General features: G+C 46.2%; 61 protein-coding genes (1 of these 61 running past the window's edge). 12 read left to right on the top strand and 49 right to left on the bottom strand.

The window, feature by feature from the left end; translation table 11 throughout:
• The 5 genes from IEN92_RS07305 to IEN92_RS07285 all read right to left on the bottom strand — a co-directional run.
• On the bottom strand, positions 1–998 hold the 5' portion of the coding sequence (locus IEN92_RS07305) for an MFS transporter (protein WP_216161991.1). It extends 256 nt beyond the left edge of the window; 998 of the gene's 1,254 nt are visible here — the first part of the coding sequence; its start codon is at positions 996–998; its stop codon lies beyond the left edge, outside the window.
• 31 nt (positions 999–1,029) lie between these two features.
• Positions 1,030–3,036, bottom strand: coding sequence for a bifunctional (p)ppGpp synthetase/guanosine-3',5'-bis(diphosphate) 3'-pyrophosphohydrolase (locus IEN92_RS07300; protein ID WP_216161988.1), 2,007 nt, complete (start codon positions 3,034–3,036; stop codon positions 1,030–1,032).
• Between the two features lie 16 nt (positions 3,037–3,052).
• Positions 3,053–4,882 carry an alpha/beta fold hydrolase gene (locus IEN92_RS07295; RefSeq protein ID WP_370623889.1) on the bottom strand — a complete coding sequence of 610 codons (1,830 nt, stop codon included), beginning with the start codon at positions 4,880–4,882 and terminating at the stop codon, positions 3,053–3,055.
• A gap of 71 nt (positions 4,883–4,953) precedes the next feature.
• A complete protein-coding gene (locus IEN92_RS07290; protein WP_068321494.1) occupies positions 4,954–5,604 on the bottom strand; it encodes a CoA transferase subunit B in 651 nt (216 codons plus the stop codon).
• Between the two features lie 46 nt (positions 5,605–5,650).
• The gene (locus IEN92_RS07285; protein ID WP_215376379.1) at positions 5,651–6,352 is read right to left on the bottom strand and encodes a CoA transferase subunit A; all 702 of its coding nucleotides are present in this window, start codon (positions 6,350–6,352) and stop codon (positions 5,651–5,653) included.
• Between the two features lie 156 nt (positions 6,353–6,508).
• Here IEN92_RS07285 and IEN92_RS07280 point away from each other — a divergent pair, with 156 nt between their 5' ends.
• From IEN92_RS07280 to IEN92_RS07265, 4 genes are read left to right on the top strand one after another with little or no spacing between them, the layout of a single operon-like run.
• Entirely contained in the window at positions 6,509–8,179 is a 1,671-nt protein-coding gene (locus IEN92_RS07280) for an electron transfer flavoprotein-ubiquinone oxidoreductase (protein ID WP_216161983.1), read from the top strand.
• Positions 8,180–8,181: 2 nt separating this feature from the next.
• Positions 8,182–8,571 (top strand): lactoylglutathione lyase, encoded by a 390-nt coding sequence (gene gloA, locus IEN92_RS07275; protein WP_215376374.1) that lies wholly within the window; start codon positions 8,182–8,184, stop codon positions 8,569–8,571.
• A complete protein-coding gene (locus IEN92_RS07270) occupies positions 8,568–9,743 on the top strand; it encodes a GNAT family N-acetyltransferase (RefSeq protein WP_216161979.1) in 1,176 nt (391 codons plus the stop codon). Before gloA ends, IEN92_RS07270 begins: the two co-directional genes overlap by 4 nt.
• Complete coding sequence (locus IEN92_RS07265) at positions 9,740–10,006, top strand: DUF1289 domain-containing protein (protein WP_215376368.1); 267 nt, start codon at positions 9,740–9,742, stop codon at positions 10,004–10,006. Before IEN92_RS07270 ends, IEN92_RS07265 begins: the two co-directional genes overlap by 4 nt.
• Positions 10,007–10,032: 26 nt before the next feature.
• Here IEN92_RS07265 and IEN92_RS07260 read toward each other — a convergent pair whose 3' ends face one another.
• The 18 genes from IEN92_RS07260 to IEN92_RS07175 form a co-directional block, all read right to left on the bottom strand.
• On the bottom strand, positions 10,033–11,640 hold the full coding sequence (locus IEN92_RS07260; RefSeq protein WP_216161976.1) for an ABC-F family ATPase: 1,608 nt from the start codon (positions 11,638–11,640) through the stop codon (positions 10,033–10,035).
• Between the two features lie 98 nt (positions 11,641–11,738).
• Complete coding sequence (locus IEN92_RS07255; protein WP_216161974.1) at positions 11,739–12,449, bottom strand: queuosine precursor transporter; 711 nt, start codon at positions 12,447–12,449, stop codon at positions 11,739–11,741.
• An 8-nt stretch (positions 12,450–12,457) separates the two neighbouring features.
• Positions 12,458–13,531, bottom strand: coding sequence for a tRNA 2-selenouridine(34) synthase MnmH (mnmH, locus tag IEN92_RS07250; protein ID WP_216161970.1), 1,074 nt, complete (start codon positions 13,529–13,531; stop codon positions 12,458–12,460).
• A 28-nt stretch (positions 13,532–13,559) separates the two neighbouring features.
• The gene (locus tag IEN92_RS07245) at positions 13,560–13,904 is read right to left on the bottom strand and encodes a TIGR01244 family sulfur transferase (protein WP_216161967.1); all 345 of its coding nucleotides are present in this window, start codon (positions 13,902–13,904) and stop codon (positions 13,560–13,562) included.
• Positions 13,905–13,952: 48 nt separating this feature from the next.
• The gene (locus IEN92_RS07240) at positions 13,953–14,399 is read right to left on the bottom strand and encodes a DUF6691 family protein (RefSeq protein ID WP_215376355.1); all 447 of its coding nucleotides are present in this window, start codon (positions 14,397–14,399) and stop codon (positions 13,953–13,955) included.
• 1 nt (position 14,400) lies between these two features.
• Positions 14,401–14,922 (bottom strand): YeeE/YedE family protein, encoded by a 522-nt coding sequence (locus tag IEN92_RS07235; protein WP_215376352.1) that lies wholly within the window; start codon positions 14,920–14,922, stop codon positions 14,401–14,403.
• Complete coding sequence (locus IEN92_RS07230; protein ID WP_215376349.1) at positions 14,864–15,985, bottom strand: YeeE/YedE family protein; 1,122 nt, start codon at positions 15,983–15,985, stop codon at positions 14,864–14,866. Before IEN92_RS07230 ends, IEN92_RS07235 begins: the two co-directional genes overlap by 59 nt.
• 20 nt (positions 15,986–16,005) lie before the next feature.
• Positions 16,006–16,323, bottom strand: coding sequence for a hypothetical protein (locus tag IEN92_RS07225; RefSeq protein WP_215326928.1), 318 nt, complete (start codon positions 16,321–16,323; stop codon positions 16,006–16,008).
• Between the two features lie 59 nt (positions 16,324–16,382).
• Positions 16,383–17,339, bottom strand: a complete 957-nt coding sequence (locus IEN92_RS07220; RefSeq protein WP_215346934.1) for an MBL fold metallo-hydrolase — start codon at positions 17,337–17,339, stop codon at positions 16,383–16,385.
• A 12-nt stretch (positions 17,340–17,351) separates the two neighbouring features.
• Complete coding sequence (locus IEN92_RS07215) at positions 17,352–17,789, bottom strand: DsrE family protein (protein WP_215326917.1); 438 nt, start codon at positions 17,787–17,789, stop codon at positions 17,352–17,354.
• Between the two features lie 22 nt (positions 17,790–17,811).
• Positions 17,812–19,542: a thiosulfohydrolase SoxB gene (gene soxB, locus IEN92_RS07210; protein WP_216161964.1), complete on the bottom strand. Its 1,731-nt coding sequence runs from the start codon at positions 19,540–19,542 to the stop codon at positions 17,812–17,814.
• A 45-nt stretch (positions 19,543–19,587) separates the two neighbouring features.
• Positions 19,588–20,226 carry a sulfur oxidation c-type cytochrome SoxX gene (soxX, locus tag IEN92_RS07205; protein ID WP_215326897.1) on the bottom strand — a complete coding sequence of 213 codons (639 nt, stop codon included), beginning with the start codon at positions 20,224–20,226 and terminating at the stop codon, positions 19,588–19,590.
• A gap of 19 nt (positions 20,227–20,245) precedes the next feature.
• The gene (gene soxA, locus IEN92_RS07200; RefSeq protein ID WP_216161961.1) at positions 20,246–21,058 is read right to left on the bottom strand and encodes a sulfur oxidation c-type cytochrome SoxA; all 813 of its coding nucleotides are present in this window, start codon (positions 21,056–21,058) and stop codon (positions 20,246–20,248) included.
• 44 nt (positions 21,059–21,102) lie between these two features.
• The gene (soxZ, locus tag IEN92_RS07195; protein WP_112205036.1) at positions 21,103–21,411 is read right to left on the bottom strand and encodes a thiosulfate oxidation carrier complex protein SoxZ; all 309 of its coding nucleotides are present in this window, start codon (positions 21,409–21,411) and stop codon (positions 21,103–21,105) included.
• A 54-nt stretch (positions 21,412–21,465) separates the two neighbouring features.
• Positions 21,466–21,918, bottom strand: a complete 453-nt coding sequence (gene soxY / locus IEN92_RS07190) for a thiosulfate oxidation carrier protein SoxY (protein WP_112205038.1) — start codon at positions 21,916–21,918, stop codon at positions 21,466–21,468.
• A 77-nt stretch (positions 21,919–21,995) separates the two neighbouring features.
• Positions 21,996–23,078 (bottom strand): c-type cytochrome, encoded by a 1,083-nt coding sequence (locus tag IEN92_RS07185; RefSeq protein ID WP_216161958.1) that lies wholly within the window; start codon positions 23,076–23,078, stop codon positions 21,996–21,998.
• Positions 23,062–24,417, bottom strand: coding sequence for a sulfite dehydrogenase (soxC, locus tag IEN92_RS07180; protein WP_112205042.1), 1,356 nt, complete (start codon positions 24,415–24,417; stop codon positions 23,062–23,064). The genes IEN92_RS07185 and soxC overlap by 17 nt, the downstream gene beginning before the upstream one ends.
• Positions 24,418–24,467: 50 nt before the next feature.
• Entirely contained in the window at positions 24,468–25,328 is an 861-nt protein-coding gene (locus IEN92_RS07175; RefSeq protein WP_112205044.1) for an MBL fold metallo-hydrolase, read from the bottom strand.
• 146 nt (positions 25,329–25,474) lie between these two features.
• On the opposite strand from IEN92_RS07175, the gene IEN92_RS07170 reads away from it, so the two are divergent.
• Genes IEN92_RS07170 through IEN92_RS07155 form a run of 4 tightly spaced genes read left to right on the top strand, consistent with a single transcriptional unit; the run spans position 25,475 to position 29,316 of the window.
• A complete protein-coding gene (locus IEN92_RS07170; RefSeq protein WP_215346930.1) occupies positions 25,475–26,716 on the top strand; it encodes an FAD/NAD(P)-binding oxidoreductase in 1,242 nt (413 codons plus the stop codon).
• A gap of 3 nt (positions 26,717–26,719) precedes the next feature.
• Complete coding sequence (locus IEN92_RS07165; protein WP_215376337.1) at positions 26,720–27,532, top strand: sulfite exporter TauE/SafE family protein; 813 nt, start codon at positions 26,720–26,722, stop codon at positions 27,530–27,532.
• Positions 27,533–27,553: 21 nt separating this feature from the next.
• The gene (gene modB, locus IEN92_RS07160; RefSeq protein WP_370623888.1) at positions 27,554–28,210 is read left to right on the top strand and encodes a molybdate ABC transporter permease subunit; all 657 of its coding nucleotides are present in this window, start codon (positions 27,554–27,556) and stop codon (positions 28,208–28,210) included.
• On the top strand, positions 28,210–29,316 hold the full coding sequence (locus tag IEN92_RS07155; RefSeq protein ID WP_216161954.1) for an ABC transporter ATP-binding protein: 1,107 nt from the start codon (positions 28,210–28,212) through the stop codon (positions 29,314–29,316). The genes modB and IEN92_RS07155 overlap by 1 nt, the downstream gene beginning before the upstream one ends.
• Here the strand turns inward: IEN92_RS07155 and IEN92_RS07150 are convergent.
• The 24 genes from IEN92_RS07150 to IEN92_RS07035 all read right to left on the bottom strand — a co-directional run bounded on the left by IEN92_RS07150 (position 29,306) and on the right by IEN92_RS07035 (position 51,772).
• Positions 29,306–29,923 carry a bifunctional 2-polyprenyl-6-hydroxyphenol methylase/3-demethylubiquinol 3-O-methyltransferase UbiG gene (locus tag IEN92_RS07150; protein WP_215376859.1) on the bottom strand — a complete coding sequence of 206 codons (618 nt, stop codon included), beginning with the start codon at positions 29,921–29,923 and terminating at the stop codon, positions 29,306–29,308. The two genes, IEN92_RS07155 and IEN92_RS07150, sit on opposite strands and share 11 nt — an antisense overlap.
• Before the next feature lie 22 nt (positions 29,924–29,945).
• Positions 29,946–31,154: an O-succinylhomoserine sulfhydrylase gene (locus IEN92_RS07145; protein ID WP_216161952.1), complete on the bottom strand. Its 1,209-nt coding sequence runs from the start codon at positions 31,152–31,154 to the stop codon at positions 29,946–29,948.
• 60 nt (positions 31,155–31,214) lie between these two features.
• The gene (gene purF, locus IEN92_RS07140) at positions 31,215–32,753 is read right to left on the bottom strand and encodes an amidophosphoribosyltransferase (RefSeq protein ID WP_215376329.1); all 1,539 of its coding nucleotides are present in this window, start codon (positions 32,751–32,753) and stop codon (positions 31,215–31,217) included.
• 3 nt (positions 32,754–32,756) lie between these two features.
• Positions 32,757–33,323, bottom strand: coding sequence for a CvpA family protein (locus IEN92_RS07135; RefSeq protein ID WP_215376326.1), 567 nt, complete (start codon positions 33,321–33,323; stop codon positions 32,757–32,759).
• A complete protein-coding gene (locus tag IEN92_RS07130) occupies positions 33,323–34,144 on the bottom strand; it encodes an SPOR domain-containing protein (protein ID WP_216161949.1) in 822 nt (273 codons plus the stop codon). Before IEN92_RS07130 ends, IEN92_RS07135 begins: the two co-directional genes overlap by 1 nt.
• A 3-nt stretch (positions 34,145–34,147) precedes the next feature.
• Positions 34,148–35,473, bottom strand: coding sequence for a bifunctional tetrahydrofolate synthase/dihydrofolate synthase (gene folC / locus IEN92_RS07125; RefSeq protein ID WP_216161946.1), 1,326 nt, complete (start codon positions 35,471–35,473; stop codon positions 34,148–34,150).
• 4 nt (positions 35,474–35,477) lie between these two features.
• Positions 35,478–36,365, bottom strand: a complete 888-nt coding sequence (accD, locus tag IEN92_RS07120) for an acetyl-CoA carboxylase, carboxyltransferase subunit beta (RefSeq protein ID WP_215376318.1) — start codon at positions 36,363–36,365, stop codon at positions 35,478–35,480.
• The gene (gene trpA / locus IEN92_RS07115; RefSeq protein WP_216161943.1) at positions 36,365–37,168 is read right to left on the bottom strand and encodes a tryptophan synthase subunit alpha; all 804 of its coding nucleotides are present in this window, start codon (positions 37,166–37,168) and stop codon (positions 36,365–36,367) included. The genes accD and trpA overlap by 1 nt, the downstream gene beginning before the upstream one ends.
• Before the next feature lie 7 nt (positions 37,169–37,175).
• On the bottom strand, positions 37,176–38,369 hold the full coding sequence (gene trpB, locus IEN92_RS07110; RefSeq protein ID WP_216161940.1) for a tryptophan synthase subunit beta: 1,194 nt from the start codon (positions 38,367–38,369) through the stop codon (positions 37,176–37,178).
• Between the two features lie 30 nt (positions 38,370–38,399).
• A complete protein-coding gene (locus tag IEN92_RS07105) occupies positions 38,400–39,077 on the bottom strand; it encodes a phosphoribosylanthranilate isomerase (protein WP_215376310.1) in 678 nt (225 codons plus the stop codon).
• Positions 39,078–39,094: 17 nt separating this feature from the next.
• Positions 39,095–39,925 carry a tRNA pseudouridine(38-40) synthase TruA gene (gene truA, locus IEN92_RS07100; RefSeq protein WP_216161937.1) on the bottom strand — a complete coding sequence of 277 codons (831 nt, stop codon included), beginning with the start codon at positions 39,923–39,925 and terminating at the stop codon, positions 39,095–39,097.
• Between the two features lie 18 nt (positions 39,926–39,943).
• Complete coding sequence (locus IEN92_RS07095) at positions 39,944–41,320, bottom strand: FimV/HubP family polar landmark protein (RefSeq protein WP_216161934.1); 1,377 nt, start codon at positions 41,318–41,320, stop codon at positions 39,944–39,946.
• The gene (gene asd / locus IEN92_RS07090; protein WP_216161931.1) at positions 41,320–42,477 is read right to left on the bottom strand and encodes an aspartate-semialdehyde dehydrogenase; all 1,158 of its coding nucleotides are present in this window, start codon (positions 42,475–42,477) and stop codon (positions 41,320–41,322) included. The genes IEN92_RS07095 and asd overlap by 1 nt, the downstream gene beginning before the upstream one ends.
• Before the next feature lie 32 nt (positions 42,478–42,509).
• Positions 42,510–43,580: a 3-isopropylmalate dehydrogenase gene (gene leuB / locus IEN92_RS07085; protein WP_216161928.1), complete on the bottom strand. Its 1,071-nt coding sequence runs from the start codon at positions 43,578–43,580 to the stop codon at positions 42,510–42,512.
• A 21-nt stretch (positions 43,581–43,601) separates the two neighbouring features.
• Positions 43,602–44,249 carry a 3-isopropylmalate dehydratase small subunit gene (gene leuD, locus IEN92_RS07080; protein WP_216161925.1) on the bottom strand — a complete coding sequence of 216 codons (648 nt, stop codon included), beginning with the start codon at positions 44,247–44,249 and terminating at the stop codon, positions 43,602–43,604.
• Between the two features lie 24 nt (positions 44,250–44,273).
• Positions 44,274–44,483 carry a hypothetical protein gene (locus IEN92_RS07075; protein WP_216161923.1) on the bottom strand — a complete coding sequence of 70 codons (210 nt, stop codon included), beginning with the start codon at positions 44,481–44,483 and terminating at the stop codon, positions 44,274–44,276.
• Between the two features lie 10 nt (positions 44,484–44,493).
• The gene (leuC, locus tag IEN92_RS07070) at positions 44,494–45,903 is read right to left on the bottom strand and encodes a 3-isopropylmalate dehydratase large subunit (protein ID WP_216161920.1); all 1,410 of its coding nucleotides are present in this window, start codon (positions 45,901–45,903) and stop codon (positions 44,494–44,496) included.
• A 17-nt stretch (positions 45,904–45,920) separates the two neighbouring features.
• Positions 45,921–47,234, bottom strand: coding sequence for a citrate synthase (gene gltA, locus IEN92_RS07065; protein WP_215376287.1), 1,314 nt, complete (start codon positions 47,232–47,234; stop codon positions 45,921–45,923).
• A gap of 82 nt (positions 47,235–47,316) precedes the next feature.
• Entirely contained in the window at positions 47,317–47,586 is a 270-nt protein-coding gene (locus IEN92_RS07060) for a succinate dehydrogenase assembly factor 2 (RefSeq protein WP_215376284.1), read from the bottom strand.
• Complete coding sequence (locus tag IEN92_RS07055) at positions 47,583–48,287, bottom strand: succinate dehydrogenase iron-sulfur subunit (protein WP_215376281.1); 705 nt, start codon at positions 48,285–48,287, stop codon at positions 47,583–47,585. Before IEN92_RS07055 ends, IEN92_RS07060 begins: the two co-directional genes overlap by 4 nt.
• Positions 48,288–48,303: 16 nt before the next feature.
• On the bottom strand, positions 48,304–50,082 hold the full coding sequence (gene sdhA / locus IEN92_RS07050; RefSeq protein ID WP_215376278.1) for a succinate dehydrogenase flavoprotein subunit: 1,779 nt from the start codon (positions 50,080–50,082) through the stop codon (positions 48,304–48,306).
• Positions 50,083–50,086: 4 nt separating this feature from the next.
• Entirely contained in the window at positions 50,087–50,452 is a 366-nt protein-coding gene (gene sdhD, locus IEN92_RS07045; protein WP_215376276.1) for a succinate dehydrogenase, hydrophobic membrane anchor protein, read from the bottom strand.
• A 24-nt stretch (positions 50,453–50,476) separates the two neighbouring features.
• On the bottom strand, positions 50,477–50,896 hold the full coding sequence (gene sdhC, locus IEN92_RS07040; protein WP_215376273.1) for a succinate dehydrogenase, cytochrome b556 subunit: 420 nt from the start codon (positions 50,894–50,896) through the stop codon (positions 50,477–50,479).
• Between the two features lie 132 nt (positions 50,897–51,028).
• Positions 51,029–51,772, bottom strand: a complete 744-nt coding sequence (locus IEN92_RS07035) for a GntR family transcriptional regulator (RefSeq protein ID WP_370623887.1) — start codon at positions 51,770–51,772, stop codon at positions 51,029–51,031.
• Positions 51,773–51,915: 143 nt separating this feature from the next.
• Between IEN92_RS07035 and IEN92_RS07030 the strand changes: the two genes are divergently transcribed.
• Both IEN92_RS07030 and IEN92_RS07025 read left to right on the top strand, forming a co-directional pair.
• Positions 51,916–52,905 carry a malate dehydrogenase gene (locus IEN92_RS07030; RefSeq protein ID WP_215376267.1) on the top strand — a complete coding sequence of 330 codons (990 nt, stop codon included), beginning with the start codon at positions 51,916–51,918 and terminating at the stop codon, positions 52,903–52,905.
• 13 nt (positions 52,906–52,918) lie between these two features.
• Complete coding sequence (locus tag IEN92_RS07025; protein WP_215376265.1) at positions 52,919–53,296, top strand: hypothetical protein; 378 nt, start codon at positions 52,919–52,921, stop codon at positions 53,294–53,296.
• A gap of 65 nt (positions 53,297–53,361) precedes the next feature.
• Here IEN92_RS07025 and IEN92_RS07020 read toward each other — a convergent pair whose 3' ends face one another.
• Positions 53,362–54,573, bottom strand: coding sequence for a DUF2863 family protein (locus tag IEN92_RS07020; protein WP_216161914.1), 1,212 nt, complete (start codon positions 54,571–54,573; stop codon positions 53,362–53,364).
• Positions 54,573–55,349, bottom strand: coding sequence for a peroxide stress protein YaaA (gene yaaA, locus IEN92_RS07015; RefSeq protein WP_216161911.1), 777 nt, complete (start codon positions 55,347–55,349; stop codon positions 54,573–54,575). Before yaaA ends, IEN92_RS07020 begins: the two co-directional genes overlap by 1 nt.
• A 104-nt stretch (positions 55,350–55,453) precedes the next feature.
• Between yaaA and IEN92_RS07010 the strand changes: the two genes are divergently transcribed.
• Both IEN92_RS07010 and IEN92_RS07005 read left to right on the top strand, forming a co-directional pair.
• Positions 55,454–56,161 (top strand): glutathione binding-like protein, encoded by a 708-nt coding sequence (locus IEN92_RS07010; RefSeq protein ID WP_216162293.1) that lies wholly within the window; start codon positions 55,454–55,456, stop codon positions 56,159–56,161.
• 1 nt (position 56,162) lies between these two features.
• Positions 56,163–57,017: a 3-hydroxybutyryl-CoA dehydrogenase gene (locus tag IEN92_RS07005; RefSeq protein ID WP_215376256.1), complete on the top strand. Its 855-nt coding sequence runs from the start codon at positions 56,163–56,165 to the stop codon at positions 57,015–57,017.

Raw genomic sequence — 57,017 nt, 5'->3', positions numbered from 1 at the left:
AGCAACAATAAATGCTCGTGAGAGATATTGACTTGCTGGTATAGCAACAGCGCACTGAAAATAAGGCCAAGTGATCCGAATGACATCACCCTACCAACACCAAACTTTCCAGCGAGCGCTCCAAACACCAAGCAACCGATTGATAGGCAGACAGTCGCAACGCCATTAGCCTCCAACGCTAGCTTTGGAGAAACCTTAAATACCGTTTGCAATAAAGTGGGTGTCATCAAAATCATAGTGACAATCGATGCGGCCAAAACCCAACTAACTAATGCGGTCAGAACAACCGCTGGTCTTTGTTCAAGTAAGACCCGCTTTAGTGGCATCTCATTACGCACAATGTCTTTTTGCATTGCTTGAAAGACCGGGGTCTCGTGCAGCCATTGCCTCAGCATGACAGCAACGATCCCGAAAATGCCTCCCGCTAAAAAAGGAATACGCCAAGCAAAGCCTAATATTTCTGGTGAGCTATAGATAGTGTTGATTACCAAAGCTACCATGGCACCCAAGAAAATGCCGCCTGTTAAACCTGCAGTCAAGGCAGCGCAAGCAAAGCTAATGTATTTACGTGGCACATGCTCAGAAACAAATACCCATGCACCAGGCACCTCTCCGCCAATCGCTGCACCTTGCAACATTCTGAAAAAGAGCAAAAGCAAAGGAGCGTAGATCCCAATGTCTACATAAGTTGGCATCAAGCCAATGAATAAAGTGGGGACGGCCATCAGGAAGATGCTCAGAGTAAACATCTTTTTTCTACCCCGCGTATCACCAAAATGCGCCATGATGATTCCGCCCACAGGTCTCACCAAATAACCGGCAGCAAAAATACAAAATGTCTGCAACTGACTTAACCACTCAGGCATCGATGGTGGAAAAAATAAGGCGCCAATAGTCCGAGCAAAGTAAATAAAGATGATGAAATCGTAAAACTCGAGAACACCCCCTAAAGCAGAGAGGCTGAGTACTTTGAATTGTGAGCGGGAAAGTGATTGCATGCGAAGCCAGTAAAGTATTTCGTTTACTGTATCACCGACGGCGAACTTGGGTTACCCCTTTAACCTCTTCCAAGCTATTTTGAACTACACGCAGGACTTCAGAATCCTTGACCTCAACAGTCAATAGAATTTGAGCCAGCCCCTTTTTGGCAGACTTACGCAGATCAATCACATGCACGCCCTGCCTAGTCAAAATCTCAAACAACTCCCTCATGAGATCCGGGCGATCTAGACCAGTGACAACTAAATCTGCAGGAAACACCTTTTTTTGATCCTGTTCCGCATTTGCAGCGCTGGAGGTCCATGCGGTTTGAATAACACGCTCGGGTGCTCGCTCCAATAAACCTCTAAATGTTTTACAGGAGCGTCGATGAATCGATACCCCTCTACCCTGAGTCACAAATCCAGCAATCGCATCTGGTGGGACTGGCCTGCAGCAGCGGGCCAATTGCGTCAACAAGGAATCTACGCCTACCACGAGCACATCACCACTTTGACCTGTCTTACGTGTACTTGTGCGCAGCACAATATCGGGTGCGGGTGTTTTGGTTTCAGTGACAGCTTCAGATTTGATATCGGTTGATTTAGTGCCACCCTCTTCATCGTCGAGCGCATTAAACCAAGCACGTACTCGGGAACGCGCTCTTTGGGAGCGGAGATAGTGTTTGTCAGGGCTAATCCAGTCGCGCGATGGTCCACCATGCTTAACGGCAATGATTTCAATGGTTTGACCATTTTGCAATGCAGTCTCTAAGGGCACCATCGCACCATCGACCCGTGCACCCCTGCAACGATGACCTAAGCTGGTATGTACCGCATACGCAAAATCAAGCGGCGTTGAACCTTTTTCTAATGAAATAACTTTGCCCAAAGGGGTAAGTACATAAATATGGTCATCAATCTCATGATGCTTGAGTTGCTCCCAAGCATCTTCTTTCCAAGAGATTAACTGTCTTGCCCAAGCGATCTGTCGCTCGTAGGCAACCTCAGCACTATGCGTACCTTCTTGATGAGTGGCGCCTGGTTTATTGCTCTTTGGCGGGCTAGCCATACCTGCATAAGCGCCCTCTTTATAGCGCCAATGCGCTGCTAAACCATATTCAGCCTGTTGATGCATCTCTTGCGTACGCACCTGGACTTCAAACGCAGTGCCATCGTCATTCATGACCACCGTGTGCAGTGATTGATAGCCGTTGGGTTTTGGTCGTGCGATGTAGTCATCAAACTCTCGTGGCACAGGTTGCCAAACGTTATGCACAATGCCCAATACTGCATAGCAAGACTTCACATCTGAAACCAATACTCTGAATGCCCTTACATCGTAAAGATCTGCAAAGTCGAGTGACTTGCCCTGCATCTTTTTCCAGATGCTATAGATATGCTTAGGCCTTCCCAAAACCTCGCCATCAATATGAGCTGCATGCAACTCTTCTTGTAGTTGTAAGACAATTCGATCGATAAATGCTTGGCGCTCAATTCTTTTGGCATCTAACATTTTTGCAATGTCACGGTAGACCTCAGGCGACATTACCCGAAAGGCCAAGTCTTCCATCTCCCACTTCATTTGCCAAATACCTAAGCGATTCGCTAGGGAGGCATCAATATTCAGAATCTCTTGCGCCCAACTTGCAGGCATGGTGATTTTTTCTTGAATTACCCAGCGAAGGGTTTGTAAACGTGAGGCAAGATAAATGAGAACTACCCGCAGATCATCGCCAAAGGCCAACAACATCTTACGGAGCATTTCTTCTTGACCGGTAAGATTGGTGGCTCCGTCTTCGCGGAGCAACTTTGCCTGTGCTTGACGTAGACCACGATAGCCGATCAAGAGTTTTGCGGATTCTTCACCAATTAATTTCGTAAGCGCTTCTTTGCCATGTGTACGCCCAATATTGTGCGCAGCTCTTAATGTGGCCTCGTCTAAATTGAGGCTTTGCAGGATTTGGGAAACCCCAGCTGCGTGAACTTCTGCTGGCTCGCCATACCAGGCATCGTTGAATAGAGCAGTTTTTTCTGATGAACTAGGAGTGTTTGCCATTGGCAACTGTGAACAGTTAACTGAAGAATTCTTTGGCTATTGCAATTTGTTCTTTTTTCACAAATGCAGGAGCATGGCCCACATTCGGAATTTCGATACTACGGGCATGCGGATTGACTTGACACATCTTGGCTACCGTCTGCGCAGATAACAAGTCAGATTGAGCGCCGCGCACAATCAGCATCGGAATATGAATTTGTTCAAAGGCGTGCCACATGGCTACCTCTCCAGCTTTTGCCATCATTGGATTCACCGCAGCAAATGGCACAGCAATATCAGCGTCGTAATGCATGATCCACTTACCATTGCGCTCTAGTAGCATTGGCCCGTTATAGATTTCCCACTCCTGAGGGGTGTGCTCACCGAAGGTAGCGCAAATTGCATTTAAACGCTCAAGTGCTTCCGCCCGATTGGTAAATTCAAATGGCTGTCCAACGTAAGAACCCAAGCGCGTGATAGCTTCAGCTTCAATTTTAGGGCCGACATCGTTAATTAACATTCTGCATATTGGAGAATTTGGCATCGCGGCATAGACCATGCCAATCAAACCGCCCATTGAAGTGCCCAGCCAATCAACTTGAGTTACGCCAAGTGTCTTAATGAGTTGCATGATATCTGCAACATATTGTGGAACTGCATAGAGCATAGGATTGCTTAAACGATCCGAGTCTCCCCTACCAACGATATCGGGACACACAACGTAATAGTCATCACACATAGCTTCAGCCAGAGTTTTAAAGTCACTCCCGCGCCTTGTTAGGCCATGGACACACATCAATACTCGTGGATTTTTAGGGTCTCCCCAAGCGTGATAAGCCATCCGATGACTGGCATCGCCACTCACGCACTGGACATAAAAGGTATCACCATGATGTTTGATAGCGCTTGTTGGTGCATGCTCTTTCATGCAATGATCATGACTATGTTCCTCTTCACCAATCTGCTCAGGCTGAAGGGTGACATGATCAATGCCATGATCATTCAACAACATCGTATTGATACGGGACATAATTTGCGGCCACTCCTGCATATTGGCAATTTCAATATGGCCAATCAATGCCGGAAAGCCAGGGGTCATTTCCCAGACATGCAAATCATGCACAGCCAAAACCCCAGGCACTCCCTTGAGGTCTTTACCAACCCGGGAGTAGTCAATATGCAAAGGCACACCTTCCATTAAGAAGTGATAGGACTCACCCAAAATCGAAAAGGTTGATTTCAGAATTAACAAGGAAACTAATATGGATATCAATGCGTCCGCAGGCATCCAGCCTGTGAATTGAATGACGAGACCAGCCAATAAGGCGCCTACAGAACCTAGCAAGTCGCCCATCACATGCACTAAAGCTGCACGAGTATTGACGCTCTTCTTGTCGTGGGATAACACCCAAGCAACCACAATATTCATGAGTAGGCCAATGGCAGCAACCACTGACACTGTTAAACCATCGACTTGATGCGGAGTAAAAAAGCGACTAATCGCTTCAGACACTATCCACGCTACTAAGCCCAACATGCAGATGCCGTTCACAAATGCGGCGAGCGCTTCTGCCCTGCCAAATCCGAATGAGTGTTTGGGCGATGGGGGTCGACGCGAAATAATTTGGGCCAACAGAGCTAAACCTAAAGCAGCAGCATCGGTGACCATATGACCCGCATCTGAAATCAGAGCTAATGAACCTGCAAAGTATGCTGCGGCAGCTTCAACACCTGAAAAGCCTAAAGTGAGTATTAAGGCAATTAAAAGGAGATTCTGGTTGGACGCTTGCTTACTATGACTATGTTGAGCATCCCCTTTTTTATGGGCATGCAGCGAAGGATCGGCAACAGAGCTAGTCTGATGCACTGATTTATGTGAATGTGAATGATGGAATCCCGACATGGCGATTCCATTATTTCATTAAATAGTGACTGCTGTTAGAAACCTGTTGTATCAACAGGGGCACCCGTTTTGGCAATCACTTCTTCTTTAGTGACTCCTGGAGCTAATTCAGTGAGCTTAAGCCCCTTAGGGGTGATATCTAGAACACAGAGGTCAGTAATGATCTGGCTAATGACACCTACGCCGGTTAAAGGCAATGTACATTTAGGCAAAATCTTAAGCTCTTCTGTGCCATCTTTCTTTTTGGCAACGTGTTCCATCAGAACGACGACGTGCTTTACGCCGGCCACCAAGTCCATTGCGCCACCCATACCTTTGACCATCTTGCCTGGAATCATCCAGTTGGCCAAGTCACCGTGCTCACTCACTTGCATCGCACCCAAAATCGCAATATTGATTTTGCCGCCACGAATCATGCCGAAGGAATCAGCAGAAGAAAAAATGGATGAGCCTGGCAAAGTCGTAATCGTTTGTTTGCCAGCATTAATCAAGTCAGCATCAATGGTCTCTTCTGTTGGAAATGGGCCGATACCCAATAAGCCATTTTCGGATTGCAGCCATACCTCCATATCTTTAGGCACATGGTTTGCTACCAAGGTTGGCATTCCAATACCCAAGTTCACGTAGTAACCATCTTTTAGTTCTTTAGCAGCACGGGCTGCCATTTCATCTCTAGTCCAAGGCATATCAATCTTCCTAAATATTCTGTTCTATTACTTCTTTAATGGGTAGTTACGCTTTTGCCGTCATCGTGCGCTGCTCAATACGCTTCTCTGGAGTCTTATGCAGTACCAGGCGATGGACATAAATACCGGGAGTGTGAATTTCATCGGGGTGAAGTTTGCCGTTCTCCACAATCTCTTCTACCTCAGCCACAGTGATCTTGCCTGCCATTGCTACGACTGGATTGAAGTTGCGTGCGGTGTAGCGATAAACCAAGTTACCAGACTTATCGGCTTTCCAAGCTTTCACTAAAGAGATGTCAGAAATAATCGCGCGCTCCATGATGTATTTCTCGCCATCAAATTCTTTCACTTCTTTACCCTCGGCAACCAAGGTGCCAACACCGGTCTTGGTATAGAACGCAGGAATGCCGCAACCACCGGCACGCAATTTTTCTGCCAAGGTTCCTTGTGGTGTGAATTCCAACTCCAACTCACCTGCTAAGTATTGGCGCTCAAATTCTTTATTCTCACCAACATAAGATGCCACCATCTTTTTAACTTGACGCGAATTAAGTAAGAGACCTAATCCAAAACCATCAACCCCTGCGTTGTTTGCAATTGCAGTTAAATTCTGCACACCCAAATCTTTGACCGCCTGAATGAGTGATTCAGGAATTCCGCACAGGCCAAAACCGCCAACTGCGATTTTTTGCCCGTCTTTCAAGATATCCCGCAAGGCATCTACTGCCGATGGGTAGGTTTTGTTCATCTTTTCCGTCCTAATATTGCTGATATGGGTAAAAAAGCAATCATAACGCTTTAGGGGTGTAAGCCCAGCCAGTCATGGCACAAATTGGGGTTTTCGCAGTTCGAACTAAACTAACATGGCTAAAAACCCTATTTTTGAGAATTTCGGAGAATTTGAATGGATGCTGCACAGCTGCTAGAGCAATTTGGACCCAGGGAGTCCATGGACTATGACTTAGTCATTGTTGGCGGCGGCCCTGCAGGCTTATCAGCGGCAATCAAAGCCAAACAATTGGCTAATGACTCCGGAAAAGACATTAGTGTTTGTGTTCTCGAAAAGGGCTCTGAAATTGGTGCACACATTCTGTCTGGCGCGGTAATGGACCCTAAAGCACTGACAGAACTCTTTCCCGATTGGAAAGCCATGGGAGCACCTCTGCATACAGAGGTGACTGCTGATCAATTTCTCTTCTTGACTGAAAACAATGCTTATCAAGTTCCCAATTGGATGTTGCCGCATTGCTTTAAGAATGAAGGCAACTATATTGTTAGCTTAGCAAATGTCACTCGCTGGTTAGGTCAACAGGCTGAGAATCTTGGGGTTGAAATTTTTCCAGGCTTTCCTGCAGCAGAAATTCTCTACAATGAGCAAGGCGCAGTTTGCGGTGTGATCACTGGCTCGATGGGCTTAGATAAGGAAGGTAATCCCACCGATCAATTTCAGCTGGGTATGGAATTGCGTGCTAAGTACACCCTCTTTGCTGAAGGGGCACGGGGTCACCTCGGCAAGCAACTTATTGCGAAGTTTGCATTAGACAAAGATGCCGATCCCCAAAGCTATGGCCTGGGTATAAAAGAACTGTGGGAGGTTGAACCTTCCAAGAGCAAGCCCGGCTTAGTCGTGCATACCGCTGGCTGGCCATTAGAAAACGATACCTACGGTGGCTCATTCCTGTATCACCTAGGAGATAACAAAGTAGCTGTTGGTTTGGTGGTGGGTCTTTCCTATAAGAACCCTTATCTCTCCCCATTTGAAGAGTTCCAACGTTATAAATTACACCCAAAGATTCGGGAAACTTTTGAAGGTGGCAAACGACTAGCTTACGGTGCTCGGGCGCTGACGGCTGGCGGTTTAAATAGCCTACCGAAAACAGTATTTCCTGGTGGTGCATTAATCGGTTGTGATGCAGGCTTCCTCAATGCATCACGCATTAAAGGCAGTCATGCCGCAATCAAGACTGGCATGCTGGCTGCAGAGGCTGCGGTCGCAGCGCTCAGCGAGAATCGCTCTGCTGATGTGCTGTCTGCCTACCCTGCTGCATTCCAAAATAGCTGGTTACACACCGAACTCAATCAAGCACGTAACTTCAAGTCCTGGATGTCAAAAGGACTTTACTTAGGCACTCTGATGGTTGGCCTAGAGCAAAAACTCTTGGGCGGCAATGTACCTTGGACAGTGCACCTCAAACATGCTGATCATGAATGCCTCGAGCCTGCCGTTCAACATCAGCCCATTGATTATCCAAAGCCTGATGGCAAGATTACCTTTGATCGCCTGTCTTCAGTATTTATCTCCAACACCAATCATGCCGAAAACCAGCCTATTCATTTGACTCTTAAAAATGATGCAGTGCCAGTAGACATTAACCTGGAGACCTATGCTGGTCCCGAGCAACGCTATTGCCCTGCCGGTGTTTACGAATACGTCGAAACCGATGGTAAAGCCCGCTTGCAAATCAATGCGCAAAACTGCGTGCATTGCAAAACCTGTGATATCAAAGATCCTACTCAAAATATTATTTGGATTACCCCCGAAGGTGGTGGTGGCCCGAACTACGCGGAGATGTAATCATGATGATTCTTCATACTATGCTTAGAGTTGGCGATCTCAATCGCTCTCTGGATTTTTATACCAAAGTACTCGGCATGAACTTACTGCGCACTACTGACCGCCCTGAACAGAAATACTCGCTCGCCTTCGTTGGCTATGGCAAAGGCAATGCCGATGGCCAATCAGAGATTGAATTGACCTATAACTATGGTGTTTCTTCCTATGAGCTAGGCACAGCCTATGGCCACATCGCTATCGGTGTGCCCGATGCGTACGCGGCGTGCGACAAAATTAAAGCAGCTGGCGGCAATGTCACTCGAGCCGCTGGTCCTGTAGCCGGTGGCGACACCATCATTGCCTTTGTTACTGATCCCGATGGCTACAAAATTGAATTGATTCAGCATTCATGACATCTGACTCAGGTCAATATCAATTAGAAATCCTCGATCAACTATCTAGTCTATCTGCTTCAGAGTGGAATGCGCTGACTGGACAAGATACGGGCCCTTTCACGAAATATGAATTTTTAAGTACTCTTGAAGAAACGGGATGCGTTGGTGGCAATACAGGTTGGCAAACAGCCCACTTAGTACTTCGTCATCATGGTCGCTTGGTTGCTGCCATGCCGCTATACCTTAAGCAGCACTCCTACGGAGAATTTGTTTTTGATTGGTCATGGGCGCAAGCATATGAGCAATATGGCATGCAGTACTTCCCTAAAGCCCTATGTGCAATTCCATTTACACCTGTCCCAGGCACCCGCATATTAACGGCCGCAGGTGAAGATAACGAAGTCTTGCACCAGAAAATCATTGAAGGTCTAAAAGCCTTAGTTATCCATAATGAGCTCTCGTCCGCTCATGTGCTATTCGCAACAGAAGCTGAGCTCCAGGCCCTTCAGCAACAGGGCTTTATGTTGCGTGATTCAGTGCAGTTTCATTGGCACAACCAAGAGTTCAAAAATTTTGAGGAATTTTTGGCCGCTCTCACCATGAAGCGTCGTAAAAATATCCGACGTGAGCGCGAGCTGGTGGCTAAAGAAGGCATTTCTTTTAGACATATACCCGGCAGATCATCTACTGACCAGGACTGGGAATTCTTTTACAGCTGCTATGAAAATACTTACCTAGATCATCAATCCTCGCCCTATTTAAATGAGGCCTTTTTTAAACTGTGGGCTGAGCGCATGCCTGAGAATCTCCATCTGATTTTGGCCCAAAGAGAAGGACGCCCCATTGCAGCATCTCTATTAGTCGTTGATAAAGAGGCTTCCAAGGCTTTTGGAAGATATTGGGGCGCAGTAGAACATGTGCAGAATCTTCATTTTGAAACGGCTTACTACCAAGCCATTGAGTACTGCATTACTGAGGGCATTCAAATCTTTGAAGGCGGCGCCCAAGGTGAACATAAAATGGCGCGGGGATTTTTACCAACCACCATTCAATCCGCACACTACATTGCAGATCCGAAATTTGCGCAAGCTGTAAAACATTTTTTACAACGCGAGCAGCAAGGCATTGGCGCCTATGTAGACGAGCTCAACGAGCACAATCCGCTGAAATCCACTAAAGTAGAAGCATGACCTCCGAAAACGGCAAACTCAATCAAGCCCAAGATGGCTCGCACTCCTTATCGACAGGAGATGCAGAATCCGATTCTCCTTGCATAGGTGTCTGTACTACCCTCTATGACGAGATCTGCCAAGGGTGTGGACGTAGCCTTGGTGAAGTGAGCAACTGGGTGTTTTTCTCAGACGAAGAAAAAGCCTTAGTGTGGAAACGCATTCGTGAAGATGGGACTGCAATGCGCTTTCAGAGACAAGCTAAAGAGAATAAGTCTGCATAGACCCACCCTCTTAGCCTTTTGACAACTTAACCTTCTAGCGCTTGGCTGCGTAGATATTCTTCGTAAGTACCAGAATAATCCACCACAGTGCCGTCCATCTTCACTTCCAAGATGCGATTGGCTAAAGCAGAAACAAATTCGCGGTCATGAGAAACAAATATGAGCGTGCCATCGAATTTCTCAAGCGCAATTTGTAAGCTCTCGATTGATTCCATGTCCATGTGATTGGTTGGCTCATCCATTGCCAGCACGTTGTATTTTTGGAGCATAAGCTTGCCCCAAATCATTCTGCCCTTCTCTCCACCGGAGAGTACTTTGACAGACTTACCAATGTCGTCACCTGAGAATAGTAAGCGGCCCAGGGTGCCACGAATCACTTGATCATCGTCCCCAGTATTGCGCCAATTATTCATCCAATCCATCAGTAGCTCGTCCTTGGCGAACATCTCGGTATTGTCCTGAGGCATCACACCAACATTAGCATTTTCAGCCCATTTGACGTCACCGCTATCCGCAGCGATACCATCAAAGCGTTTACTCAAGATGGTTTTGAGAAGCGTTGTCTTACCAGCGCCGTTCTGACCAATGATGGCAATCTTTTCACCCGCACGAACACCAAGCTTAAAGCTCTTAAAGATGGTGCGGTCATAAGCCTTAGTCAGCGCATTGCACTCAACCGCCATGTTATGGAGTTTTTTCTCGGTATCAAAGCGAATGAACGGGTTTTGACGTGAGGATGGCTTTACTTCCACTACTTCAATTTTTTCTAACTGACGTTGACGTGAAGTTGCTTGACGCGCTTTAGAAGCATTTGCAGAGAATCGAGCCACGAAAGCAGCCAATTCAGCAATTTTTTCTTTGGCTTTGACGTTATTGCTTAACTGTTGTGTACGCGCCTGAACCGATGCCAGCATGTAGGAGTCATAGTTTCCTGGGTAGACCTTCAATGTGCCGTAGTCCATATCAGCCATATGCGTACAGACTTCATTGAGGAAGTGACGATCATGAGAAATGATGACAATGGTGCTCTTGATTTGATTCAGAATATCTTCAAGCCAATGAATGGAGTGAATGTCCAAGTTGTTAGTTGGCTCATCGAGGAGGAGCACATCTGGATCAGAAAACAATGCTTGGGCTAGCAATACACGCAACTTCCAACCAGGGGCAACGTTACTCATCAGGCCTGTGTGTTGCTCAATTGGAATACCAATACCGAGCAATAACTCCCCTGCCTTGGCTTCCGCTGTATAGCCGCCGTACTCGGCATACTTGCCCTCGAGCTCGGCTGCCTTCATATAATCTTCATCAGTCGCATCTGGATTGGCATAAATTGCATCGCGCTCAGCTGCAGCCTTCCACATCTCTTCATGACCCATCATCACGACATCGAGCACACGCACATCTTCATAGGCAAACTGGTCTTGACGTAATTTACCTAAACGAATGCCGGGATCCAAACTGACGTTACCGCTGGTGGGCTCTAGCTCTCCACCCAAAATTTTCATGAAAGTGGATTTACCGCAACCGTTGGCACCAATCAGGCCATAACGATTACCGCCGCCAAACTTCACGGAAATGTTTTCAAACAAAGGCTTTGCGCCAAACTGCATGGTGATATTAGATGCGGACAACACGGATGTTTTCTAGCTTTCTGAAATTCAATTCAATAGATACCCCCAGCATTGAGGGCAAAGACCGTTATTTTAACGGGTTAGGAAGACAGAAGGCGAATTTAGACTTTGACCCTAAATGGGGTGAAATTCGTATGAATATCGTAGTAATCCTCATTTTCCTTGCGCTTGAGAAAATGCACCACCCAATAGGTTAGCGGGGTTGCTAGAACTTCCCAGGAGGTTTTCAGCACATATTGGGCCAAAGCCACCTGCAGGATCTCATGCGTCGGCCAAATGCCATAAAAGGCCAACATATAGAACAAAGAAGAGTCTACTAGCTCGCCTATCGCGGTTGAGCCAATGGTACGTAACCATAGGAAACGGCCCCGGGTACGGATTTTCATTTTGGCAAGTACATAGCTATTACTAAGGCTGCCACACCAAAAGGAAAACATCGAAGCTAATGCAATGCGCCAGGAGTTACCAAAAACCGTTTCCAATCCCTGCTGATAGTTCGCCATATAAGCACCTGGGGCGACTGGTAAGGCAATCACAATCTGCGCCATCACCGCGGCAAATGCAAGAGCAGCAAAACCTGCCCATACTGCACGGCGGTCATAAGCGTAGCCATAAACCTCAGTTAGGATGTCGCCAAAAAAGTAGGAGATTGGGAAGAACAATATGCCGCCGCCAAAAGGAATGGCGCCAAAATATGGAAGCTCAACAATTGCCGCTTTACCGGCTCCAATAAAGTTGGAGCACAGTAAGACCACCACAAACGCAGCCAGAATTAAATCGTAATAACGATGGTGTCGTTTTGGCGAATCCATGCTGAGAGCTAAGCGTTCGCCTGCAAAATGAGTGCCTTGGCAGCTTGTAAAAATGCCTCATCACTATCGTTTTCAAGTTGCACAAAGTTATCAATCTTGTATTGCGGAAAATTCCGCACAATCGAGGATTGATAGGAAGGGTCATAGTGCATAACTAATAACTCCTCAACAAGCTCCGGAAAATTACCCGCATCAATTGCCTCATTCCATTTAGCAATTTGCACTTTTCCATAATGCGCTGTTAATAAAGCCAACTTATTCTTAAAATTATCTGTATCGATTAAGAAGTGATGGTATTCGCGGATCAACCAAGAGACACGAGTTTGCGTACTCGAACGCAACTCAATACAAGCACCATTGCGAATCTTTTCCATCAGCGCATCAGGGATATGTAATCCACCGACCTTCTTGCTTTCTGATTCCACAAAAACTGGTTTTGATGCATCTAGCTTGCGCAGCGCATTCCATAAAGCAGTTTCGAAGGCTTTTTGTGAGGGCTGCTCAATATTGGGTTCGTTACCTAACACTGAGCCTCGATGGACTGCCAATACCTCTAGATCCAAAATCTGTGCACCGAGTGCACCAATTTCTTGTAGCACTTTGGTTTTACCGCTGCCGGTCATACCGCAGATGACCTGAAACGTGAAGGCATTTGCGGCCTGCTCTAGACCATCAATCACTGTCCGTCTAAAGCCTTGATAACCACCCTCCAATTGCAGCGCTTTCCAGCCAATGCGATTAAGGATATGCGTAAACGCCCCGCTACGTTCGCCACCACGCCAGCAATAAATCAGCGGGCGCCACTCGCGTGGAAATTCCAACAAATGGGTTTCCAAGTGTTGAGAGATATTTCGAGAAACGAATGCGGCACCCAGTTTTTTAGCTGCAAATGGAGAAACTTGCTTATACAGAGTGCCGATCTCAATCCGTTCTTCATTACTCAGCACAGGATAATTTACAGATCCAGGAATATGGTCTAAGGCAAACTCTGCTGGTGACCTTACATCTATCACGATGTCGAAGCGATCTAATTCAGATAGAAAATGTTCTAACTTTAAGATGTGTGGATTGCTGGGCTGCATGCCTTTTACTGGTTGGTTAACTAAAAAGTTAACCTACTTGCAAAGCAAGGTGATACAAATTGGTAGAGCGTGCTCCTGATCGACAGAATGCCAATACGGGACCAGGCATGGTTTTCAGAAGACGCGCCATTTCAACTACTTGATCTGGAGTAAATGCACCAGAAACGACTGGCAAGTATGCGTAGTGCAAACCGAGCTTTTCAGCTTCAGCCTGGATATCTGCATTTTTAGGCTGGTCGGGTCCACCCTCACCATCGGGACGATTATTAATCACACTCTTATAGCCTTGTTGAACAATCTCAGCCAAATGACTTGGGTCAATCTGACCAAGAGTTCCAAATTGATCGTTATGACAAGAAATGGGAAGACTCATTGCATCCTCTTTTTAAAAGATTTTTGAAAAAATTCATACGACACTAAATTACGCTTGCCCTGGCTTTTGCTTGTGTGCAGTAAAGAATCTTTCGCAGATTCTCATGCCAGCCAACATTGCAATAATAAATACAAAGGCCTTTAAGTATCCAGCCCCAAAAGCAACAAGAGCGGGGCCGGGACAAATACCTGCAATGCCCCAGCCAATACCAAAAATAAAGCTGCCAACAATTAAAGGTTTTGAGATATCACGTCTAGTGGGAATATGTAATGCACCACCAAAAAAGGCTTCGCTTCTCTTGCTAACGATGTAAAAACCTGCCAAACCTACCAATATCGCACCAAGCATGACAAATATCAAAGAAGGGTCCCACAATCCAGCAATATCCAAAAAGCCCAATACCTTTTGTGGATTACTCATTCCGGAGATGATCAATCCCCAACCAAACAGTACGCCAATCGCATACTGACTGAAGAGACCAAGATTTTTTTTCATATTAGCCTCCGATGAAATGACGTAAAACAAATACTGTTAAAAAGCCTGCACTCATAAAAGAGAGTGTGGCGACCAATGAACGGGGTGATAAGCGAGATAAGCCACAGATACCGTGACCACTGGTACAGCCTGAGCCGTATTGAGCACCAAAACCAACTAACAATCCTGCCAATAAGATCGCATACCAATCTGAATCAATCTGAATGATCGGCCTGATATCAAATATGAGGGCTGCCCACAATGGAGCTGATAGTAAGCCGAGTACTAGGCTTAAGCGCCAGACAATATCCCCTGCCTTGGGATGCAGCAAGCCCGATACGATCCCGCTAATCCCCAGAATTCGACCATGAAGAAGCACGTAGAGAGCTGCAGCTACTCCAAGAATCATTCCACCAAGTAAAGATGGAATAGGCGAGAAGGTTAACCAATCGATTTGCATGCTATGTGTTCCGATCTCTAAATAATTAGTTACAAGGGTTTGGTGCCAAGCGCATTTGCAAGTAACGAACGCCCAGGTAGCCACCGAAAATGAATCCTGGCAAGGCCAAGAGAGAACCCAAGGCCAAAGTAGATATGCCACTCAATCCTTGGCCAACAGTGCATCCTAAGGCAGTAACTCCGCCAAACCCCATCAAGGCAGCACCAATCAAATGATTGGCGGTATCTTCTGGATTGCGAAAGGATTCCCAACGAAATGATTTCGTCAGCACTGCCACCACTGCAGAACCCAAAATCATCCCTACAACTGCAACAATGCCGATAGTCAAAACCTTAGAGGTATCGCTATACAACATCAACCAATCTAAAGAATATGCATAAGGAGCCACAAAGGAAAGACTTTCCATGCGGCCAGAATTCGTCAATAAAAAGACTTCCTCAAGCGTATTGGGATCTTCCGCAACATGACCAAGATTGCCTGAAACCCACCAAACAGCCGTGATGGCAATGCCGACCGCGATCCCAGCAAAAAGATTCTCACCAGTTCTAAAAGCCTTATTAACCAGGGCAAAAGCAATAAACGCAAAGCCAATAATCAGGCCAAGTACTAGGTGCAAGCGAGCCCGCTCGATTCCAAGCGAATCGCTCAGCAGACTGGGTAAATCTTGAGGGGTAGCGAATGTAATAAATACTGCATCTAAGGTGTTGATGCGTATAACGCCCAAAAAACCTCGCAAAGTCATATAAGCAGTTAAGCCGAGAACCATAAACACAATGACTGACTTAAGATTGCCTCCACCAATACGAACCAGCGTTTTACTACCGCAACCCGAGGCTAAGACCATACCGAGCCCAAATAAAACACTACCAACAATAGTTGAAAGCCATAAAAACTTATTGCCCGTGTAGATTGTTTTTAGTGGATCAATCAGACCCAAGTATGAGAGAAAGGTAAAGCCAAGGATCGCAACGCCGATCGCTAAGAACCACTGCCTCAGGCGTTTCCAGCTGGCAATAATGAAAACATCAGTAATGGCGCCCATACTGCAAAAACCTGTTTTTTGCATCACCATGCCCAACGCAAAAGTAATGGCAAAAGTTGCCCAAAGAACAGACTTGCCTAAAGAGGAAATATCAACAACATCCATGGTGATTAGATTCAGAAAAATTAAGGTTTAAATTTATAAAACTGTTTATTCAGGTAGGCAGTTACATCAGCCTCGTCCTCCGGAAAAAGATCCAGGCGCAATTCAGTATTGCAACGCTCTACCATCGACTTTAGTTTTGGAAGAGAGTTCACCTTGCCATCAGATCGCGTGTAAATCATGTCGCCATTACCAAAGCCTGTTTTCTTTGCATGGCAGGCGTAGCACTTCTGCTGATCAATTGCTTTCCCATTTTCTAGGTTTGCACTCGCAAAACTAGAGCTAGCAATAGAGATCAAGGCCAATACAAAAGACCTACGAATAAATGCGGTGAATGTCATTACAAATCAGTGATTTATGGCTAAAACCACCATTTTAGAGCTAAGTGACTAATTTCGCCCTATTCGGCCTGAATGGATAGATAAACGTTATACGCATTCATGCGGTTGGCCGATCTAAATAAAGGCATACCTTCGTATTCAGACCAATCCACCTGTTGATAAGCCTCTTCAAAGGGATCCATATTAATTGCTGCTGCTGACATAGATTCTCTTAAGTATTTAAGGTAAGCGCGAGTAAAGCCGATATCCTCAACTGGCTTGACAGAGTACGCTCCATGACCTGGAATGACGACATTGGGGTTGAGCTTTTCAATTTCATCCAAAGCCAGTAACCAGCCTTTGCTATCAGCGTTACCCACAAAAGGAATTCGCCCACGAAATACTAAATCTCCAGCAAAAAGCACTTTTTCTGAGGGCACATACACTATGAGATCTTCTGGAGCGTGGGCAGGACCAACCCTAGTGATCAAAAATTCTACTCCGCCAATATTCAATCTCTTTTTTTCATCAATCCAGACATCAGCTGATATCAGCCTTGTATTTGCATTAACCCAAGGAGCAAAATCAATGCGAGAAGCGATAAGACGTTGTTTTGCTGTTTCAGAAGACAGGTAATTTCTGCCCTCACCCTGAGCATAAATGCTTGCACCAATTTTCTTAAACTCCTGTAATCCATAAACATGATCAGCGTGATAGTGACTCACAATCACTGCCACAACTTTTTGATTGGTGATCTTCTTAATTTCGGCTAAGAGCTTCTGGGCAAGTATTGGTGATCCCAAAGCATCCATCACCACTACACCCTCTGGCGTGATCACAAAACCAGCGTTAGAAATAAAGTTCTGATTTGCACTGCTTCCCATTTCGGGGCGCCCCTGGACAAAATAGGTATGAGGAGCAACTTGTATTGGCTTGAGCTGGACATTATCTGGCGCTCCAGCGGACTGCGCAAAAGCGGCCCCCAAAAAGATAAGGGACCCAAGAATCCCCGTCCAAGCGCGGATGAAACAAATCATGACAAAAACTGCTTATGGCTTAATGTAGGCAAAGCCATCCTTATATTGAAGATCCGCAACCCGCACCACTCCAGATGGCGTGAAATCGGCATCAAGAACAAATTGATCCTTTTTGAAATTACGATTCTTTAAGGTAATCTCGCACACCTCAAATTTCACACCGCGGGATTTCAATGCTGAAACTAGAGGCGCGTATTCAATATTGTTCTTCTTATCCTTAGCACCTTCCATCAAAAGATCTACACCATTCGCATGAGTAACAACAATGATGATCGTGTTTGGGGCAGTATCTAGATGATTGCGAATATTTCGCAAACCCTTTAAGCCTTGAGTTTCGGCATCATCGATGTGGTACACAACTTTAGTGGGGCCAGTCTGTTGCGCGAATACTGCTGAACCAAACCCAATTGCAAGTAAGGCAGCTAAAAATAGATTGACGATTTTCTTCATCAAATTTCCTTCGAATCAATCATTAGATTGGGGCCATACCAGGGTTACCAGAAACACCCTTAATCACTGGCTCATTGAGTTTTACAGCCTTCACCACCTTCACATCCCTGAGGTGTCGTTCAATGACATCCCAAATTGGCTCGCCACCTGCATTTTTAGCCTCCTCACTCACCGGAGCCCATCCTGCCACCTTATAGGTCTTGCTAGCTTCGATAGCTTTCCCATTCAGACGCATATCAGAGATGCGGTTTCCAGCACTTTGGACGGGATCGATGGTGTATTGCATGCCGCCAACACGCACCATATCGCCGCCCTGTTGGTAATAAGGGTCTGGGTTAAATAAATTATCAGCCACATCCTCTAGGATCGTCTTAATCATTTCACCACTCATATTCGTTACTGTGGTGTAGGGATAAGTAATGGCAGTTTGGTCGAGAAGATTTTCGCGAGTAATCGCTTGGCCAGGTAGCAGGCTTGTTCCCCAGCGGAACCCTGGTGAAAATGCAATCTCCGCATTTTTCTGAGACATCAAACCATCTAAGATTAATTGATCAAAGCTGCCATTGAAATTACCGCGACGGTAGAGCAGACCATCGGTAGTTGCTAATTTTTCATTTAGCTTGGCTTCATAGGGTGCCCTTACCTTAGCAATCAACTTTGACATCGCAGGGTCAGCAGGAATCATATTGGAGAAGATGGGCAATAGCTTGTAACGAAAATCTACTGGCTTTCCACCTTTGACATCAAAATCTAATACGCCTAAGAACTTACCATTTGAGCCAGCATTGGTTACCAAAGTCATACCGCCACGATTCTTTACCTGTACTGGAATGGGCACTCCGTCATGCGTATGACCGCCTAAAATAGCATGCAATCCACTCACGCGTGACGCCATCTTTAAATCAACATCCATTCCATTATGAGAAAGGAGAACAACTATCTTTGCACCCTTAGCTTTTACTTCGTCAATAGTTTTTTGTAGATTTTCTTCCTGAATACCAAAAGTCCAATCAGGGGTGAAATAGCGTGGATTGGCTATTGGCGTGTATGGAAATGCTTGTCCAATAATGGCAACTTGCACTCCATTCATATTTTTCATGACATAGGGATTAAAGACCATATCCCCAAAGTCAGATGTCTTAATGTTCTGAGCAATGAAAGAAACTTTTCCCTTGAAGTCGCCATTCACGATTTCCATCACGCGCTTCTCACCAAGCGTCATTTCCCAGTGAGGGGTCATCACATCAACACCTAAGGCCAGTGCTGCGTCTACCATATCCTGACCATTGGTCCAGAGTGCGGTTCCTGATCCTTGCCATGTATCACCACCATCTAGCAACTGCGCACCTGGACGCCCTGCCTTTAATTGCTTAATTAGAGTTGCCATATGCTCAAAACCGCCCATCTTGCCGTAATTTTGTGCAGCGGCAACATAGTCTAAATAAGTAAATGCATGTGCATCACGCGTACCAGCCGGTATACCGTTTGCTTTTAAAAAGTACTCTCCCACTAAATGGGGCGTCTTACCTTCTTGAGCGCCGATACCGAGATTTACATTCGGCTCACGGAAATAGATTGGCAATAATTGTGCATGGCAATCCGTGAAATGCAGGAGATGGACATTGCCAAATTTTGGCAGATCATAAAACTTTTGAGCAGAAACTTGCGCACCAGCAAAATTGGATTGCAAACTCAATCCGCCTGCTGAAGCAATCGCTAAAGCCTGCAGAAAATCACGACGACTTAAAGACATAAGATTCCCTTTGTGAAAACAGGCCTGTCGGCCTGTTGTTCATATTTATTGATTTACCGGTGAAGCTGGATCCAGCAGCAACGCCATCAAATCTTGAATTTGCTGTTCATTTAAGAGCTTAAAGTGTGCAAATCGAGGCATATTGCTACAAGCGTTATAAGCCTTGGAGTTATTAATACGGTTCCAGGTATACACAATTAATTCCTGTGAATTACCACGTAACTTTCCATAATTCCACAGGGTTGGTCCAATCGTTCCATAAGAGATCTCTTTCTTATCGATTTGATGACAGTTATAACAACCACCTCCGATTGGAGTATCGGCCTTATCTGTCCACGTAGCACCGCGACCACTTTGAGCAATCGCTTCACCCTTCTTCCAGTCGCCGATGTATTTTCCATCAGAAGGCTGTTTGATACTATCCATGTTGATCTTCTGAATCTTTTCACGCATTGCTTGACCTTTTACGCTACCTGCAAAGACAGGGTCAGAACAAAACTTTTGCGTCTCGTCCTGTTGAATGCGATCTAATCCAGCTATACCCTCCGCTCTAAAACCATCCTTCATCATCTTATTGAATTTAGGATCGTTGGCTTGTTGAGCAAATACAGAGCTCTGAGTTGCAACTGAAACCAAGGCAAAAACGCCGATAACTAGGAGGGATTTGATATTCATTATTTTCATTTTCTCTATCTCTCGTCCGTTAGCGCTTCAAACCAGGTGTCTCAACAGTGCCACCATTGGCATTCTTAGCCATATACATGGATAGCGCTATGGTGAGATCAGATGCGTAAATAGGAAATGGGAAGCGTTGTTGGCGATAACAATCATTTAAACGTTGTTGCATCGTCCAAAATTGACCGCTGGAAACACGATAGGCCGGCCAGTAACCCCAACCTAATGCAGCACCCTTCTGAGTTGTTAGATTAGGTAGATCCTGCAAACGAATCCGCTTGCCATCTTCGCCATGACACGAAGCACAAGAAAAATCCATTGGGCCACCTTGGAAATAGAATGCACGCTTACCAAGTTCGTACATTTCTTTTTCTTTAGGGTGATTGGTGCTAACTTTAATTTTGTCACCCTTAGATAAGGTCACCACGTAAGCAACAATAGCCTCCATATCTTTCTTTGGCCCTTTTTGAAAGGGAGCGTCCACCATTTCCTGAGGGTTGCGTCCTTGGAGCTTCTGCATACAGGTCATGAGGCGAGACTCAAGATCTTGGACCTTATTTGTATCTTTAAAGTAGCGTGGCAACTGTGCCGCTGCACCCTTAACAACCCCTGGCCCAAGACCTAGGTCACACTTCTCCAGTGTGGCATTCTTTGGGCCAGCAGGTGTTTTCCATAAATCTTCACCTGCCGCCTCATAAAGCTCGGATGGATTTCCATCAGCAATCATTTCGCGATATTTTGCGATTTCATCCGTTGCCGTTTGCGCAAAGACCAAAGATGAAAGCGACATGCTGGCTGCCAGTATTCCTAAGGTCAAGCCCAAGGTGAATTTACGCTGCATTTGTAACCCTTTCAGAACAATGAAGGCACTTAAAGATGTATTGCTTATGAAGCAGTTGCCTCATCAGTACGCTTATCACCCTTGTTGTCCACCCAATTCACAACAATCTTGTCGCCCTTAGCGCCCTTGTACTTAAAGTTCAAAAATGGGTCTTTGGAAACAGCTGGACCAAATTGGCCATTCAATACATCTTTACCATTTGCTTTCACATTAATGGTAGTGATATGCCATGCAGGGATGACTTTTCCGGCCGCATCTTTGCGCTGACCTGACTCCATGTCATGTTTCATTAAAATTTTTACATCCACAATTCCACCGTTCTCGGCTGCTCTAACGCGCATTGGATCAGACATATGTTCCTCTTGTAATTAGTAATTAGTTAAATGTTTCGCTGGGCTCTTACGTGCTTAACCGCCACAACCGCCGAGAGTTACCTTTACTTCTTTGACGGCCATACTCCACTTGCCATCTGCCTTTACCAATGCATAGACGTTAGAGGTTTGACCCATCTTGATACGGGTCGTCACAAAGGACTCAGTTCCGGCAGGGATAAAAAATTGAGCAGCCAAGGCACTCGGGTTCTTTTCAACCAAGATTGCCATTTGATCAGCTTTGAGCGTAGTTGTAATGCCAACCGGAACAACTGCACCGTTTTCTGCAATATCAGGAGCGTTCAAGGTAATGGCTGCTGATTTGTCGGGACTGCCAGCGCCTAAAATTTTGAAAACATCATCTAAGCCCTTGCCTTCAAAAGCGGCTTTATTCCACTCTTGTGCTTGCGCCAAACTAATAAGGCCTGCAGAAGCCATCAAGCCAAATACGGCTGAATACTTCAATACACTGCGTCGCTGCTGATTCATAAAAACTCCTTTATTAAGCTCTCTACGTGAATATATTACTTTCTAGTCAATCATTCTAGTTGTTGCTAGGGTATGTCCTATTTCCCTCCAGACAGCACCCAAGTAACCAATGTCTTGCGATCCTCTTCCGATAATTGAGCCTGTGGAGGCATCGGAATGGCACCCCAAACCCCAGAGCCGCCATTCTTCACCTTAGCCATTAACTTGTCTAAAGCTCCGCTCTGACCTTGATACTTAGAAGCGATATCGGCAACAGAAGGACCAACTAACTTGCTGTTCATCGCATGACAGGCGGTACAGTTCTCGCTTTTAAACAATGCTGCGGGGCCCTTGCTAATTGCATGTGTCTCAGACGCATGTGCCAAACCTTCGCCTGCAGCTCCAGGTAACTTTGCCAAAGGTGGTTTAGTGGAGTCGGAGCCACGAAATGGGCCATATTGACGATTCTGCTCAGCAATATTTCCATGAGCATTTCTTGCGTAACCAGGTAACTCAGAACCAATTTGCACAAATTGCACGCAGTTATGCATACATGCAGTTGCATGAACATCAGGAGTGCCTTTTGAATTCCACATCCCGTGTTTTAAAGTCATGCCATTGCGGTTAGGCATCCGTTTTTGGACTTCAGCAATGTTGGTATTGCTCAGCACAAAGTCATCGGGAACAACTTCAGCCATACTGAGAAGATATGCCACTAAGGCAAAGGTATCGTCTGGTGTTAATGAGCGTGGTGCATTCCACGGCATGGCTCGATAAATGTAATCCCATAACGAGGAAACAGTAGCCACCTTCATGATGGTTGTTCTTTGAGGCTGCTTTCTATCGGATAGTGAGGCTACCCTACCCGTCTTAATATCATCTGCGCTTGTCCCACCAATAATGGGCGTAAAGATTTCATTAGACTCACCGAAAGTTCCGTGACAAACAGAGCACTTAGATTCCCAAAGCTTCTGCCCTTGCTCTACTGAGCCAGAACCCTTTGGAAGCCCCTTGAAGTCTGGTCGAACATCAATATCCCAAGCAGCAACTTCTGCTGGTGTAGCGACCCTACCAATGCCAGGAAAATGTGTACTAGAATTCTGGGCAACTGCAGAGCCAATCACAAAACACGTTGTTGCAACAAACAGAGTAGATTTTGCAAATTTAGCCAACTTGAACATTGCTAACCTCCCCATTAGTGCCAACCTTCCATGATTGAATAGCATTATTGTGATAGATCGAGCGAGTTCCACGGACATCTCTTAATAATTTGATGGATGGCTGAACATAGCCAGTATCGTCAATCGCGCGAGATTGCAAAATTGCAGGGGAGCCATCCCACACCCAATCAATATTGAAACGAGTAAGGGCCTTACTTAAGACTGGAGTCTCTAGGCGTGCTGTCTTCCAATTATTTCCACCATCAAAAGATACATCTACTCTTTTGACTTTGCCTCTTCCAGACCATGCCAAACCACTGACGTTATAGAACCCCTTATCGAGTAATTGCTGACCACCTGAAGGAGTAGTAATGACTGATTTACATTCTTGAATAGAGGTGTACTGACGTGCCATACCATCGGGCATGAGATCGTTGTAGTGGACCGCCTCATCTTTCGTTGCATATGGCATATCTCCAACCTCTAAGCGACGCAACCACTTCACCCAACTTACCCCCTGAACACCAGGAACTACAAGGCGTAAAGGGAAGCCATTTTCAGGGCGTAGCATTTCACCATTCATACCCCAGGCGACGATTGCTTCATTCAATACATCACTTAAGTTTATGGTTCGAGTCATACCAGAACCATCACCACCTTCTGCCAATAAATATTTACCTTGCTTTAAATCAGCACCACACTCCTCTAAGAGAGCAGCCAATGGCACGCCAGTAAATTCACAACATGAGAGCATGCCATGGGTGTACTGCACAGTAGGTACAGCCACGTTACCCCACTCCAAACCAGTATTAGCCCCACATTCAATAAAGTGAATGCGCGAGACAGACGGCAGACGCATCAAATCATTCATGGTAAAGACGCGATTATGTTTTACCAAACCGTTGACCATCAAACGATGCTTTTCCGGATCAATGTTGTACCAGCCCTGATGCTGCCGTTCAAAATGCAAGCCGTTTGGGGTAATGATTCCGAATAGCCCCTGCAATGGGGTAAATGCCACTGATGCCGCAGAAACTCTCGTTAATCCAGGAGACTCACGACGAATTAAATTAGCCTCGTAAATTGAGGGAGTCCCATATGGCATAGTCGCAACATTTTTACCAAGCGTGGTTTGCCATACCTGCTTCTCTAGAATTGCTGGATCACCTTCTGCTGACGCTAGCACGTTCATGGATGCGCCTAGACCTACCGCACCTCCCAAAGCAGCCATAAATCCATTGCGCATGAAACCACGACGAGTGTCATCCATGCCATTCTGATTGAGGTCTGCAATTAAATCTTGAGACAAAAAGTTTTCAGGGGCCTGCTGAATTTGGCCTCTTCGTTTTGGATCTGACATTAAGGAAAAACTCCTGTAAATATAAGCACTAAATTCGGTTCTGGAATTCTTTAAACAGCGTTAACTGGAATCTTGAGGTAAGTCATTCCATTCGCTTCTTTAGGTGGAAATTCACCAGCCCGAATATTGACTTGGATAGCCGGGAGAATGAGTACAGGCATCTCTAAAGTTGCGTCACGTTTGGTTCGCATCTCAATAAACTGCTCTTCTGAGATTCCATCATGCATGTGAATATTGGACTTTCTTTGTTCTGCAACGGTAGTTTCGTATTGAACTGGTCTTTCATTTGGCGGATAGTCATGACACATGAATAATCGTGTCTCAGGTGGAAGACTCAAAATCTTCCTCATAGACCGATACAAAACATGGGCATCACCACCAGGGAAGTCACAACGCGCAGTCCCAACATCTGGCATAAACATCGTGTCACCCACAAACACAGCATTTCCTACTTGATAAGCCATGCAGGCAGGCGTGTGACCGGGTACAAACAGTGCTTTTAAGCTAAGGTCGCCAAAGTGAATCTCTTCACCATCCTTTAGTAAATGGTCAAATTGCGAACCATCTGTGGAAAATGAATTTTCGAGATTGAAAATGCCTTTGAACACGCCCTGCACTGCTGATATGTGATCACCAATCGCTACTTTGCCGCCGAGCTTTGATTTTAAGTAAGGTGCTGCAGTAATGTGGTCTGCATGCGCATGGGTTTCAAGAATCCACTCCGTCTTGAGATGGTTTTTCTCTACAAACTGAATGACTTCATCGGCCAACTTGGTATGAGTGCGACCCGACTTGGGGTCATAACTGAGAACTGAATCAATGATGATGCAACTAGAGCCTGTTTTTTCATAAACAACGTAAGTTACGGTCCAAGTCTCTGGATCAAAAAATCCTTTTACAACGGGGTTCATCTTCTGCTCACCTAAGTAATATTTCTTAGTGCAATTATTGAATAATGCTGGTAAAAATACACTAATAACTAACCCTTATATAGATATTACTTTTAGTTATATAGATGATATTGCTATATAACCATTGAATAAGAAAGTGGATAAAAATGAATAGAGAGCAAAAAAATACAAAATATGACGTGCTTATCGCAGGCGGTGGTGCAGCAGGGATAGGATTGGCGGCAAGCCTGAAAAGTCGTGATAAATCTCTAAGCATCGCCATTATTGAACCCTCGGATGCACACTACTATCAACCATCATGGACTTTAGTTGGTGGTGGCGCGTTTGATGTGAGAGATAGCAAACGTAAAACCAAAAACCTGATTCCTTCTGGCGTGACTTGGATACAAGACAAGATCACCGGTTTTAAACCCGATTCAAATGAAGTCATGGTAGCGAATGGATCGCCTATTCAATACCAATATTTAGCAGTTGCGACAGGTCTTAAAAGCAATTGGGATGCAATTCCCGGGTTGACTGAGACAATCGGTAAAAATGGTGTCACTTCAAACTATAGTTATGACTACTCTCCATATACATGGGAGTTGGTAAAACAAATGAAGTCTGGCAAAGCTATCTTTACCCAGCCACCTATGCCAATTAAATGCCCAGGCGCCCCCCAAAAAGCAATGTATTTGTCTTGCTATGAATGGGAAAAGCAAGGGAAGTTAAAAAATATTGAAGTGGAACTGAATAATGCTGGCGGAGCTTTGTTTGGTGTAGCCGACTTCGTCCCACCTTTAATGGAGTACGTCCAAAAATATAATGCCACTCTGAACTTTAACTGCAACCTTATCTCTGTAGATGGGCCAAATCAAAAGGCGATCTTTGCAGTCAAAGATGCCGACGGCAATGTGACTCAGGTTGAGAAATCATTTGATATGCTGCATGTAGTTCCCCCTCAGGGGCCGCAAGATTGCGTCAAAGATAGCCCCATAGCAGATGCGACTGGTTTTGTGGAGGTCGATCAATTTACCTTGCAGCACACACGCTACCCAAATATTTTTGCACTTGGCGACTGCTGCTCATCACCAAATTCAAAAACAGCTGCTGCAGCCAGAAAACAAGTGGTAGTCGTTGCTGAAAATCTCCTTGCCCATAAACATCAGCAGCCAATGCCACTGAAATATGATGGCTATGGCTCCTGCCCGCTTACCGTGGAGCGAGGAAAAATTGTGCTTGCTGAATTTGGTTTTGGCGGCAAGCTCTTGCCAACTTTCCCTTGGTTGATCAATCCGTTAAAAGCAACGAAGTTAGGATGGATCTTGAAAAAAGATGTGCTGCCATGGCTGTACTGGAATGCAATGCTGAAAGGTAGAGAGTGGTTGGCTCGTCCTTTTGAAAACTAAATAATGGAAAGTTATTTAATCGCTCCTGCACTCGGAGTATTTGTTGGCATATTAATGGGGCTCACCGGCGCAGGCGGTGGAATTCTCTCCGTTCCGTTGCTGGTTTTTGCCTTTCATATGCCAATCTCGCAAGCGGGGCCGATTGCCCTAACTGCCATTGCCCTGTCTGCTGGCGTGGGTGCAATTATTGGCTTAAACGCTAAGGTACTTCGCTACAAAGCTGCGATGTTCATGGCGATATTCGGACTCATATTATCTCCATTGGGCTTATGGGTTGCACATCGCGCTCCAAATACTCCGATGCTATTGATTTTTAGTGGGGTACTCATCTATGTAGCTGCCAGGATGTTTATACAAGCAACACAAGTGATTTCTGGAAATCCTCCAGAGATTATTAAACCGCCGCCCTGTCAGCTCGATCAATCGATTGGTAAATTAATTTGGTCTGTCCCTTGCGCCAGATCGCTGATGATGGCAGGAGCATGTGCAGGATTTTTATCGGGCCTACTTGGTGTTGGTGGTGGCTTCATCATCGTGCCATCTTTAAAAAAATTCACTGACCTTCCGATGAAGGCAATTGTGGCGACTTCTTTAGGAGTGCTAGCAATTGTTTCGGCGGGTGGAGCAGCCATATCACTTGCATCTGGCACTTTAGATTTTTCCATTGCCGTACCCTTTGCTATTGGATCCCTGTTTGGTCTATTGATCGGCAAGGTATTGGAAAAAAATATTAGCGGGCCAAGAGTTCAGCAAATTTTTTCTATCTTTACTTTTTTTGTCGCACTAAGCCTGATTTATAAATGCCTTGTTAAATAATTATGGCAATACAATTGAAGTGTGATTGATATTGACTCCCTGTATTTATCCCTCAAGCTAGCGCTATGGACCTTGGTCCTCATTCTCCCCTTTGGAGTATGGGCCGCCCGTTCACTTCAGAGCATGGGCAAAGGTAGGTCTTGGGTTGAGGCCGCTTTAGCTCTCCCCCTAGTTCTACCCCCTACCGTTTTAGGTTATTACCTTTTACTTGGCCTGAGTGGCAAAAGTATCTTTGGAATTCCATTGGTTTTTTCATTCACAGGCATTTTGATTGCCTCCTTGATTGTGAATCTTCCCTTTGCTATACAACCGATCCAGCGAGCATTTGAATCTATTCATCCCGAGATTATTGAAGCAGCCCAAGTCAGCGGTCTTTCAAGCTGGCAAATTTTTCGCTTGATTGAATTGCCACTCGCTTGGCGCGGCATTACCAGTGCAGCAGTTCTGACCTTTGCACACACCCTGGGGGAGTTTGGTGTAATTCTCATGGTCGGTGGAGCAATCCCCGGGGAAACTAAAACCGTCTCTATCGCGATTTATGACAAAGTACAGAGTTTTGATACTGCTGGTGCCGGAATGCTCTCTTTAATCTTGCTTGGCACATCGCTTGTGGCGATTGCCATATCGTATGGCATCTTTGGTCGCCGTCCATCAAGAACTCAGGGGTGGAAAAGCTAATGCTCAAAGTAAAGCTTTCACAAACTGCCCCGAATCCTTTGCAGCTCATCCTAGAGTGCGCTCCTGGAGAACTTCATGCCCTAGTAGGGCCGTCTGGTAGCGGCAAAACGACGGCATTGCGAACGATTGCGGGCCTCAATCACGCCGAGAGTGGAAAAATTGAATGCGATGGCGAGCTTTGGTTTGAGGCAAATGAAATCAACGGCATTAGCACCGCACTCAGCCCTGCCGAACGCTCGTGTGGATTTTTATTCCAGCAATACGCCCTCTTTCCACATCTTTCCGCGTTAGAGAATGTATGCATTCCGCTTCATAACTTAATAGCAGATTCCGCGCTACGCAAAGCGCAAGCCCAGGAATGGTTAGACCGAATGGGCATTGGAGAGTTGGCTGAGCGCATGCCCACTCAACTGTCTGGCGGCCAACAACAGCGTGTTGCATTAGCTAGAGCACTCGCTAGATCTCCAAAGATCCTGCTATTAGATGAACCTTTTTCAGCAGTAGACGCACCAACACGTCAAGGGCTCTATAGAACCCTCGCTCAATTGCGCAAGGATTTCAATATCCCGATACTCTTGGTGACTCACGATCTTCGCGAGGCGGATTTATTAGCTGATCGCATCACTGTCATTGATCAAGGCGTTGGCCTCCAAACAGCAGCGCCCCAAATTCTCTTTCAAAAACCCAGAAATTCAAGGGTAGCGGAACTGGTTGGTATCAATAATATGTTCGAAGGCATCTTCACTGCAGGACAACTGAGCTGGAATGAGTGTTCACGCATTTTCAATGTAATTGATAAAGGTAAAATCCCGCCGAATACTTCGGTGGCATGGGTCATTCCAGCCGATGGGATCAGCCTACATTCAACTCCGAGCACAACATCCATTGAGGTGCAAGTTGAACAAATAAATACTTTAGGACAAATTGCAGTGATTCAACTGCGCACGCTTGAAGGCAAGCACGTCATAGCTTGGGAAGCTTCTGCTGCTGAAGTAATGCGCTTGGGCTTAGAGATCGGCAAGAAAAGTTATGTGGAAATGGATGCTAGCAAGATTCACATCATGCCTTTGCGCCTCATTAATGATCCCAGGCGCTTTACTTCCTAGCTACCAGGCCTAATAGCGCAGACATCCCTGAGTGTCTAGCGCCTTCATTGAGTACTTTCTCGTAAGAAACCAATTCGAGTACTTCAAAATTCTTTACAAGCCCTCGAATGGACTCCTCGGTATAAAGATGTTCAATTGCCGAAGGGCCACCCGTTTTGTAATCTAGCTGTTTCGGTGTATAGCCCTGAAGAATGAAGATACCACCAGGCTTTAGTGTCTGATAAACATTTTGAAAAATGCGCTCTCGCATCGCAGGATCAGCAAACTGGATAAAGATGGCGGCAACTGCATCATAGGCATTCGCTTGCCAGTCAAAGCTGTCTGTGTCTGAGAATAAATACTCAACTTCGACTTGATTATCTTTGGCAAACTGCTTGGCCTTAACTAATGCAATGTCAGAAGCATCAAATCCAACAACTTGCATACCTTGCTTGGCTAGCCAAACGCCATTTCGGCCTTCGCCATCAGCAATACAGAGTACTCTGTCATTTTTCTTGAGATATCGTGCTGCAGTCTCAACTAGATACTCATTCGGTTCTTTTCCGAAGATAAACTCGTCTTTATCAAAGCGTTCATTCCAGAACTGGGTTGCATCGGCAAAACTCATAGCCTTGTCTTGATGAACTTGATTATTTTTTAAGTCCGCCAACGAGGTCGTCCTTCAGGTCATTGATATTTTCAAGTCCAACTGCAATACGTACCAAGCCATCCGTAATGCCTGCTGCCTTACGTGCCTCAGGAGTCACACGACAATGCGTAGTACTTGCAGGATGCGTAATCGTTGTCCGTGTATCACCTAGATTGGCAGTGATGGAGCAGAGCTTAGTCTGATTAATGAGCTTATAGGCCGCAGTTTTGCCACCCTTCAGAATAAAGGAAACAATTGCTCCACCAGCTTTTTGCTGACGCTTGGCCAAAGCATGCTGAGGATGCGAGGCGAGGCCAGGATGGTAAACACGCTCAACTCCTGATTGCTTCTCAAGCCATTGCGCCAAGGCAAGTGCATTCTGACTCTGTTGCTTCATACGAAGCTCAAGAGTCTCTAAGCCTTTTAGAAAGACCCAAGCATTAAATGCAGATAGTGTTGGACCTGCTGTGCGGACATATGGAAATACCTTGCCCATCACAAACTCATTGCTACCCACAATCGCACCGCCAACCATTCTGCCCTGGCCGTCCAAGTACTTCGTTGCTGAATGAATCACTACATCAGCGCCCAGAGCCAAGGGCTTTTGCAAAGCTGGTGTACAAAAGCAGTTATCTACTGCAAACAACGCACCAGCTTTCTTGGCGATCTTAGAGATGGCTTTGATATCCGCAATCTCTGTTAGAGGATTAGATGGCGTCTCTAAGTAAAACAATTTGGTATTGGGCTGGACAGCAGCTTGCCATGACTTGGTATCAGCCAAATCGACATACGTCGTTGTGATGTCAAATCGTCCCAAGATATTTGTAAACAGTTGAATCGTTGCACCAAATACAGAGCGTGAGCACACCACATGATCGCCAGCTTGGAGATGAGCCATTGCCATCGTCAGAATGGCAGACATACCCGAAGCAGTAGCAATACATGCCTCACCACCCTCAAGCGCTGCCAAGCGATCTTGAAACATGCTCACTGTGGGATTGGTAAAGCGAGAATAGATAAAGCCTTTATCTGCATTTGCAAAACCATCAGCAGCCAATTCAGCACTATCAAAGCAAAAGCTCGAAGTGAGAAACATCGCCTCTGAATGCTCTTGGTATTCAGCAGTGCGACGTGTGCCAGCACGGACCGCTAAGGTCTCTAATGCCAGTTTCGAAAAATCCAGTTTTTTGCGGGTAGTTTTACTCTTCATCTCGCTATTTTGACACCGAATTGCAGAATTGCCTCGCTTGAGGCAATTCCCTGTGGCTTTTTAGTCTTCGGTTGCTAAATGCAAGTGGAGCTGGGAACGAGCAAAGTCACTGGAGTCCCGCTGACGATCAGCCTTTGCGGCTGAGGTATTGCGAGCCGCCTCTAAGGCATCAAGATAGGATTCCGTAATATCGCCAGTGATGTAATTTCCATCAAAGCAAGAAGCTTCGAATTGCTTGATATTCGGATTAATATCCCTCACTGCTTGCTTCATATCCTCAACGCTTTGATAGATCAATTGATCGGCACCAATCATCTTATTAATTTCTTCATCGGTACGACCATAAGCCACTAACTCACTTCGAGTTGGCATATCGATGCCATACACATTGGGAAAGCGCACTGGAGGCGCAGCAGAGGCGAAGATCACTTTCTTGGCACCAGATTCACGCGCCATTTGTACGATCTCAAATGAAGTTGTACCACGAACAATTGAGTCATCCACAATGAGTACCGTCTTATCCTTAAACTCAATCCGCATAGCATTGAGTTTTTGACGTACAGACTTTTTGCGTACGGCCTGACCAGGCATGATGAAGGTGCGACCAATGTAGCGGTTTTTAAAGAAGCCTTCTCGGTAAGAAACTCCTAAGTTCTTAGCAACCTGCATTGCTGCAGGGCGACTTGAATCTGGAATTGGCATTACTACATCAATCTCATCAACATTGGTTTCTTTGCGAATCTTCTCTGCAAGATAGTCACCCATACGCATACGAACGTTATAAACAGTGACACCATCAATCGTAGAGTCTGGACGCGCCATGTATACGTATTCGAATATGCAAGGAGTCAGAATGGCATTCGGTACGCACTGACGTGAGTAAAAGTTACCATCTAAATCAATGTAAATTGCTTCGCCAGGGTTCACATCGCGCACGAAAGTAAAACCAAGACCTTCAAGGGCAACTGACTCAGAAGCTATCATCCACTCAGGTCCTTGCGGAGTATCAATGCGCCCAATACACAGTGGGCGAATGCCATATTGATCACGAAATGCTAGCAAACCATAGCCAGCAATTAATGAAACAACCGCGTAAGAGCCCTTCACACGACTTGTTACACCAGTTACAGCATTAAACATGGCGCCTTCATCGAGCGCTGCACTATTTGTTTCTTTTTGTAGCTCATCCGCCAATACATTTAGCAGCACTTCAGTATCAGAGCTAGTATTAATATGACGACGATCACGATAAGCCATCTCGACACGTAAACTGGGTGCATTGGTGAGGTTACCGTTATGCGCCAAAATAATGCCGTACGGAGCGCTCACATAAAAAGGTTGCGCCTCTTCTTCGCTGCTAGCTGAACCAGCAGTTGGGTAGCGAACTTGTCCGATGCCCGCGTTACCTACTAAGCTACGCATATTGCGCGTTCTGAAAACGTCACGCACCAAACCATTGGCTTTATGCATGGTGAACGAATTACCGTTCATTGTTGCGATACCAGCAGCATCTTGACCACGGTGTTGCAAGAGCAACAAAGCGTCATAGAGCAGTTGATTCACTGGGGAGTGGGAAACAGTTCCGACGACGCCGCACATATCTTAGATTCCTATTGTTAATTTAGGAGTAATGGTGGGAGTTACTTTGGGCATTGCATCACCCAACTGCTTTGCCCAGTCAGCTGGTAGCCAACCTTTAATTAAACCGGTTGCCATATCCATTGCTGGTCTTGTAATTGCATCTTTCCATGCCGCGCTCTGCGGTATAGGCGTTAAAGCAGCTAGCGTAGCCAGAATGACCACAATCAAGCCACCGCGGGCAAGGCCAAAGACCAAACCCAAAAACCGATCGGTCAAACTCAAACCTGCCGACAGAATAATTTTTTGCACTACACCACCAAATAATCCACAGACAACCAGTGTCAGGATAAAGAGAATCAGAAAACTCAAACCGAGACTCAACAGCTCATCCAAATGGAATGTTGAGAGCCATTCTGTAGAAAGATAATTGGTGTAGTGATACGCCACCCATGCGGCCGCAAACCATGAGGCTAATGCGAGTACTTCTTTGAACAATCCTCGGGAGATGCCTACCAAGGCGGAGACCAACAGAACTACCAGGGTGAAATAATCCACCGATGTTAGCTTAAGGGTGGATAAGTATTCCATTACTGCTTGCCTGTCTCAACAAGTCTTGGTGATAGACCCATTGCCCTGATTTTCTTTTCAGCTGCTTCGGCAGCTTCCTTATCCGTAAACGGACCGGCTCTTAAAACGTAGAGTTTGACACCATCTACGCCATTTTTATTCATTACATAATTTGGAATCTTTTGGTCTTTCAGCTTAGTGATCCAGCCTTTCGCTCGATCTTCAGAAGCAAACGCGCCAATCTGAATGACATACTTACTAGACCCACTTGCCGCATTGCTGGCGCTTGGTTTAGCTTCTTCAGCCTTCGGTTTGGCTGGTGCGGCAACAACCTCTTCACCCGCAGCTAAACCCAATACAGCACCTTTGCTTGGTGCAGGTGCAGCTTTTGCTTCAGCCTTAGGCTCTGGTTTTGGTTCTGGCTTAGTCTCGGGTTTTATCTCAGCTTTAGGTTCTGGGGTAACTGCCGCAACTTTGGGAGCTTCTTTTACAGGCTCAGCAGGCACTTCAGCTTTGGGTTTGTCTTCGAGCTTTGCATCAGATCCCGGAATTGGCAAACTCGTAACAATATTGACTGCGATGTCATTCGGCGCCGACTTCGGTTTGTTATCCAAAATGCGTGGCAAACCAACAACAGCAATTAGCACCAGAACTGCAGCACCAATCAATCGATGGCGCGCTTTTTGTTGTTCTGGATCTTCAGTAAGGGCTAATTCTTCAGCTTCAGCAGCGCGTTGAAAACTTCGTGGAGCTGGACGTTTAGCGGAACGCTTTCCCGCCGAACCTAAATCAAGGTCGTCAGCCTGTGTTTTTCGCTTAAAGAAGCTCGGTAAACGAATCATGGATCAGTGGGCCTGGTTGTTTCGGTAAGACATTACGCCTGCAACGGTATAGAAGGATCCGAAGATCACAATTCTATCACCCTCACCCGCTTTTGAGAGTGCTTTTTGATACGCTGCAGCAGGATCTGGGAAGCACTCTATACCGCTATCAGAGCCGTTTTGAGGCTTTACACCCAAAGCCTCGAGCCTTTGCGCCAGGACCTTGGCACTTGCTGCCCTAGGGGTCGGTAAATCGGTGCAAAACCAAAAATCCACGATTCCGAGTAAGGGCTTGAGAACCCCTTCAATATCTTTATCTGCCATGGCCCCGAAAACAGCATAGGTATAGGGGTGGTAACCCATCTTATCGAGCCCCTGGCCCAAGGTGGCAGCGGCATGTGGGTTGTGGGCAACATCCAAAATGACGGTGGGTTGGCCGGGCAAGACTTGAAAGCGTCCAGGCAGCTCTACCATGGCAAAACCATTGCGAATATCTTGGGCGCTAACCGGTAAACGCTGGTGCAATGCCATCAGTGCAGCAATGACTGCGGAGGCATTCAGAATCTGATTGGCGCCACGCAGCGCTGGGTAGCCCAAGCCGCTAAAACGTTTATTCCGTCCAGCCCAACCCCACTGTTGCTTGTCCCCCTGAAAGTTGTAATCACGTCCTTGCAACCAAAGATCACAAGCCAGTTTTTCTGCATGATCGATTAATGATTGCGGGGGAACGGGATCACCGCAGATAGCAATATGGCCGGGGCGGAAAATACCCGCCTTCTCAAGACCAATTTGCTCACGATTCGTCCCCAAAAATTCCGCATGATCAATATCAATGCTGGTCACAATAGCGCAGTCTGCATCAACGATATTTACCGCATCCAAGCGACCGCCCATCCCAACCTCTAATATCACGGCATCTACATTGGATTTAGCAAACAAATGCATGATGGCTAAGGTGGTGAACTCAAAATAAGTTAAGGTGGGAGCGTCTACCAGGCTCACGCGTGCTTTTTCAACAGCGGCAAAGTGTTCTAGTAAAAGTGCATCGTTGACATCTTGCCCATTGATACGTGCGCGCTCATTAAATTTCAGAAGATGTGGTGAAGTATGGCAGCCCACACGATAACCAGAAGCCAGCAGAATGCTCTCGAGAAATGCGCATGTAGAACCCTTGCCATTCGTGCCGGCAACTGTAATGACTGGGCAATCAAAATGGAGATCCAATGCCGCCTTGACTCGATTAATTCGGTCTAGGCCCATATCGATGCCGACTGGGTGAGCAGTTTCGAGGTGGCTAAGCCAAGCCTCTAGGCTAGAAAAAAGAATGGGGGTTTGGTGCGCGGTACTCAAGCGCTTAAACGACTGCGCTACCCGCTATCGCAGGCTCAGGAAGTTTTTGCAAGAGTGCTAACAAGCGGGCAATCTCACCGCGCATTTGACGACGGTCAACAATCATATCGATGCCACCTTTTTGCATCAAGAACTCAGAGCGCTGAAATCCCTCGGGCAATTTTTCTCGCACAGTTTGCTCAATCACACGTGGACCAGCAAAACCAATCAGGGCCTTAGGCTCAGCCATCACGACATCACCCATAAAGGCGAAACTAGCAGAAATTCCGCCCATCGTTGGGTCAGTCAACACGCTGATATAAGGCAAACCTTTTTTGGCAAGCAAGGTCAACATCGAGTTGGTCTTGGCCATCTGAAAGAGTGACAACAAGCTTTCTTGCATACGGGCGCCACCAGTAGCTGTTACACAAATGAAGGCACACTTCTTTGCAATCGCCTCTTGAACGCCACGAGCAAAGCGCTCGCCCACTACTGAGCCCATTGAACCGCCCATGTATTGGAATTCGAAACAAGCAGTCACTACTGGAATGTTTTCAATTTTTCCACCCATGACGATGAGGGCTTCCGATTCACCAGAAGCATCATTAGCCTCTTTAATGCGATCAGGATATTTTTTAGAATCTTTAAATTTCAGTGGATCGACTGGATAAATATCTGCGCCAATCTCATACCGACCCTTGGGGTCTAGTAAATTTTCTAGGCGTTGGCGTGCGCCGATGCGCATGTGGTGGCTACATTTTGGACAGACTGAAAGATTAGCTTCAATATCAGTGCTGTAAAGAACGGTTTCACAGCTTGGGCACTTAACCCACAATCCTTCTGGTACTGACTTGCGATTCGCAGGATCAGTATGTTGAATTTGGGGTGGGAGTATCTTGTCTATCCAGCTCATTACTTTTCACTATCCAATGCGTCGCGAATCTCTCGAATAAAGGCTTCAAGTGATTGTACTGCTTGACCGGGGGGTGCATCCTCTAAAAGGCGAATAATGCGGCTACCAATCACCACAGCATCAGCACTCTGGGATACCGCCTTGGCACTGGCTGCATCGCTGATACCAAAGCCGACAGCAATCGGAATATCGGTCTCTTCGCGAATCTTAGGGATGATGCTGGCCACATCTTGAGTATTGAGATGGGAAGCGCCCGTAACCCCACGCATAGAAACGTAATAGATATAGCCTGATGCGATCTTGGCAGCTTCTTTGATCCGTTCATGAGAGGAAGTGGGTGCTAGCAAGAAGATGGGGTCAATACCTGCTACTCGCATCCGGGCTGCAAAATCAACGCATTCCTCTGGTGGGTAGTCGACCACCAGAACACCATCAACACCTGCAGCTTTTGCTTCTGTAGCAAAACGCTCTGCTCCCATTTGTTCAACGGGGTTTGCATAACCCATTAAGACCACCGGGGTATGAGCATCGTTCTTACGAAATGCTTTTACCATCTCTAAGCAACTATGCAGTGTCACGCCATGTGTCAGGGCACGCTCAGATGATCTCTGAATCACAGGTCCATCAGCCATCGGATCTGAAAACGGAACTCCCAACTCAATCACACTAGAGCCACCACGCACTAGTGCATGCATTAACTCAACAGTCTGCTTTGGGTCAGGGTCACCTGCAGTGATAAAAGGAATCAATCCTTTTTTGCCGCTCGCTTTTAACTCTTTAAAGAGTGCAGTAATTCTGGACATATCTTTCTTAACCTTCAGAGCCAGTTGCTTGTGCGACGGTATGCATATCTTTATCGCCACGACCAGAAAGATTTACCAGAATGGTTTTATCCTTTGGCAATGTCTTAGCAAGCTTGCATGCATATGCAATTGCATGAGCAGACTCTAGTGCAGGAATAATGCCCTCAATCTGACAGCAGTCATGAAATGCCTTAAGCGCCTCTTCATCGGTGATCGCCACATAGTCAGCACGACCAGAATCTTTTAACCATGCATGTTCAGGACCAACACCAGGATAGTCCATACCGGCAGAGACTGAATGGGTTTCAGAAATCTGACCATTCTCATCTTGTAACAAGTAAGTACGGTTGCCATGTAAGACACCCGGCTTACCAACACACAGGGCAGCTGAATGCAAACCACTACCCAAACCATGGCCTGCCGCTTCTACACCCACCAATTTCACTTCTGGGAAATCAATATAGGGATAGAAGATGCCCATGGCATTTGACCCACCACCAACACAGGCGAGTACGTAATCCGGTTGACGACCAGTCATCTCCGGCATCTGCACTTTGCACTCTTCACCAATCACGCTTTGGAAATCTCTGACCATCATTGGATAAGGATGGGGACCTGCAACTGTGCCAATAATGTAGAAAGTATTTTCAACATTGGTAACCCAATCCCGCATGGCTTCATTGAGTGCATCTTTTAATGTCTTAGTGCCTGACTCCACAGGAACCACCTTGGCGCCAAGTAACTTCATGCGATAGACGTTTTGCGCTTGACGGGCGACGTCCACTGAGCCTTGATACACAGTGCAATCGAGCCCAAAGCGAGCACAGATGGTAGCCGTAGCAACGCCATGCTGACCTGCCCCGGTCTCGGCAATGATGCGGGGTTTACCCATGCGCTTAGCCAACATTGCTTGACCAATGACGTTATTAATCTTGTGAGCACCTGTGTGATTAAGGTCTTCACGCTTGAGATAGATCTGTGCACCGCCTAGCATCTCACTCCAACGCTTAGCGTGGTATACCGGCGATGGTCTACCGACAAAGTGTTTCAGTTCGTAATGAAACTCTTCAATAAATTCCGGGTCATGTTGATACTTTGCATAAGCTTCTTTGAGTTCATCGAGGGCATACATCAATGTCTCAGAAACAAACACACCACCGTAAGGACCAAAGTGTCCACGTGCATCTGGCTTGTCGTACATAGCTACCTCTTTTGATTTATTTACAGCAAATTATTGGGATGATGATTTCTCATCTGCTGCGCGCACTGCTTTTACAAATTGAGCGATGAGCGCAGGATCTTTAACACCCCTGCTGCTTTCTACGCCACTAGAGACGTCAACTGCGCAAGGATGCAGGCGAGCAATCGCCTCGCCCACGTTGTGCGTGTTCAATCCACCACTCAAAACGACCCGAGGCGCGTTTTCGCTTACCCATGTCTGTGGAATTCCTTGCCAATCAAAAGGAACGCCTCCACCACCGTATCCCTCAACGAGGGCATCTAGCAGCAAAGCGTTTGCATCCCCATATTGTAGGGAAAATTCGTCAAATGCGAAGCCTTCCCCGATACGGCCGGCCTTCATCCAGGGCTGGCCGTCTGCAAGCTCAATGCAGCGCTCTGGGGTCTCATCCCCATGAAACTGCCATAAAGTGATTGGGGCGGATGCCTTAATAGCGGCAAATTGCTCGTCTGTGGCATTCACTACTAAACCGACGGCATCAATGCCCGCTGGGAGTCTGGAAATGAGCTGAGCAGCAATATTGGGGCTTACAGCACGCACGCTGGGGGGATAAAAGACAAAACCGACCGCATCTGCTCCTGCGGCAACTACTGCGTCAATATCAGCCGCAGTCCGTAAACCACAGATTTTGACCCTGGTTCGTCCTGGTGAGTATGTCAATAAGCCCATAAATGAATGATAAGGCCTTAGGGCTTCGTTATCTCGGCAGGCAACCATGAGTTTTTTAACCAAGGTGCGGGTATCTCAAACTCAGCCGGATAAGCAATCTTGGTTAAGTAGAGGCCATCAGGCATAAAGGTGGGGGCAGCCACTTTTCGATCTTTAGCAGCCAAAACCTCAGCCATCCACTCAGGTCGTTGTCTACCCTGTCCAATTTGCAGAAAGCATCCCACTAAATTACGCACCATGTGGTGCAGGAATGCGTTTCCCCGAATCCGAAAATACAACCATGGCTCATCAGAAATGATTTCGATTGAGTACATGGTTTTAATCGGAGTTTTGCTTTGGCATTCTGAAGATCGAAACGAACTAAAGTCATGCTCGCCGATTAAACACTCTGCTGATTTTTTCATGCCTGCAATATCAAACCATTTATTTGGGGCGAGCATCACATAGCCGGCGCGCGCACTCATCATTGGTGAACGGCAAGGTCCTGCATGCAATGCATAAACATAGGTTCGCTCGTGTGCAGAAAAACGCGCACTGAATTCTTCTGGAACTTCTTTAGCCCAATTGATCACAATCGATGGTGGCAAAAAAGAATTCACCCCCCTTACCCAAGAAAATACTTCGCGCTCTACATTCACATCAAAGTGCACTACTTGACCGAGCGCATGAACACCTGTATCCGTTCTGCCAGCGGTGATGGTGTGGACTGGCTGAGCCCTACAAGCCTCTTCTCCAATGAATGCAGTAATGGCTTTTTCGAGTTTGCCCTGAACGGTGAGTTGATTCAGCTGTACTTGCCACCCAGCATAGGGGCTACCGTCATACTGAAGGCCTAGGGCTATGCGCATTGCGATACGCCCATGAGCTTAGGCATTGCGATGCGAGAGCTCCGCTAACAAGCCTTGAGCTTCAATCGTGATTGTTGGGTCTACAGCATTACTAACTTGTAGCACCTCTTCTAAAGATCTCCTAGCAGCCGAGAAATCTTCAATCGTGATGTAAGCACGCGCAAGATTTAATTTGACACGCAAAGTATCAGCCAAAGGATTTGGGATCGGAGCAGGTGGTGTTGATGGCAGGTCTACTGCTGGTTTGGAAAGATCTAAATCGATGCCTGCAAAGAGTACCTTAGCACGCTCAGGCATTTCATAATGAGTGGAGGCCGCCTTATTATGAATATCCACTGCTTTACTTGCTGCCTGAAAATCACCTAACTCAGAGCGACGTGCATTACGAGCAAAGCCCCACAGCAATAATCCAGTCAATGCAATTAAGGTAATTGCCAAAATAGCTGGCCCTGCAGCTCCTAAGCCAAAATGATTGTCGATCGCTTTTTGCTCTTTGGATTTATCGAGCAATCGTTGAAGGTCGGCTATATTCTTTTCTAACTCGGCTACACGGGCTTTGGCTTGCTCTAACTGTTTCTCTTGAGCTACCAGCTCTTCGGTATAACGGCGCTCTTCGTTGCCCTCTGCACTAGAGCCGATCTTCAAACGATCTTTTGGCGCCAGTTGAGCTCCCTTAGCGCTGCCCGACTTCAGGTCGGGGTTTGATCCAGCCAAACCCTGCTCTGCACGCCACTGGGCATTCGCCTCTGCCACAAATTGATTCGCCTCTGCAGGACTAATGGACCGCAGAAGCGCTTGGCTCGGCTTATTGAGTTCAGCACCAGCAGCTAAACGATTAATACTGCCGCTAGCAAAAGCATCAGGATTCGCTTTATATAAAGCCATCATCGCCTGATCTAATGTGGCACCGTCTAGCTGTGGAGCCATCAATGCTGCAATCTCCGATAGAGTTTGACCAGGCTTAACTAGAACCTTCTGCACATCGCCCAATAACAATGTGTAAGTTTTGGTAATGCTTCCACTTGCCCAATTGAGATTCACTAATACATCGACAAATGGATCTTCTGAGAGCGGAACTGGGTTGACCGTCTCGACCAAGACCATCAATTTTTCTTGGCGATTGCGATACACCGAAACTTGGGGGTTGAGCTCTAAAATTTTTGAGGAAATTCCCAGACGCTCATAGGCAGCCTTATTGGGAGTTTGTGCCTTGAGACTATTGAGAGCGCTCTCCTCGTCTGCCGCTACCCGAATGGGAATTTCTACGCGAAGCGGTTCTCCAGTCTTGGATTGTAGTTGTGGTGAACCCAGCGAGATTGCCCAGGCAGCACAAGACCAACTTAGCCAAATAAAGCAAAGCGCTTTGACAAAGCTCAGTTGGCAAGTTCTCAACATTATTTTTCGAGCAAAATTCTGAGCATGCGGCGCAATGGCTCGGCAGCACCCCACAACAGCTGGTCACCCACTGTAAATGCGCCCAAGTACTCTGGACCCATGGCCATTTTATGTAGACGGCCAATTGGCACTGTCAGAGTACCGCTAACAGCTGCAGGCGATAAGTCACGCTCAGTGGTTTCACGATCATTTGGCACGACTTTGACCCACTGGTTATCGTTAGCCAAGATAGCTTCGATTTCCTTGAGTGGAATATCTTTCTTCAACTTCACAGTCAGACCTTGTGAATGGCAACGCATCGCACCAACGCGTACACACAAACCATCAATCGGAATGCTTCCTGGCGTGCGGAATGCTGGACGACCAAGTATCTTATTGAATTCAGAGCCACCCTTCCACTCTTCTTTGGTTTGACCATTCTCAACAGGCACATCGATCCAAGGAATCAAGCTACCAGCCAAAGCCGTGTTACGGAAATTCTTTTTCGGGAAATCTGCTGAACGCAAGGTCTCAGTGACTTTGCGATCAATGTCCAAAATCCAAGAGGATGGATCCGCTAACTCAGTAGCAACGCTATCGCGCAATGCACCCATCTGCAGCAGTAGTTCGCGCATATTCTGTGCACCAGCACCAGATGCTGCTTGATAAGTCATTGCACTGATCCATTCAACCATGTCAGCTTTTACTAAACCGCCCATAGCCATCATCATCAAGCTCACGGTGCAGTTAGCGCCAATCCAGTTCTTACCACCAGCCGCTAAAGCCTTATCGATCACTGGGCGATTTACAGGATCCAAAACCAATACCGCGTCATCTTTCATTCGCAGGGCACTAGCAGCATCAATCCAATGGCCATTCCAGCCGGCAGCGCGTAGCTTTGGAAAGATCTCATTGGTGTAATCACCACCTTGGCAAGTCAAAATGATGTCGCAGCGTGACAGCGCTTGAATATCGTTTGCATCTTGCAAAGCGCTTTCGCTCTTGCTGACTTTTATGCCATTAATTAAAGGCACTTCTCCGCCAGCTTGGCTGGTACTGAAAAATACAGGCTCTATCAAGTCAAAATCTTTTTCAGCCAACATCCGATCCATGAGCACGCTTCCAACCATGCCACGCCAGCCGACTAAACCTACTAATGGAGTATTTGTATTTGCCATGATTAACTATCTAATGAATATTTACTATTGCTTTAAGAGAGTGCTGCCACCACTGCATCACCCATTTGTACAGTAGAGACCTTTTGAGTGCCTTCGGTATAAATATCTGCAGTCCGTAAGCCTTGTGCCAATACCTTTTGAACGGCCCGTTCAATTCGATCTGCTTCTTCAGGAATTCCTAATGAATAGCGCAGCATCATTGCTGCAGACAAAATAGTTGCCAAAGGATTAGCAATGCCTTTGCCAGCGATATCCGGTGCAGAACCATGACTTGGCTCATACAAGCCTTTATTGTTCTTATCCAAAGATGCCGAAGGTAGCATCCCAATTGAGCCGGTAAGCATAGCTGCCTCATCCGACAAGATATCGCCAAAGAGGTTGCCGGTAACCACTACGTCAAATGCCTTGGGTGCTTTTACCAGCTGCATTGCCGCGTTATCGACATACATATGGGAAAGCTCAACATCAGGGTAGTCCTGAGAGATTTTGATCATGACTTCACGCCACAACTGAGAGGTCTCTAATACGTTTGCTTTATCAACACTGCAGACTTTTTTACTACGTTTACGCGCTGCTTCAAAAGCAACACGACCAATACGCTCCACTTCTGGCTCGCTATAGTGCATCGTGTCAAAACCTTCGCGGGCACCTTTAAAGAGTGGCAACTCAGATGTACGAATGCCACGGGGCTGACCAAAGTAAATATCGCCATTGAGTTCTCGGACGATCAAGATATCCAAACCACCGATAATTTCTGGCTTCAAGCTAGATGCTGCAGTGAGCTCTGGATAACAAATTGCCGGTCTAAAGTTGGCAAACAACTCTAAGTGTTTGCGCAAACCCAAGATAGCTTGTTCAGGCCGCAATTCACGAGCGAGTGTGTCGTATTTCCAGTCGCCTACTGCTCCGAATAAAATTGCATCAGCTTTTTTAGCCAGCTCTAGGGTTGCTGGCGGTAGAGGATGACCTGCCACATCATAGGCAGCCCCACCAACAGGAGCTTCTTCTAAATCAAACTTTGGGCCGAGCGCATTTAAGACTCGTACAGCTTGAGCAACGATTTCCGGGCCGATACCATCGCCCGGTAGAACTGCAATTTTCATGAGAGGCCTTTAAATCTAAAATTACGGCAACTGAGTCGCAAGCCAAGGCATCTTAAGAATGCGCTCGGCTTCATAAGCCTTGATTTTATCTGCATGGCGCAGAGTTAAGCCAATATCGTCCAAGCCATTGAGAAGGCAATACTTCCTAAATGGGGCTACATCGAAGCTATAGGCAGTCCCATCAGGGGTAATGACCTGCTGAGCCTCAAGGTCGATAGTTAATTGATAACCACTAAACGCCATGGTTTCATTAAAGAGGTGGTCAACCTGCAATTCTGTCAAAACGATCGGCAAAAGACCGTTTTTAAAGCAATTGTTATAGAAAATATCGGCAAAGCTCGGGGCAATTACTGCCCTAAAGCCATATTGGTCAAGCGCCCATGGAGCGTGCTCACGAGAACTGCCGCAACCGAAGTTCTTACGTGCCAGCAGAATACCGGCACCCTGATAGCGAGACTGATTCAGTACAAAGTCGGGATTGAGTGGACGCGAGCTGCAATCTTGCCCAGGCTCACCATGATCAAGATAGCGCCATTCATCAAATAAATTTTGACCAAAGCCGGTTTTCTTAATGGACTTTAAGAATTGCTTAGGAATGATGGCGTCGGTATCCACGTTCTCGCGATTTAACGGAGCAACCAAACCTTTATAGACCGTAAATTTTTCCATAATTCCGACTTAAATTCTAAATGTTTACTTCACCGGAGTAACGACAACGTCCTTACCCTTAGTTTGAGACTGATTGTTTTGGGTATTGCTTGAAGAACTGCTATCCATCGACTTGCCCATCGTCTGCAAATCTTTACCCATGCCTTCCATGGTGTTCGTGCAAGCGGCAATGATCAAACCTGCAAGACCAACTATTGCTAATCTAGCAATTAAAGAAACTGGAGAAAATTTCATCTCGATACCCTTATGAAATCTTACGAACATCAACAAAATGACCTTCAATCGCTGCAGCAGCAGCCATTGCAGGGCTGACTAAATGGGTTCTGCCGCCATTGCCTTGACGACCTTCAAAATTACGGTTGGATGTAGAGGCACAACGTTCGCCAGGCTCAAGGCGATCGGCATTCATCGCTAAACACATTGAGCAACCTGGCTCGCGCCACTCAAAGCCAGCGGCCTTGAAAATACGATCTAAACCTTCGCGCTCTGCCTGGGCTTTCACCAAACCAGAACCAGGAACGACCATCGCCAACTTCACATTAGCCGCAACCTTTTTGCCGATACGATCTACTACTTTAGCGGCTGCCCGAATATCTTCAATACGGCTATTAGTGCAAGAACCAATAAATACTTTATCCACAGAGATACTGCTTAATGGGGTATTGGGAGTGAGATTCATATACTCCAAGGCACGCTCCATCGCAGAACGCTTATTAGGGTCACGCTCTTTTTCTGGATCTGGAACACGATCACTAATAGCAAGCACCATCTCTGGTGAAGTACCCCAAGTGACTTGCGGCGCAATTTCTTCAGCGCGCAATTCAACTACAGCGTCAAACTTTGCATCTGGATCAGAGTGCAAGGTTCTCCAATACTGCAAGGCTTGCAATAAAGCTGGTCCCTTTGGTGAGTATGGACGACCTTGGATGTACTCAATAGTAGTTTCATCAACAGCAACTAGGCCAGCGCGTGCGCCCGCCTCAATAGCCATATTGCAGACAGTCATGCGACCTTCCATAGAAAGGTTACGAATTGCTTCACCAGCAAACTCAATGGTGTAGCCCGTGCCGCCTGCTGTACCAATCTTGCCAATCACGGCCAGAACGATATCTTTTGCAGTGGAACCTGGCTGCAAGCGACCATCAACCCGCACCAACATATTCTTGCTCTTTTTCATGAGCAGGGTCTGCGTAGCTAAAACATGCTCGACTTCAGAAGTTCCAATACCAAACGCTAGAGCACCAAATGCACCATGCGTACTGGTATGAGAATCACCGCATACCACTGTCATACCGGGCAAAGTTGCGCCCTGCTCTGGTCCAATGACGTGAACAATACCTTGACGGGCATCGTTCATCTTGTACTGAGTAATACCAAAGGCATCACAGTTTTGATCCAAGGTATCAACTTGTAATTTCGAGATTGGATCTGCAATACCTTCAGAGCGGTCTGTGGTTGGCACATTGTGGTCAGAGACTGCCAAATTGGCAGAGATACGCCAAACTGGACGGCCTGCTAAATTCAAACCCTCAAAGGCTTGAGGACTAGTTACCTCATGCAGCAATTGACGATCAATATAGATCGTCGCTGTGCCATCCTCTTCTGAGTAAACAACGTGGTCATCCCACAATTTGTCATAAAGCGTACGTGACATGAGTAAGCCTGAACCCCTTATTTACGAACAGTAATGTTCGGAACTTTGCGTGAAGTTTCGCCAACATAAAGCTGACGTGGACGACCAATCTTGTACTCTGGATCAGTAATCATCTCTTCCCACTGCGCAATCCAACCCACTGTTCTTGCCAAAGCAAAAATACAGGTGAACATTTCTGTTGGAACGCCAAGTGCACGTTGAACAATACCGGAGTAGAAGTCTACGTTTGGATAGAGCTTACGGCTGACAAAGTACTCATCCTCCAAAGCAATCTTCTCAAGAGTCATGGCTAACTTGAATAATGGATCATCTTGCAGACCAAGTTCATTCAATACTTCGTAGCAAGTCTCACGCATCAATTTAGCGCGTGGGTCGAAGTTTTTATAAACCCGGTGACCAAAGCCCATCAAGCGAACGCTAGAGTTCTTATCTTTTACCTGAGCAATGAATTCATGAATCTTATCTACGCCACCCTGAGCTTGAATCTCATTCAACATCTGTAAGCAAGCTTCATTAGCACCACCGTGGGCTGGGCCCCAGAGACAAGCAATACCAGCAGAGATTGCTGCAAACGGATTAGTACCTGAAGAGCCGCACAAACGGACAGTAGAAGTAGATGCATTTTGCTCATGATCTGCATGCAAAATGAAGATGCGATCCAAAGCGCGTACCAATACTGGGTTGACTTTGTACTCCTCACATGGTGTAGCAAACATCATGCGCATAAAGTTAGCGGTGTATGACAAAGAATTATCTGGATAGATAAATGGTTGTCCTACTGAATACTTATAGGCCATCGCAACTAAGGTTGGCATCTTGGCAATCAAACGAATCTGCGCAATTTCACGTGCCTTCGGATCGCTGTAATCAATTTGATCGTGATAGAAAGCTGCCATTGCACCAACCAAGCCAGTCAATACTGCCATTGGATGCGCATCGCGACGGAAACCGCGCAAGAAGAATTGCATTTGCTCATGAACCATGGTGTGGTGCATGACCATTTCATCAAAATCTTTTTTCTCAGTGGCGTTAGGCAACTCACCATTGATCAAGAGATAGCAAACTTCCAAGAAATCACAGTTTGCGGCAAGATCTTCAATCGGGTAACCACGGTAGAGCAACTCACCCTTATCGCCATCGATATAAGTAATTTTGCTGTTACAGGAAGCAGTAGATAAAAAGCCTGAATCGTAAGTGAACTTACCAGTCTGACCATAGAGCTTGCGAATGTCGATTACATCAGGACCTACTGTCCCTTTATAAATTGGCAGATCAATATCTGGTGTGCCATCTGAAAACGAAAGTTTTGCCTTGATGTCCGATTCAATCATTTCTAATCCTTAGTCATTCAAAATTATGATTAATACACTATTCGATCACATGCTTTCACTACTACTGCACCAAAAAGCTGATTTACTTCTCTCTCAGCTTTTGTAATAAAGCTTTAAAGGAGTCTGTTTGCATCTCCTTTTCCAGGCTTGCTACAGAGTCTTTGCGCCCAATGAGTAAATCCATCAAGTCGTTGTCATCTAAAGCTAATAACTGGCTTAAAACTTTTCCATCTTCTACGCTTAACTGAGTGCCGTAGCGCTCAAAAAAGCGCTGCAGAATTAGGTCGTTTTCTAGTAAACCCCTGCGGGCATCACTCTTTAAGCGATATAACTCTGCATTGCCGAGGGTCATACTGCCCTACGAACCATCAACTCCTTGATCTTGCCAATCGCCTTCGTCGGGTTCAAATGCTTAGGACAGACATCCACGCAATTCATGATGGTGTGACAACGGAATAAACGGTATGGGTCTTCAAGGTTGTCCAAGCGCTGTGCTGTATCTTCATCGCGACTATCAGCAATGAAACGATAAGCCTGCAATAAACCAGCTGGGCCAACAAACTTGTCTGGATTCCACCAGAAAGATGGGCATGAGGTTGAGCATGATGCGCACAAGATGCACTCATATAAACCATTCAACTCTTCACGCTCTTCAGGACTCTGGAGACGCTCTTTTTCTGGAGCGGGATTGTCATTTACCAAATAAGGCTTGATAGATAAGTATTGCTTGAAGAACAAAGTCATGTCGACAATCAAATCACGCACCACTGGCAAGCCAGGTAATGGGCGCAATGTAATGACCTTTGGCAAAGTCAACATATTAGTCAAGCAGGCCAAACCATTTTTACCGTTGATGTTCATCGCATCTGAGCCGCACACACCTTCACGGCATGAACGACGATAAGAAATCGTTTCGTCTTGTTTCTTCAAAGAAATCAAAGCATCCAACAACATCCGCTCGCCAGTGAGTTCTAACTCATAGCGCTGCATGCGTGGCGCTGCATCGACATCTGGATCGTAGCGGTAAATTTCAAATATACGGATATCACTCATTCTTTATCTCTCTTGCTTAGAAAGTACGTTCTTTTGGAGGGAAGGACTCAACTGTCAAAGGCTTCAATACAACTGGCTTGTAGGTCAGTCTATTGCCTTCGCTATACCAAAGCGTGTGTTTCATCCAATTTTCGTCGTCACGATGTTGATGATCATCATGTGAGTGTGCACCACGACTCTCTTTGCGAGCTGCCGCAGAAATCATGGTTGCATTTGCAGTCTCAACTAGGTTGGCCACTTCTAAGGCTTCAATACGTGCGGTATTGAAAATCTCAGACTTGTCCTTAACCCAAAGGTGCTTAGCACGTTCAGTCAACTTCGCCATTTGACGAACGCCTTCGTCCATCAACTCTTGGTTACGGAACACGCCAGCATATTTCTGCATGCACTTACGAATATCGTTCGCAACGTCTTGTGCGTATTCACCAGAAGTGGAGTTATCCAACTTCGCAATGCGCTCCAAAGTTTGCTGACCAGCATTAGCAGGCAATGGTTTGAATTCACGATTTTTCAGATCAAGACCAACGATATGGTTACCCGCTGCGCGACCGAATACTAAGAGGTCGAGCAATGAGTTGGTGCCTAAGCGGTTAGCGCCGTGCACAGATACACATGAGCATTCACCGATCGCATACAGTCCATTAACGATTTCATTGTGAATACCATTGGCTGGCACTACAACTTGACCATGAATATTGGTTGGAATTCCACCCATCTGATAGTGAATAGTTGGCACTACCGGAATTGGCTCTTTGGTCACGTCAACGTTTGCAAAGTTAATGCCGATCTCATATACAGAAGGCAAACGCTTCATGATCGTTTCTGCGCCGATGTGGGTCAAATCAAGCACAACGTAGTCACCATTCGGGCCGCAACCGCGCCCTTCTTTAATCTCCTGATCCATACAGCGAGATACGAAATCGCGTGGCGCTAAGTCTTTATAAGTTGGCGCATAACGCTCCATGAAGCGTTCGCCATCCTTGTTACGCAAGATACCGCCTTCACCGCGACAACCTTCTGTCAACAACACGCCTGCACCAGCAACGCCAGTTGGATGGAATTGCCAGAACTCCATGTCTTCCAATGGAATGCCTGCGCGCGCTGCAAGGCCCATACCGTCACCGGTATTAATAAATGCGTTGGTAGATGCATCCCAAATACGGCCCGCACCACCAGTTGCCATCATCACCACCTTGGCTTCCAAGATGTAAACCTGACCGGTTTCCATTTCAAGGGCAGTAACACCAACCACATCACCGTCGTCATCACGAATCAAATCGAGCGCAAGCCACTCAACGAAGAAGTTGGTTTTAGCGCGCACGTTGCGTTGATACAAGGTATGCAACATCGCGTGGCCAGTACGGTCAGCGGCAGCACAAGCACGTTGCACTGGCTTCTCACCATAGTTTGCTGTGTGACCGCCAAATGGACGCTGATAAATCGTGCCATCTGGATTGCGGTCGAAAGGCATACCGAAATGCTCTAACTCGTAAACGACTTTTGGAGCTTCACGACACATAAACTCGATCACATCCTGGTCACCTAACCAGTCAGATCCTTTGATCGTGTCATAAAAGTGATAGTGCCAATTATCTTCACTCATATTGCCCAATGAAGCACCGATACCGCCTTGTGCAGCAACCGTATGTGAACGTGTTGGAAATACTTTAGTTAGTACAGCAACATTGAGGCCGGCTTCAGCCAACTGCAAAGAAGCGCGCATACCTGAACCACCCGCACCAACAATCACCGCATCAAAACGGCGGCGTGGCAATGATTTTTGAATTGCAGTCATCGAATTACACTTTCCACAAAATTTGTACGGCATAAGCCGCACAGGCTACTAGATACAGAACAGTTAACACTTGCAGTGTTAAACGAATGCTGACAGGCTTGATGTAATCCATCCAGATATCGCGGATACCAATCCAAGCGTGGTAGAACAAGCTGATGAATGCTAAGAGCGTCAATAACTTCATAAATTGGTTGCTAAACAAAGCAGACCAACCTTCATAAGTCGCGCTACCAGTAATGCAATAGTCCACGAGTAAAACAACGGTGAACACCACCATCACAATCGCTGTCACGCGCTGGATGATCCACTCTTTAAGACCGTAATGAGCGCCTACTACTAAGCGTTTTGGTCCAATCTGATAAATAGGCATGTGATTTCCTTAAAAGATGTGCGCTTAGTACAAGCCGAATAATTTGAGACCTACGACCGCAGTCAAAGCTAAGCCAAGGAACAATACGAAGATCGCTGAACGATTTGACTCAGACTTCTCTACGCCAATTTCTAAATCGAGCAAGAGGTAACGAATACCAGCACAGAAGTGGTGCAAGAAACACCAGATCAAGCCTAAGCAAATGATTTTGACCAAGAAGCTGCTAGTAAATGCCTGGAAGTGTTGGTAGCTCACTTCAGATGCCAGACTTTGATCAAAGAGATACAAGATGAAGGGCAATAAAAGGAAGAGCACTGCTCCGCTAATGCGGTGGAGGATGGAAACTTTGCCAGCCCAAGGAAGGCGATATTTGACTAACTGGGCAAGACCAATATTTCGATAAACCGGTCTATCTTTTTTTACGTTTTGCTGTGCATCAACCATGGGCAATCTCTATCTTTAGGTGGAGGTTCAGTGTGACTTTGTTGTGTTGCAACATATTCTATTGGAAACCTTAGGGGTGTTGGGGATTTTATAGGGTTTTTAGGGGTTAATTAGGGGTTTTAACGGATAAGGCTAGTTCAACTTGTTCTCGTAATGCTGTTCAGAAGTGTCATATCTTGCATGCCGAATTTCTACTGGTTTATTCCCGTAGGTGAAGGCCACCCTTTCTACAGAAAGTAACGGCGCGCCTGGGGCTAAGTGCAAATGTCGAGCTAAGGTCTCATCAGCAGCGATCGCTTTGATTTTTTCTTCAGCGCGCACCATATGGGTCGCAAATTGACTCTCATACAAGCCATAAACAGTGCCATGCCAAGCATTGAGGGTATCAAGATCAAGCCCAGTAAAACGTACTCCTGGCAACCAAATCTCTTCAAAAACAATGGGTTGCCCCGCATAGCTCTGAATTCGGTCGATGTGAATAATCGGATCACCTGCCTTTAATTTCAGCAAATTGGCTATATAAGCATTGGCCTCGGTTTTTGTACAAACCAGGAAGCGATTGGCTAGGTGAAATTTCATCCCAGAATCGGGGGCAAGGTGCAAAAAGCGATATTGCCAGTCATCCTCTTGGTGGGTGGCCACAAAAGTGCCCTTCCCCTGACGTCTGACTAATAGATTTTGAGAGGCCAGCTCATCAATCGCCTTGCGGACTGTACCTTGGCTGACCGCGAATCGGGCTGCCAACTCCATTTCGCTGGGAATAGCCTCTCCTGGAAGCCATTCAGAGGCTTGCAGGCTAGCCAAAATCATCGCCTTAATCTGCTCGTACAGAGGGCTAAATGAGGCTACAGGCAAATTTATATCTGACAAATTCACTCCAGACAAAATCAATTGGATAAAATTCAGGGTAATTCTAGTCTTATATAAGACATCTGTGACAGTGTAATCCGAAAGTATGTGCACTTGAATGGATAATAGAAAAGTATCGATTAATTAACCTTCCTGTGGAGTTATTAGTAATGGCAAAAGCCCCAATGCGTGTCGCCGTAACCGGTGCAGCCGGTCAAATCGGATATTCCCTCCTCTTCCGTATCGCCAATGGCGACCTCTTGGGCAAAGATCAGCCCGTCATCCTCCAGTTGCTCGAGATTCCTGATGAGAAAGCTCAAAAAGCATTGGCAGGTGTCATGATGGAATTGGAAGACTGTGCATTCCCACTATTGGCAGGTATGACAGCGCACTCTGATCCAATGACTGCGTTTAAAGATATTGACGTCGCTCTATTGGTTGGCGCACGTCCGCGCGGCCCTGGTATGGAGCGCAAAGATTTACTCTCTGCTAACGCACAAATTTTCACAGCTCAAGGCAAGGCATTAAATGCAGTAGCTAAGAAGACTGTCAAAGTATTGGTTGTGGGCAATCCAGCAAATACAAATGCATACATCGCAATGAAGTCTGCACCAGATATTCCTGCAAAAAACTTCACAGCAATGTTGCGCCTCGATCACAACCGTGCGCTCTCACAATTGGCCACCAAATTGAACAAGCCTGTTGCAGATATTGAGAAGCTCGTGGTGTGGGGTAATCACAGCCCAACAATGTATCCAGACTATCGCTTTGCAACTGTTGATGGCAAGTCAGTAAAAGACTCTATCAATGATGCAGCATGGAACAAAGATGTATTTATCCCTACCGTTGGTAAGCGTGGCGCAGCAATTATTGAAGCGCGTGGCTTGTCTTCAGCCGCTTCTGCAGCTAATGCAGCAATTGACCATGTGCGCGACTGGGTTCTGGGCACAAATGGTAAGTGGGTCACTATGGGTATCCCATCTAAGGGCGAATACGGCATTCCAGCCGAAGTCATTTATGGCTTCCCAGTGGTTTGCGAAAACGGTGAATACAAGATGATCGAAGGTCTAGAGATCGATGAATTCTCCCGCGAGCGTATGAACCACACCCTCAACGAATTGCTTGAAGAACAAGCTGGCGTTAAGCACTTGCTCTCTTAAGGACAAAAATCACATGAAGAAAAACCTTCTCAACATCAGCATTGCACTTGCTTGTCTAGCTGGATCTGCCAATGTAAGTGCTGCTAGTGAAGAAGTATTCACATGGACTTGTAGCGAAAGCAAACAGTTCAAGACCTCTGGAACCGTTGAGAAAATTCGTCTCACCTGGGAAGCCAAGACGTATGACTTAGATCGTCAAACTTCCTTGCCAGGTAGCTTACGCTATAAGAACATGAATAGTGGTCATGATCTAGTTGTACTGGGCAACAAGGCAATGCTGTTTAACATCAAAGCTGGCGTAAGACTTGCTGATTTCTGTCAAACCCCAGAAATGAGAGCAGGCAAATTACCTCATCTGTTTGCTGATGCGGAGCCCTTCGTACAGAACTAAACTTGCATCAAGTTAATTCAATAAAAAAGCCGAGAATGTCTCGGCTTTTTTATTTGACGTTTCTGTTAATGAAATAAAGGTTGTTGTGATGGGGTATCTTCAGGCATCTCTGCATGCACTGCTTCACCTGAGCGATCGGGGAATAAGGGAGCGCCACAGTCATCACATAACTCTGGATCAAAGAGCATAGCGTGGCGGAATACATCCTCTACCCCAGCATCATGCAAGGCATCACAAATCTTTTTAATCGGACTCTCGTCATCCGAGACATCGTTTAAGGCATCGTTCGCCACGCTCTCGCGGTCGTACAGGGGCCAAATCACACCGTACATGATTTCAGAAGAGCCTTTGGCACTAAAAGAGATACGGTATTCATCCGCCTGATCTTCTCCAAAGGCGCCGACCACGCAAGATAGACCAGCCGGCAGAATGCCAAGGCCGCTTTCCAAGAAGTTAACAGCTGCACGAATACTTAAGGGTCGAACATGTTTATCTGCTAAACGGCAGTTAGTGAAATAAGACTCTGGCAATAGCAACTCAAATTCACAGCCTGGTAAGAGAGATGCAATCGACTCTTGCATTGCATTTTGCCAACCAATCAAACTCACACCGCGCTCTTGACGGGCTGGCGGCTCGGCTTGCCAACGAAAGATCGGTGAACCACTCGGCGCACTCAATGCAGCAATGATGAATCGGGGATCGGCGAGCACTGCAATCGTCTCGGACATATCACGTAACTCTAATTTCACATCTTTATTGCAGATCGCTGCATTTGCCAGCGCTTCAGTTAAGACCCGAGTTTGGCAATGGGAATGTGGCATTTGGTCGATGCTATAGAGCCAAGGAACAATTGCTAGGCGCGTTTCTGGTGCTGCGATAGCGGTATTGAGCGCTTGAGCAGTAGCCTCGATAATGCTAGATGGCAATGGTCCCGAAGGAATTTGATAGCGCGTGTGTGCAACGATGGGCATTGCCAATAACAGCACATCCCACTCCTGCCCTTCATGCTCCATTCTGAGAGACTCTGCCAAAGTTTCCGCCGTGTCTGCAAGCACTTCAAATGCAACCGTATTAATACGAAATGTTTGATCTAAGGCAGCATCAATCACATTTTGATTTTGGCTTTTAAGTAAACGCATCAAACGAACATTGAGACGATCTTCCCAAAAACGATCTTCAATCTGACTACCGGAAGCTGCCAAGGAAATAGCATCTGACACAAGCTTTTCAACTTCAGGAGAACTACGCTGCGAGGATTTGGTGCGATGTAAAGCCATTATTTTCTCTCCGCCCTTCTAAAGATAGGCTTATCCAACTTGGATTCTGCAGTAAAGTATTTATAACCATCCAAATTAAAGCCCTTTAAGTCTGCTGGGTCTGTAATGCGATTCTCCACAACATACCGAGCCATGAGCCCACGAGCCCGTTTGGCATAAAACGAAATGATTTTGTACTTGCCATCCTTGCCGTCCTGAAACACGGGAGAAATCACTGGACAATCGAGCTCTTTTGCTTGTAGGACTTTGAAATACTCTTCAGAGGCTAAATTGAGCAATACGGGTTTCTTTTGCTTTTCTAAAATCTGTTTTAAAGAATTGGTCACTCGGTTACCCCAAAAAGCGTAGAGATCTTTGCCGCGCGCATTTTGAAACGCGGTGCCCATCTCCAGGCGATAGGGCTGCATTAAATCCAAGGGTCTCAGAGCGCCATAGAGTCCTGACAAAATACGAACATGGTCTTGCGCAAAGTGGATTGCTTTGGCATCAAGGGTTTTGACATCAAAGCCATCATAAACATCGCCATCGAATGCGTAGATCGCAGGTTTGCTGTTTTCTTCAGTAAATTTTTTAGACCAATCGCGGTAACGGCCAACGTTTAAGGCTGCCAACTGATCAGACAAACCCATCAAATCAGCAATCTCTTGGGGGGATAGTTTTTTCAAGTCTGCAATCAACTTTGCCGATTCTGAGACAAATTCCGGCAAGGTAGACGTCTTAAGCTTAACGGGGGTCTTGTAATCGAGGGATTTTGCGGGGGAGAGTACGATCAGCATGGCACAATTTATAAATGTATTTTTACCATTCTAGCGACTCCTTGTTTCCTCTGCCCTAAATGACCCCGAAGGATAAAACCATGCCACAAAAGCAATCCAAAAATGTGATTGATGTCTATAGCTGGCCCACCCCAAATGGTCATAAGGTGCACATCATGCTCGAAGAATGCGGTTACCGCCTAGATCGAGATTGGATTGCGCACCCAATTGATATTGGGGCTGGCGATCAATTTCAGCCTGAATTTTTAAAAATCAGTCCCAACAATAAGATTCCAGCCATTACTGACCCAAATGGTCCAGATGGCAAACCCATTCATCTATTTGAGTCGGGTGCAATTTTGCTGTACCTGGCTGGGAAGACTGGGAAGTTTTTACCCAAGTACACTCGCGCTAAGTATGAGGTCTTAGAGTGGCTGATGTTTCAGATGGGTGGATTGGGTCCCATGCTTGGGCAAAACCACCATTTTCGTCTCTATGCGCCTGAGAAAATTCAATACGCCATCAATCGCTACACCAATGAAGCCAAGCGTTTATATGGGGTTCTCGACACGCAACTGAAAGATAATCTTTATATTGTTGGGAAAAGTTACTCTATTGCCGATATGGCCATTTATCCATGGACGCGGAATTGGAAAAATCAGGGGATAGATATCCACGACTACCCCCATTTCAAGCGGTGGTTCGAGATGATTGGTGAACGTCCCGCTGTAAAACGCGGATGTGCAGTGTTGACAGCACTACGCAAGCCCTTGACTGATGACAAAGCGAGAGAGCAATTGTTTGGTTCAACACAGTATCAAAAAAGGAAATAGCATGAAGATTCAATCAGTCGGTGTAATCGGTGCAGGCACAATGGGCAATGGAATTGCGCAAGTTTGCGCGGTTGCAGGCCTAGATGTTGTCATGGTTGATATTAATGAAGCTGCCGTTCAACGCGGTCTTGAACAAATTAGCAAAAGCTTGGATCGGCTTGTTAAAAAAGAATCTATAACAACTGCAGCAAAAGATGCAGCACTAAAACACATTAAGGGGAGCACCTCTTATGCGGACTTCAAAGGCTTAGATTTGGTGATTGAAGCTGCTACTGAAAACCAAGCGATTAAAGAAAAGATTCTGAAGCAAGTCGATGAGATCGTTGGCAAAGATGCCATCATTGCTACCAATACTTCTTCCCTATCTATTACTAAGCTTGCTGCCCTGGATTCCAATCCAGCGCGTTTCATTGGTATGCACTTCTTTAACCCACCTCCTCTCATGGCTCTAGTTGAGGTCATTCGTGGTTTGCAAACCAGTGATGCAACCCATGCAGCAATTATTGAAATGGCAAAGCGCATAGGCAAAGAGCCCATTACCGTGAAGAACTCGCCAGGCTTTGTGGTGAACCGTATCTTGCTGCCGATGATTAATGAAGCTTTCTTTGTATTGTCCGAAGGCCTAGCCAGCCCAGAGGATATTGACGCTGGTATGAAGCTAGGCTGCAATCAACCAATCGGTCCACTAGCTTTAGCAGACTTGATTGGCTTAGATACCTGCCTAGCAGTGATGGAAGTCTATTTTGAGAATTTCAGCGACTCCAAATACCGCCCATGCCCCCTTTTACGAGAAATGGTAGCTGCGGGTTATCTCGGTCGCAAAACAGGTCGCGGTGTTTATCGTTATGATAAATAA

It is taken from the genome of Polynucleobacter sp. MWH-Creno-3A4, from assembly GCF_018881885.1.
In the GTDB taxonomy this organism is placed as follows: domain Bacteria; phylum Pseudomonadota; class Gammaproteobacteria; order Burkholderiales; family Burkholderiaceae; genus Polynucleobacter.
Note: the sequence above shows the minus strand (reverse complement) of the source record. Positions and strands in the feature narration are given on the sequence as shown.

Excerpts from the sequence above, each read along its gene's own strand:
- IEN92_RS07130 (WP_216161949.1), bottom strand. The coding sequence starts at position 34,144 with ATGATTCGTTTACCGAGCTTCTTTAAGCGAAAAACACAGGCTGACGAC.
- IEN92_RS07255 (WP_216161974.1), bottom strand. The coding sequence starts at position 12,449 with ATGGATTCGCCAAAACGACACCATCGTTATTACGATTTAATTCTGGCT.
- IEN92_RS07170 (WP_215346930.1), top strand. The coding sequence starts at position 25,475 with ATGAATAGAGAGCAAAAAAATACAAAATATGACGTGCTTATCGCAGGC.
- mnmH (WP_216161970.1), bottom strand. The coding sequence starts at position 13,531 with ATGCAGCCCAGCAATCCACACATCTTAAAGTTAGAACATTTTCTATCT.
- soxC (WP_112205042.1), bottom strand. The coding sequence starts at position 24,417 with ATGTCAGATCCAAAACGAAGAGGCCAAATTCAGCAGGCCCCTGAAAAC.
- IEN92_RS07185 (WP_216161958.1), bottom strand. The coding sequence starts at position 23,078 with ATGTTCAAGTTGGCTAAATTTGCAAAATCTACTCTGTTTGTTGCAACA.
- soxZ (WP_112205036.1), bottom strand. The coding sequence starts at position 21,411 with ATGTCTGATCCAATGCGCGTTAGAGCAGCCGAGAACGGTGGAATTGTG.
- gloA (WP_215376374.1), top strand. The coding sequence starts at position 8,182 with ATGATGATTCTTCATACTATGCTTAGAGTTGGCGATCTCAATCGCTCT.
- IEN92_RS07245 (WP_216161967.1), bottom strand. The coding sequence starts at position 13,904 with ATGAGTCTTCCCATTTCTTGTCATAACGATCAATTTGGAACTCTTGGT.
- asd (WP_216161931.1), bottom strand. The coding sequence starts at position 42,477 with ATGGCAAATACAAATACTCCATTAGTAGGTTTAGTCGGCTGGCGTGGC.
- yaaA (WP_216161911.1), bottom strand. The coding sequence starts at position 55,349 with ATGCTGATCGTACTCTCCCCCGCAAAATCCCTCGATTACAAGACCCCC.
- leuD (WP_216161925.1), bottom strand. The coding sequence starts at position 44,249 with ATGGAAAAATTTACGGTCTATAAAGGTTTGGTTGCTCCGTTAAATCGC.
- soxA (WP_216161961.1), bottom strand. The coding sequence starts at position 21,058 with ATGCAGCGTAAATTCACCTTGGGCTTGACCTTAGGAATACTGGCAGCC.
- sdhD (WP_215376276.1), bottom strand. The coding sequence starts at position 50,452 with ATGCCTATTTATCAGATTGGACCAAAACGCTTAGTAGTAGGCGCTCAT.
- IEN92_RS07150 (WP_215376859.1), bottom strand. The coding sequence starts at position 29,923 with ATGAGTTTTGCCGATGCAACCCAGTTCTGGAATGAACGCTTTGATAAA.
- IEN92_RS07265 (WP_215376368.1), top strand. The coding sequence starts at position 9,740 with ATGACCTCCGAAAACGGCAAACTCAATCAAGCCCAAGATGGCTCGCAC.
- trpB (WP_216161940.1), bottom strand. The coding sequence starts at position 38,369 with ATGTACGACAAGCCAGATGCACGTGGACACTTTGGTCCTTACGGTGGT.
- IEN92_RS07280 (WP_216161983.1), top strand. The coding sequence starts at position 6,509 with ATGGATGCTGCACAGCTGCTAGAGCAATTTGGACCCAGGGAGTCCATG.
- IEN92_RS07290 (WP_068321494.1), bottom strand. The coding sequence starts at position 5,604 with ATGCCTTGGACTAGAGATGAAATGGCAGCCCGTGCTGCTAAAGAACTA.
- leuB (WP_216161928.1), bottom strand. The coding sequence starts at position 43,580 with ATGAAAATTGCAGTTCTACCGGGCGATGGTATCGGCCCGGAAATCGTT.
- IEN92_RS07055 (WP_215376281.1), bottom strand. The coding sequence starts at position 48,287 with ATGAGTGATATCCGTATATTTGAAATTTACCGCTACGATCCAGATGTC.
- IEN92_RS07230 (WP_215376349.1), bottom strand. The coding sequence starts at position 15,985 with ATGGATGTTGTTGATATTTCCTCTTTAGGCAAGTCTGTTCTTTGGGCA.
- IEN92_RS07105 (WP_215376310.1), bottom strand. The coding sequence starts at position 39,077 with ATGGGCTTATTGACATACTCACCAGGACGAACCAGGGTCAAAATCTGT.
- IEN92_RS07220 (WP_215346934.1), bottom strand. The coding sequence starts at position 17,339 with ATGATTTGTTTCATCCGCGCTTGGACGGGGATTCTTGGGTCCCTTATC.
- IEN92_RS07060 (WP_215376284.1), bottom strand. The coding sequence starts at position 47,586 with ATGACCCTCGGCAATGCAGAGTTATATCGCTTAAAGAGTGATGCCCGC.
- leuC (WP_216161920.1), bottom strand. The coding sequence starts at position 45,903 with ATGTCACGTACGCTTTATGACAAATTGTGGGATGACCACGTTGTTTAC.
- IEN92_RS07225 (WP_215326928.1), bottom strand. The coding sequence starts at position 16,323 with ATGACATTCACCGCATTTATTCGTAGGTCTTTTGTATTGGCCTTGATC.
- IEN92_RS07005 (WP_215376256.1), top strand. The coding sequence starts at position 56,163 with ATGAAGATTCAATCAGTCGGTGTAATCGGTGCAGGCACAATGGGCAAT.
- soxB (WP_216161964.1), bottom strand. The coding sequence starts at position 19,542 with ATGTCTTTAAGTCGTCGTGATTTTCTGCAGGCTTTAGCGATTGCTTCA.
- IEN92_RS07240 (WP_215376355.1), bottom strand. The coding sequence starts at position 14,399 with ATGAAAAAAAATCTTGGTCTCTTCAGTCAGTATGCGATTGGCGTACTG.
- IEN92_RS07300 (WP_216161988.1), bottom strand. The coding sequence starts at position 3,036 with ATGGCAAACACTCCTAGTTCATCAGAAAAAACTGCTCTATTCAACGAT.
- soxX (WP_215326897.1), bottom strand. The coding sequence starts at position 20,226 with ATGAAAATAATGAATATCAAATCCCTCCTAGTTATCGGCGTTTTTGCC.
- sdhC (WP_215376273.1), bottom strand. The coding sequence starts at position 50,896 with ATGGTTGATGCACAGCAAAACGTAAAAAAAGATAGACCGGTTTATCGA.
- IEN92_RS07215 (WP_215326917.1), bottom strand. The coding sequence starts at position 17,789 with ATGAAGAAAATCGTCAATCTATTTTTAGCTGCCTTACTTGCAATTGGG.
- IEN92_RS07020 (WP_216161914.1), bottom strand. The coding sequence starts at position 54,573 with ATGGCTTTACATCGCACCAAATCCTCGCAGCGTAGTTCTCCTGAAGTT.
- IEN92_RS07095 (WP_216161934.1), bottom strand. The coding sequence starts at position 41,320 with ATGTTGAGAACTTGCCAACTGAGCTTTGTCAAAGCGCTTTGCTTTATT.
- trpA (WP_216161943.1), bottom strand. The coding sequence starts at position 37,168 with ATGTCCAGAATTACTGCACTCTTTAAAGAGTTAAAAGCGAGCGGCAAA.
- IEN92_RS07075 (WP_216161923.1), bottom strand. The coding sequence starts at position 44,483 with ATGAAATTTTCTCCAGTTTCTTTAATTGCTAGATTAGCAATAGTTGGT.
- IEN92_RS07270 (WP_216161979.1), top strand. The coding sequence starts at position 8,568 with ATGACATCTGACTCAGGTCAATATCAATTAGAAATCCTCGATCAACTA.
- IEN92_RS07165 (WP_215376337.1), top strand. The coding sequence starts at position 26,720 with ATGGAAAGTTATTTAATCGCTCCTGCACTCGGAGTATTTGTTGGCATA.
- purF (WP_215376329.1), bottom strand. The coding sequence starts at position 32,753 with ATGTGCGGCGTCGTCGGAACTGTTTCCCACTCCCCAGTGAATCAACTG.
- IEN92_RS07175 (WP_112205044.1), bottom strand. The coding sequence starts at position 25,328 with ATGAACCCCGTTGTAAAAGGATTTTTTGATCCAGAGACTTGGACCGTA.
- truA (WP_216161937.1), bottom strand. The coding sequence starts at position 39,925 with ATGCGCATAGCCCTAGGCCTTCAGTATGACGGTAGCCCCTATGCTGGG.
- IEN92_RS07030 (WP_215376267.1), top strand. The coding sequence starts at position 51,916 with ATGGCAAAAGCCCCAATGCGTGTCGCCGTAACCGGTGCAGCCGGTCAA.
- IEN92_RS07145 (WP_216161952.1), bottom strand. The coding sequence starts at position 31,154 with ATGAAGAGTAAAACTACCCGCAAAAAACTGGATTTTTCGAAACTGGCA.
- IEN92_RS07025 (WP_215376265.1), top strand. The coding sequence starts at position 52,919 with ATGAAGAAAAACCTTCTCAACATCAGCATTGCACTTGCTTGTCTAGCT.
- IEN92_RS07155 (WP_216161954.1), top strand. The coding sequence starts at position 28,210 with ATGCTCAAAGTAAAGCTTTCACAAACTGCCCCGAATCCTTTGCAGCTC.
- IEN92_RS07135 (WP_215376326.1), bottom strand. The coding sequence starts at position 33,323 with ATGGAATACTTATCCACCCTTAAGCTAACATCGGTGGATTATTTCACC.
- accD (WP_215376318.1), bottom strand. The coding sequence starts at position 36,365 with ATGAGCTGGATAGACAAGATACTCCCACCCCAAATTCAACATACTGAT.
- soxY (WP_112205038.1), bottom strand. The coding sequence starts at position 21,918 with ATGAATCAGCAGCGACGCAGTGTATTGAAGTATTCAGCCGTATTTGGC.
- IEN92_RS07285 (WP_215376379.1), bottom strand. The coding sequence starts at position 6,352 with ATGAACAAAACCTACCCATCGGCAGTAGATGCCTTGCGGGATATCTTG.
- sdhA (WP_215376278.1), bottom strand. The coding sequence starts at position 50,082 with ATGACTGCAATTCAAAAATCATTGCCACGCCGCCGTTTTGATGCGGTG.
- gltA (WP_215376287.1), bottom strand. The coding sequence starts at position 47,234 with ATGATTGAATCGGACATCAAGGCAAAACTTTCGTTTTCAGATGGCACA.